Here is a 57,671-nt window from a genome sequence, read left to right on the forward strand (position 1 = left end):
CACCGCCGCGACTCGGCATTGGGCGCGACCGCTGCTGGGGGGGACGCGCCGACTGGCGATGGGCGCCCATGCTCTGCGCTCCCCGCTTTGAGGAGACAGCCTCGCGACGACCGGACTGGACGTTGCCAAGCGCGCTTGGTTGCCGTCCGCGATTGTCGGGTCTGGCGGCCATCTGGGGCTTGTTGGGCTTCTTGACGGATTTCTGCGCAGGCTTTGACGGACGATTGGCTGCCTTCTGAGGACGCGCCTCGGGCCGGGATGCAGCCGGGCGATTGGCGGCCGTAGGCCGATTTCCCTGCGGCCGCTCCTTCAGTCCCTGCGCCGTGCTTTTGCGAATATCTTCCGCTCGCGCCGAATTGGCGCGATTCGCAGGTCTCTGGCTCGCCTGGATATCGTTAGCCCTGTTGCGCAACTGGTTGCGATTGTCGGACTGCAGCCCGGACTTGATCGCCGATCGGTCCAGCTTCGAAATCTGGTCCTTGCCGATACTCAGCTTGCTGCGATCGACATTGCTCCAATCGACGTCGTTCCATTTCAGCTTTCCGTTGAAGTTACGGTCGTTCAGGCAATTGTTGCAGTCGATATCGATATCGCCATCCCAGCGGCCACCCCATACGCCCCAGTCATCCCAGTTGACGACGGCTGCCCAGGCAAGGCCGGTCACCGCGCCGGCAAAGAACGTCGCCCCGGGATAATAATAGTTGTCGTAATAATCGGGGTAATAGGAGACCGGCGCTGACACATAGTCCGGCTCATAGAGCATTTCCGGCGGATATTGCGGGATATAGATCTTTTCCGGATCGGTTGGCCGGATGATGATGTTATCGTTTTCGGTAACAACCGTCACCTTGTCATCCGTCTTGATGATGTTCTTTGCCACGGCTTCGTCGCGAAGCTGCTGGATGGCAATCAGGACATCCTTCTGCTGGTTGGCGAGCGCATCGGCGAGCGATTGGGTCCAGTCGAGATCCTCGCTCATCATCTTGACGATGTCTGGATAGTTGAGAAGCGAGACGACACTGCCGTCCCAATCACTCTTGGGCTTGAGATCGGAATTTTTCTTTTTCGCCTCCAGGAACCGCTGCGCCTCGATGATCTGGAGAGGAAAGAGCGAGGCAGCTGAAATTGCCGCGACCAACTCGTCCGGATAGAGCGCGATCCGTGCCACCAGTACTTCCAGCTCATCATCCGACAGAAGCGCGGTTTCGGGTTGGTCGGAACTCGTCTGTGCGGGTGCCGTTACCGGCGCAGGGGTCTGGGCTCGCGCCGGGAGGGCCGGCTGGAACGCAATGATTGCGAGAGCCGACAATCCACCAAGCAGTTTGCGAGATATTGCTTTCATAACGCACGTACCTCCCTAGGATCATTGAATGACAGAAGCGCTTACGGAGATTTCGGGCCGGTCGGCGGCGACCGCCTGAGCACCACAATTTTCGATTGGGCGATCGCCTCCCCCATTTCTTTCAACAGGGCGTCGACGAGATCTGTATATTCCTGCCGCCGCGCCTCTCGAACCGCCTCCGGTAGCCGCTCGATATGTGCCAGAGCCTGCGCCGCAGCAGCGAGATCCTCACACATGCTGTGAAAGGGCTCGTCTACATAGAAAAGCCGCTGCACCAGCCGCTTCTGTTCGGGAAAAGAAGTTTCTGCCGTCTCGAGGGCGGACAAGTATGTCGAACCACTTTCTCCCGACACCATCCCCGCCTCCGCCGTCGAACTACGCTAAGCAGATGCAAGGGACTATATAACAGGCGGATCGTCGAGAGACGTAAAATACGCGATCTTACGTTAGACGGCTTCCGAAAAACTCGGGAAATTCCGCACACGGAAACTCGAATGGCATCATCTCGCGGACCCCACCTCTTTAGTTTCCGCAGAGACGTTCTTGTCGCACGGGCCGACTTCCAGGGCCCCGGTGTAGCTTACGTGATGCTACGGGTCTTTGGGCCAAAGCGGGTCTAGAATTTCATGGTCGACAGCGACGGAACGGTGTGAATTCAGATCATGATCAGAACCTGAAAGGGAGGCGTTGTGTTTCTCGACTATTTCGCTTTAGGTGTGCTGGTCTTTGTCATGATCACCTTATTTTACGCGGTGATTGCGATCGACGACATACCCCATCTGATGGCCAAGGCGCGAAAGCACGGGTCCAGGAGGTCATCGACGTGATGGCCCAAGGCCAGTTGCAGCCAGGCGGCGCATTGATCGATCCGCAATCGCCCGAACGCATTGCTCCCGGACAAACGCTGGCACGCATCGAGTTGCTCGAAAGCACCGAAGGTAACCAACTGCCGGGCGGCGTCGTCGCGGAGGTCGCGGTCTATACCCACCACTGGCACCACGTGGCAGTTCTGCGAAAAGTGCTTCTGCGCATGAGCAGCTGGATGAACTTCGTGTTCCTGGAACACTGAAATGAGACCGATCCTTTCGGCATCAGCGATGCAAACGCGGTGCCGGCAAGGTGCAGAGAAACATGTCAGGAGGCCGCGGTGATAGCCAATCTTCCGATCCTGCGTGGTCTGGCCGGTTTCAATCGAGACTGGCTCCGCAGTGACATTCCGGCGGGACTTTCGATTGCGGCCGTAGGCTTGCCGAGCGCCATCGCCTATCCGGCGATCGCCGGTCTGCCGCCTGAAACCGGCATCTACGCCAGCATCGTTGGTCCGATTGCCTACGCGATCTTCGGTCCTTCCCGGCTGTTGGTCATCGGCCCCGACGCCGCCACAATGACGGTACTTGCGGCTGCGATGGCGGCGATCATTGCGGCAGAGCCCGCCGCCGCCGGCATCGATCGGGTCGCCATCGCCTCGACCCTTGCCCTCGGGGTCGGTTTCTTTTGCATCGCTGCAAAGCTGCTGAAGCTCGGCGTCCTGGCAAGCTTTCTCTCCCGCCCCATCCTTGTCGGTTTCTTCGCAGGCGTGTCCCTCTCGATCCTGGTCGGCCAGATCGGTCGTTTTACCGGAGTTAAGATCGAGTCGGAGGGATTGATCCCGCCGCTCCTCGAGATTCTCCGCAAGAGCGCTTCGATCCATTGGCCGTCGCTCCTTTTCGGCCTGCTCATGTTCGCATTGCTATGGGCAGTCCGGGCCTTCCCGGTCAAGGTCCCCGGCCCCGTTCTGGTCGTCGTCCTGTCGGTCGTTCTTTCCGCAATCTTTGATTTTCAGGGGCGAGGCATCGCCGTCGTCGGCGACATTCCGAGCGGGCTGCCGATGCTCTCCTTGCCAGCACTCCATCAGATGCCGCTCGACAAGATCGTGCTCGGCTCCGCTGCGATCTTTCTCGTGAGCTTCGGCGCCGGCATCGTAGCCGCGCGCAGCTTCGCATCGCGGACCGGCGAAGAGGTCGATGCAAATCAGGAGCTGATCGGCCTTGGCGCCGCCAATATCGCACCCGGCCTCTTCGGTTCGTTTCCGATCAGCGTGTCGGATTCGAGAACCGCCATAAACCTGTCGACCGGCGGCGTCTCTCAAGCTTCCGGTTTGGTTTCGGCCGCCACGCTGGTTGCGGCACTTGTTTTCCTTCATAGTGCCTTGCGGATACTTCCAATCCCTGCGCTCGCGGCAATCCTTGCAACGGCAGCCATCAGCCTTATCGATGTTCACGAGCTCAAAAAGATCTGGCGCATCAGTCGCATGGAATTCGTCTTTGCGCTGATCGCAATGTGGGGCGCAATCAGCTTCGGCGTTCTCAACGGCGTAATCGTCGCCGTTGCCGCAACCCTTGTCTATCTGGTGCGCAAGACGATGTTCCCGCGCGACGGCCTTCTTGGCCGCATCGAGGGACGGCATGGTTTCTTCGACCTGGCCCGCTTTCCGGAAGCGCGCCCCGTAGAGGGTGCGGCAGTCTTCGCGATCCAGGGCAACATCCTATTCTACAATGCCGATTACCTGCGTATGCGGCTGACGACGATTGCGAAGGAGCTCGCGGCCGGAACGAGCTGCTTTGTGCTGGATGCCAGTGCTATCACACATATTGATAGCACTGGCGCGACCACGCTCGCCGCTGTGGCCGAGATCCTTGCGAAGCGAGATATCATCTTCGCAATCGCCGACCTCAGCGAAGAAAGCCGCGACATTCTCGACCGCGCTGGAGTGATCAAGGCGATCGGCGCTCACAACCTTTTCAATGGCAGGGAAGAAGCCCTGACGGCGCTCACGAGCAAGAATAGCCAAGCGAGCGACTCGGCAAGCACTGAGCTTTAGACGCGAAGGAGGAGAACCATGGACGAGAAATATGAACCCCAGCAGGTCGATGCAGAGGCAGGCCGCAATGGCAAAGACAAAAAGAAGAAGAAGAAGTCATGGGATTATGACAAGGAAATCAGCCGCCTGCAGGTGGAACTGGCCCATCTGCAGGCTTGGATAAAAAAATCCGGCGCACGAGTGGTCATCGTCTTCGAGGGGCGCGATGCCGCCGGGAAAGGTGGCATGATCAAGCGTATCATGGAAAAGGTAAGCCCACGCGTCTTTCGCGTGATCGCCCTGCCCGCTCCGACCGATCGCGAGAAGTCCCAGATCTATATGCAGCGCTATATCGGCTATCTGCCGGCGGCTGGGGAAATCGTGATCTTCGATCGCAGCTGGTACAACCGTGCAGGCGTCGATCGCGTCATGGGCTTCTGCAGCGAGAAGAAGGCACAGCGATTTCTTGAACTGGCGCCTCGCTTCGAAGCGGCAATCGTCGAAAGCGGCATCATTTTGTTGAAATACTTCCTGACGGTCAGTGAAGATGAACAGGATCGCCGTTTCAAGCGCAGAATCGACGACCCGTTGAGACAATGGAAGCTCAGCCCCATGGATGTCGAATCCTATCAACGCTGGTGGGACTACACCCGCGCCTATGACGAAATGCTGCGAATGACCGACAGCAACCATGCGCCGTGGTGGATCGTGCCATCGGATGACAAGAAGCATGCGCGGGTTAACTGCATCTCGCACATCCTGCAATCCATTCCCTATGAGCGTGTGAAGTTTGCGGCACCTGATCTCGGCAAACGCCAGAAACGCCCGTCGGATTTTGTCGAGGATAGCAGTATTCGGCACGTCGTGCCCGACACGACGTCATAGATCACCTCGGCCGGAACGGCGCGGGACGGGATGCGACGATGGAACAAATAACCGGAGATACGACGGCGCAAAGAGCCGACACGGGGCAGATTTCGATAGAGGCGAAGGTAAGCGACCTCGTCAGATTGGGTATTATCGGGCTCTTTGCCTATTGGACCCTGCTTCTCATCGCGCCCTTCGCGCTGATCGTCGCCTGGTCGGCCATCCTTGCGGTGGCGCTCTTTCCGATGTTCGAGGCGCTTTCGAGACTGATCGGAAACAGGCCCGTCATTGCCGCGACTGTCATTGTCGTGGCCTGTCTCGTCCTGATCATCGTGCCCCTGGCGCTCGTTGCGGTCAACGTTACCGATGCGATACAGCCGCTTCTCGCCAAATTGCGGGCTGAGAACTTCGCGCTGCCCGCCGCGCCGGCAACCATTCGCGAATGGCCCATTGTCGGTGAGCGAATTTATGACGCATGGAACCAGCTCGCTACCAATCTGGCATCGACCATCGTCAAGCTTCAAGCACCAATTCTCGAAGTCATGGGTGTCATCGTCGCAAAATTGGCCTCGCTCAGTGGCGGTGTCTTGAGCTTCGTCGCCTCGATTATTCTCTCGGGTATCCTACTCACCATGTCGCCGCGACTGGCTGTGGCAATACAGGTACTGGCAAGCAGGATCGCTGGCGATAAGGGCGTCGGCTTTGCGCGCCTGGCCGGAATGACCGTGCGAAACGTCTCGAGGGGCGTGATAGGAGTCGCCTTCCTGCAGGCGCTCTTATGCGGATTGTGCTTTGCCCTCTTTGGCATTCCGGCCCGCGGGGCCCTGACGTTACTGGTGTTTGTCCTTTGCGTAATGCAGCTCGGGCCTGCGCTGGTACTCGTGCCTGCCATCATTTGGGCGTGGTTCTCCTGGCCGACTTCGACCGCGCTCATCTTCACAATCGTCGCTGTCCCGATCATGGTTGTCGACAACGTCCTGAAGCCGATCCTGATGGCGAGAGGTCTCTCGACCCCGATGCCGGTCATACTGATTGGCGTGATAGGGGGCACCCTGTCATACGGTCTGCTGGGGCTGTTTTTGGGACCGATCGTCCTCAGTGTCTTTTATGAATTGCTGAGAGCTTGGGCCTGGCCGTCAGAGGCACCAGGCGGATCGAAAAATGCTTGAAAGCGTGACCGACAAGACGGGAGGCATGAAAACACGCCGAACTCGTGTCAGGACTTGTCACAAGTCGAAAAATCTCCATCCGCCGACGGACTACCTTCCGGTTTTAAAGTGTGCATTCCCTCCTCACCGATCGGTGCAATACATGATGACTTCTTGCTCTATCTCGCGGCAGAGTTGCTCGTACTCCTTGATCAGCACTTCCTCCCTGGGACTCTGTCTTCGAAACCGGTCCAGCGCATCGGCGGCAAGATCGTAAGCTTCAAAGATCTCGTCCAGTGTCTCACTGGCCCTGTCGGCCAAAACACGACGGAAATCGGGGAGTCTAAGCATCAATTTCCTCCGTCCACGCTCTCTGCCCATTGATTAGCTCCGCGTTAAGCACCCCCGCAAATCATACGAAATCGCTCGAGTATCAGATCGTACCATAGGAGATCTGCATTGATGTGTTTTCGGAATGAGAGATCGGCTGGGATGCAATGGCGGTGGGAAGCCGTTTGCGGCGAACGTGGACATGCCAGCGCGAAAACGTAGCTTTATGTGACCTAGCATATCGATGGCACGCCGCCGGACGGGGGAAGACGTCTCGTTGACATGTCCTACTCCGCGCTGCCGCGATCAGTCGCGTTCAAGGCCTTCACAGTGACCGCAGCAACGACGCCGGTCAGTATAATTCCCGCAAAGCCGATCACCACTGCCAACACCCGCGCCGACACGTGCTTGGGCGTAAAATCGCCATAGCCGATAGTAAGCCCTGTAACGAAGGTGAAGTAGAGAGCTTCGTCGATTCGCCAATCCTCTATGCGCCATATCGCAAGGCCGGAGATGATCATTATCGACACAATGCCGGATAGAATCGGCCAGATTACCCGCAGCTGCTTAGCAAGCGCGATGAAGAACAGACGTCTAATTTGCCTATTGCTCGGCTCATTGCCTACTTTTGACGGCATGACTTCGACCTTTCTGCGGTCAGCGTCAGGAGAGAGCAATGAAGCGTGGAGAACCCAAGCCCGAGATCCACCAGACGGCATCAGTCGCGCTCACATCCAACCACAGTCTATTTGCCTCCGGACGATTGCCGCTCTCTCTCGAGAGCGGCAATCCACTTCACGGCATTCGTGGCGGCAAGACATAAAGCGTTATGGCGAAGATCAAATAAACCATCAGCACCAACACGCCGACGAACCATGCAGACCGTCCGCTATTGGTTACGAACATCGCCGTAATGGTCGCAAGCAGCACCATCACCACGACGCCTGGCGGGAACTGCAGGTCCATCGGTGACGGGCCGATCACGTAACTGAGCAAGACCAGGACGGGCGCTACGAACAAAGCGATCTGCGAAGCACTTCCCAGCGCGATGCCCACGCTGAGGTCAAGCCGGTTCTTGCGGGCGCCGGAAAACGCCGAGGCCATTTCGGCAGCGCCGCCAACCAGTGCGACGACAATGAAACCGACAAAGGCAGGCGTCATTCCGAAAGCTTCCGCTGCCTTTTGCACGGATTCGACGAAGATCTCGCTTACCAGCGCCACGAGGACGGTGACCCCGGCGAGCGTGACCAGGGCCAGGCCGATCGGCCACGGCATTTCGTCTGTCTGTGCGTGTTCTGCGGCGGCGAAAATCTCGCGATGCGTCCTGAGGCTGAACAGCAGCCCAAGTCCGTATCCGACGATGAGCAGGAGGGCTAGGCCAAGACTGAGCTGTTGGGTGACGGCGGCCGCGGAGGTGGAGTCCATTTCAGCAACAGCCGAAGGCATCAGCAACCCGACTGTGGCGAGAAAGAGCAGGCCGGCTTGAAGACGCGCGCTGGCTCGGTTGAACTCCTGGAAGTGGTACTTAAGCCCGCCAAGCAAAAACGAAGCGCCCAGCATGAACAGCGTGTTGGTGACGATCGCGCCGGCGATGGACGATTTCACCAGCGTGTACTCGCCGGCGCGCAGGGCAGCCAGCGCGATCACCAACTCGGTGAGATTTCCCAGGGTGGCATTGAGCAGCCCACCTGCGGCGTCACCCGTTTTGGCGGCAACTGATTCCGTAGCGTGACTGAGCAACCCGGCCAGCGGCACGATAGCAAGCACCGACAGAACAAAGAGTGTCGTGTGGGCCTCGGGGATGAATATCGCAGCAACGAACACCACCGGCACGGCGATCAGCAACCACAGCATAGGGCTGTCGCGTATCTCTTTCAAAAGGAGGCTCAACGGACGCTCCTATTCGGGTGATGCTATTCAGGCAAGGCCGTCTGCTGGAAGAAAGTGACAGTCGCTTCATCCGGGGGGCCGAACCACTTTGAACACCATCAAACTATTTTGGCCGGTCATGTCATTGATCGCAGACAAGGTGCGCTGCAGCATCCCGCGATTGGGCACATTCAATGGAGGCGTGAAACTTCGCCTCGATGGATCTGCCATATGCGCCAATGGGTGGGGTGGACTTCCAGTCGTTCACCGGTCATGGCATTCGCCCAACCATCAGGCAGGCGCCGACATGGAAAAATCAGGGCATCAACGCCTTGATCGCCGATGACGGCGAGTTCTATATCCTCTTCGAATGGAGCTTCGACAATCAACCGCCACATCACCGAATCCTCCACGACGATGCACCAGCATCAACTGGATAGAACATCCTCTCGGCTTGCCAGCACTCGGCCGACGTGCTCACTCCTCAAGCGCTTCGCACTTGTCGCGACTACGCTTGCCTGTCCCAACTCGGCGATGAGGCGATCAATGGCGATTTCACGTGCGGAAAAACATCCTGTCAGTGCGACAATCGCTCATCCTATATAGAAAGTCAGATTGCCATTACGGGTCTGTGTCACCCATTCGATGACTTCAGACGCCAGTTTCTTGGCTTTCAGTTTGAACCAGCCACTTGTTGGAACGGGCGGCCGCCCATTTGCTTGCCATAGTAGCGGAACAATCACGCCCGGGCATTGCGCCGGATCAATGGAGATGAGGAAGCCCGAAATATCGCGAGCTTCTCGCTGGGGGGCGCAGGACGACAATAGAGCCTACGCGATGCTACACCGCTCATCCGTTCAAAGGTGGTAATCTTGCATCATTATCGACGAGCAAAACGGTCCAGCTACTGCATAACTTCTCGGATGAGCGCAGGAGACCATCATGTCCATCAAGATGGAAAGGCCGCATGTTGCAGAGTACGGTCCTGACGTTTCAACCGTGGTCGAAGGGGACTCGTTCATACTAGGGCGCAGCCAACCTTCACGCGTGCTCCGCCATGAAGATAGAGCACCGCGGATGGACTGGATCTGGAAGCTCTACGAACACATGCCGGATGCGGTGTTTTTTATCACCGAGAGCCATCTTGTTTCGGCCTGCAACAAAACGGCAGTCGCCCTGTTTGGCTACGACGAAAGCGAATTGGTCGGCCGCAAGATCGACTTCGTCTGGCGCTCGACACCGGATGTTCAACTAAGAGGGCGCTGGGCAGACCAAGGCCCAGTACGCGCCGGCCTCGCAATCACCAAAAGCGGTGCTCAATTCCCGACTGCCCTTACAATCATCAGGGGGCAGGACGCAAAGGAGGGCTTCACTGCAGCGATTTTCGAGGACTTCCGCGCCGAGCGCGAGACATTGCAGCAGGTTCAGGAGCTTCAATGCGAGATTGCCCGCCTCGCAAGAATAACCGCGCTCGGGGAAATGGCATCGACCCTTGCCCATGAGCTTTCACAACCGCTCTCGTCAATCGCTGCCTATTCGCAGGGATGCAGACGCCTTGTCATGAATGATCACCGTCGATGCGGCGAGAAGCTTCGCGAAGCCCTATCGGACATTACGCAACATGCTATGTGGGCAGGAACGATCGTCCAGAACATAAGAGACTTGGTAAAGCCCGGCGCTGGCGCCAGAAAACAGGAAGCGATGCACGAGTTGATCCATGAGGCGACCACACTCGCGTTCATCGGATCACAGCGCAAGGGGCTCCATGCGGATCTCCGCCTCGAAGCGGCGTGGGACACGGTCATTGTCGACCGTGTCCAGATCGTGCAGGTGTTGACAAACCTTGTTCGCAATGCCCTGGAGGCAACCGACGATGTCGATCAGCCCCATATTGCGATCCGAACCAAATCCGACACATCTTCCCATCTCGTTGTCGAAGTGTCCGACAACGGCTGCGGTATCGCAGCCGAGATCGAGGAGGCATTGTTCCGCCCCTTCGTGACCAGTAAACCGCGCGGCCTCGGCATGGGCCTGGCCTTGTCCAAGCGCATTGTCGAAGCCCATGGAGGCCGCATAACTGCGCGCAAGGGGATGAACTGCGGTTCGATGCTCTGTTTCTCGCTTCCGCTGGCGGAGATCTAAGCCGATGGCAAACGATCTCACGATCCATCTCGTTGATGACGAGGAATCGCTCAGACGGTCGGTGACATTCCTATTGGTATCGGCAGGTTTTGCCGTTCGCGCGCATAGCTGCGCGAGGGCGTTTCTCGAGCTTTTGCCTCTTTCCGGGAGGAACTGCCTTGTTACCGACCTCCGCATGCCGCATGTCGACGGTATCGAACTGCTCCACCGCTTGCACGATTTCAACGCGGACGTTCCGGCGATCGTCATCACCGGCCAGGGCGATGTCGCAGCAGCCGTTCTGGCGATGAAGGCCGGAGCGTCCGACTTCCTGGAAAAACCTCTCAAAGAAGAGGCGCTGATAGCAGCCATCAACGAAGCAATGGGACAGAGGCGTGCCGGCAGGGCGGTTGCCGATCCCGAAAGTGTCACGGCGCGACTTCGGCAGCTTACGGACCGCGAACACCAAGTCCTCATCGGCGTGCTTGACGGCCTTCAGAACAAGATGATCGCCTATCATCTAGGCATCAGTTCGCGGACTGTGGAAGTCCACCGCGCCAATGTGATGGCAAAGATGGGCGCGCGCAATCTGACAGAGCTCATGTGGATGGCCATTACCATTGACGCGACCGGGCAGCGATCTGAAATCGAGAGGGGCGCGCCCGTCGGCCACATATTGCCCCACCTTCGCTGATCGAAAAGCAATCCTTGCAAGCAAAGACATGTACGATATGATGTGTTAGAACATACTTAAATAATAGCGTGATCTTGTCGTGGGGGCGGTCGGTCATGAGAAGCGCCAAGCTCAACACTTTCCGCAGTTTTGAGCCGACAGCAGACGAAATCTGCCTGCAAGTCGAGCGAATCCTCATGAGCGAGGAATTTCACACCCCCAAACGCGGGCGAAATTTCCTGGAATTTGTCGTCAACGAGACACTTGCGGGTCGATCGGGGTTTTTGAAGGCCTTTACGATAGCAAATATGGTTTTCGGCCGGGAAGCATCCTTCGATCCGCAAAACGATCCGGTCGTCCGGATCGAGGCCGGCCGAATAAGAAAAGCCCTCGAGCGCTACTACCTTGTCGCGGGCCAAGCGGACGAGGTCATCATTACCGTGCCGAAAGGCGGATATGTGCCCCATTTCGAATATGCTCAGGATGAGCCCGACCCCGTATCTGAGAAAGGGCTGGAAAAATCGCCGGCCGGGGGACTGGATGATCAAGACGATCCGCTTCCGGACATAGATCGCAGAGCGAGGCCAGTCGCTCTTGGCCTTGGAGCCACTCTCGTCACCGTTCTTGCGCTTCTGCTCCTCGCTCTTGCTGGCGCACTTTCAGTTTCGCGGGATGTTTCGACCCGGGCATCACCAGCGGGATCCGCGAAACCAAAGGTGGTTGTCGATTTTTTTTCCGAGAGCGGCCCCATAGGCGCCGGTTCGGACATCGCCCGTGGCCTGAGGGACGACGTCATCGGCCAACTCGCTCAGTTCGATGACATCGTCGTGGTTGCCGGGTCGGTACTCGGCGAACCTGCTGACGGCGCCGCCTATGCGCTCCAGAGCAATGTCCAGCTCGATGGCAGCAGGATGCGCGCCGCTGCGAGGCTGGTGCGTCAATCGGATGGGGCCGTCATATGGGCCGACAACTATGATGCTAATCTCGATGTTCAAAACAAGCTTGTGATTCAAGGCGATGCCGCCCGGAAAATCGCCAGCGCGATTGCACAGCCACATGGCGCTATCTTCCAAGCCGATACGGAAACGATCGCCAGGCCTGCGGAGAATGGCGGCTCGGACGCCTATGCCTGCACCCTGATCTATTACAGCTACCGGCAGGCCATGACTGAGCAAAGCCATAGGAAGGCACGCGAATGCCTGCAACAAACAACCCAGCATTTTCCCGATAACGCATCCTCTTGGGCCCTCCTGTCCATGGTCTATCTTGACGAGATACGTTTTCCCTACAAACTCGGCACGCCAGCCTCAGCCCAACCCCTCGAACTGGCGATTGCTGCGGTGGAACGAGCAATATCGCTGGCGCCCGGCAATCCGCACGTGCTGCAGGCCCAGATGCTGGTGAGCTTTTTCAGAGGGGATATCGAGAAGGCGCTGACGGCCGGGACCTCTGCCTATTCCGCAAATCCAGACGATGTCGAAGTTGCAGGCGAATACGGCTCCCGCCTTGCGATGTCAGGAAAATGGCAATCAGGTTGCGAATTGCTGTCGATCGCTCTCAGCAGGAACGCCGGACCTAAAGGCTTTTATGAGGTCGGCATGGCTTTGTGCGCCTTCATGCGAGGCGATATCGAAGCGGCGGAGCAGTGGTCGCGACGGTCCGATCTCGATGGCAACCCCATGCACCATCTCTTGCTGCTGTCCATTCTCGGGACCGCCGGAAAGACGAATGAAGCCAGACTGGAACGGGAATGGCTCAACACCCACGCACCGGAAATGATGGGCAATGTCCGTACGGAGGTCTCTCTGCGTTTGCAAAGACCGGAAGACCAGGAGCTGTTCCTCAACGGCCTGCGCGCCGCGGGAATGGTCATTCCTCCTGTCAACACGCCAAGATAGTTACGGGTCAGGGCCTTGCGTCGCCAAGCTTGCGAAATTTTGAAATCTCCATCGCGATTTGCACGGCGATGTCGTCCTCGACATCGAGAATGGTCTGGCCACTCAGATCGCGATCATATTGATTTGCCCAGACCACTACCCCGTCGGCGCCGTCTATCAGGCGGATATGCAGATGCACGATCGTGCTTTCGACAAGTGCACTTCCTTGCAGGTTGAAATGCGGTCCGCTCGTTACCGCGCCGGAGCGGCCTGGAGTAAGCACGACCAGGTTTTGCACCTCCATGAGTTTTGCAATCAGCTGATCGCCCAGTCCCTTTGCAAAATTAGCTGTCTGCGCCGTGCCGTCGAGGGCGACGAGGGGGTCGACAGTAATCCTGATCCTGTTCGTCGGCGCTGAGGCAACAGGGGTCCGGGTCGCTTGCGGTGGTGATAGGTAGGATTCGAGTGGGCGAATGAGGGCTAAGATCGCCATTGCCCCGAATAGTGCAGGGACACCAATCGGCAGCAGAAGATGGCGATAGGTCGTTGGCCCCTGCTGCCCAGTCTGTTTTTGTGGATTCTCGTGATCTTGCGAAGCGGCCACTTCTCTGGCAATCGACGTGTTTTCGCCGCTCGAAAACAGCGTGGCGTAGCCTCCTTTGGGAATTGTGATCCTTATCGGGTCGTTGCTTCCACACACGAGGTAATATCGCTCGAGTGCGCGGCGGATACGGCCAGCCTCTATGCGCACGACCGGATCATTCTGGGCATCGAAGGACGCGTCGCGTCCGAAAACGATCTGCGCGATCATATGGGCCTTGAGCCGTTCGCTGTGCCCTTCAAGCGTCTCTTCAACAATATACTGCAGAAAGCGACGCCCGCGCTCGGGAGCATGGAATTGCGGGCTGGCGAGTATGCGTTCAAGCTGCTCTCGCACGCTGGCGGGACCTTGAGATAAGTCGCTTTCCCCTCCCTCTTCCGATGCCATAGGACCTCCCACGACATTTTCGTGTCGCTCTCCCCAAAGGGCGAAAGCCTTATACACCGCAGAGTAATCCGGGGCTTCCGTAGCAATACGTAAGGGGTATCTCGAATATCGGGTCGCGCGGCAATTGCTTATGCTCCGATGCGGATAGGGGCGACGCAGATGCTTCAAAATCACGCAATAAATTACACGACTGCTCGAGGCCACCGGTATGGGGGCGCAGCCGCTACAACCAAGGATCAGTCGATTAGGCTCAAGGCCGATGAGACGATCTACAGCGAAGGCGAACACGCGCTTACGATCTACCACGTAGAAGCGGGCGCTGTGCGGATCTATAGGCTGACGGCCGCCGGACAGAGATACATTCTGTCGTTTTACGGAAAGGGCGAATGGTTCGGGCTTGAAACGGGCGATATACGCACCGATTTTGCCGAAGCCGTCTGCGAAACCTGCGTCACGCCCTTTCGCGCCAATCATGACGCCGTCGTTCCCATCGATCTTCTGCACATTGCCTTGACGAATCTTGCCAAGGCGCAACACAAACAACTCGTCATCACCGAGCAGAGCGCACTGAAGCGCGTCGCGGCCTTTGTCTGCGAAATGGCCGACCGTCATCCGGGCGATTGCGAATTTGACATGATGATTTCCCGCAGCGATATCGCCGACTATCTTGGACTGACAGTCGAAACCGTTGCCCGCTGTTTCACGAAGCTCCGCGAAAAACGTATCCTTTGCCTGAACGGCAAACTGCAACGCATCGTTCGCCTTCTCGATCGCGATGCGCTGATCAGCCTCACGATCTAACGGCAAAGCATTCGCAGGTTCGATCTCAGAAAGAAGGACTTTGACGATGACGCATGCATCTCGCCGGAAATCAGGCACATCGGGCAAAATGCTCTATGCAGGCTTGATATCGTTGGCCTTTCCCATGACGGCAGTTGTGGCGCAAGACAATCCGTTTGATCAGTTCCCGGTGGTTATCCAGTGCAAATACCACGAAACCTTTCACGCCTTTTATCTGTCGCGTGTGTCTAAAGATGGAACTGCAACCTATTCTGCATCCGACCGGATCGCCGGCACCATCACGATCGACGGCAAGGCAAAGGCAATAGGCGCTGAAGGCGGAGGCAGTTGTGTCGGCAAAACCTTGTCAGAGCTTCGCGCATCGCACCAGGCCTACGACCTGAAACGCTAGGGCATCGAATTGAAAATGAGAGATCCAGAGGATCTTTCGCATCCTGGCAAGGCTGCCCCCTGCAATCGCTGCGTCCTCGGACTCGATCGCGGTGGTCGGGCCGGAGGAGACGACGGTTAGTTCAGCCCTGAGCTTCATAAAGGTTTCTTGAACGCCTCGATGCGGTGAAGCCCAACGACTTATATGAAAAAATCCAAACCTCCGGCGTCGCGCTCCTCGACCGTCCGACGGACGCCGTCCTCAGCATCGGGCGGTAGGGTACGCCTCAGCATCACGGGTTTGCACCGACCTAACGTGACTTACCCGGCAAATGAATGTTTGCCATTTCTTGTTTTGCAGTGCACAATATTTACTGCTAACAGGGACGTGAGCCGTTGAGAATTTGCATCTACAAATCAGATGAAGTTCCTGAAGTAACGCTGTTCTTACGAGAAGGCGTACCGGTGCCCGCACATCCGAAAAGCCAAAAGTGGCGGCACATAAAAGCAGTCGTTGGCAAAGAGGTAAGGGCGGACCTTCTGACGCAAATCGAGATCGGCAATGGATGTCTTTTTGTCAAGCTTGGGGCATCTCCGAAGCACTGATCTAGGCTGCTGGAGTTGAACGCTGTTCGGCCGCCATGGAAACATGCTCGCTCATTATCGTCCCCCGCTAGATCACCAATCGGCTGTCCTCAAGCAGCGCGCCGATAGCGGCGTGCATATCGCCCTTGTGATAGGCGACACCTCCTCATGCCCACGGCTTCGCTGATCGGCGGCTCGCGCATCTCCGCACTCCATATCTGAGTTTTCAGATTGGCAGCCGCCCCGCCGATGTTCTTATTATGTTCTCGTGAATTCAATAATCAATCTGGGTGAATTGCTTTTTAAGGCTTTGCTGATGAACTGCCATCATGACAAAGCCGCCCCGCAAGCCGTCCGAGCCGCTGCTCGGTGAAGCCTACGAGCAGCTCCGCAGCCGACCGCGTCGGCGGCGAGATCCCGCTCAGCCTAATCTTCCTCACGATCCGATGCCGGCGCGTATCGCGCCGCCTCGGCCGTCACGGAAGACAGGGTTTCAGATGACAGACGACCTGGAATTGAAGCAGGCCGAAGGTCAGCAATACCCGCAGGAGACGACCGACCGGGACATGGCTGCTGGCAACTACCTCAACACGGCGATCTTGCTGGGGATCCTGTTTATTGCAATCGTCTTCAGGTTCCACAAGATCACCTTGCCGCTGGTCGACGGCTTCAGCTGGCGCGAGATAAGCACTGCAATGATGGCCGACAATTTCCAGCAGCGCAGCTGGAACATCTTCTTTCCGGAAGTCAGTTGGACCGGGCCCGGGCCAAGCTATCAGGGCCGCGAGTTCCAGATCGTCAGCTATCTCACAGCCCTGCTCTACCAACTCTTCGGTTGGCACGACTGGTTCGGCCGCATGGTTGCGGCCTTCTTCGGTCTCGTGACGGTGTTTTCGTTGCACAGGCTAACGGCCCTCTGCTGGGACGAGATGCGTGCCCACGCGGCGGCACTTGCCTACGCGCTGATGCCGGCGGCAATCATGATCGACAGCTCGTTTCTTCCCGATCCCGCGATGCTGGCCTTAGTGACCCTTGGCATCTGGCTGTTCGCCAAATACTGGGCCGGCGGCAGCGGCTGGCTCTTGCCGCTCGCCACGGTCAGCTTCTCGCTCGGTGTGCTGTCAAAGCCACCAGGCATCGCTGCCGGTGCCGTCATCTTCTATCTGATGGTCTGCTGGATTCTGGAGAAGAAGCGAAAGCAGGCGACCTGGGTCTTCCTGTCGGGGCTTTTGAGCCTGGCCATCATCGGCGCTTATTTCAGCTGGGCGATTTATCTCGGCCGCAGCTATCCGCCGTTTCATGTCGCCGGCAGCGGCGGCTATATCTGGGATTACGGCTTCTGGACATATGTCAGGGACAGGTTCTACTTCAAATCCGTGTGGAACACCTCGGTCCTGTGGTTCTACGGCTATCCGTTCATGGTGCTGCTCGCGGTCGGCTTGTGGATGCCGGCCAGCCTCGCCGAAGACCCGAAGCAACGCACCCTTTCGGCCATTCCCTATGTGTGGCTGGCTGCCGCCCTAATCATCTATCTGGCAGCGGCGGGCGAAATCACCAGCAATGTGTGGAATCTCCACATCTTCCATGTGCCGGTCGCGATGTTCTGCGGTCGCGGCGCGCTTCTTCTGGCAACGCTTGCATCGAGAACCATTCTAACGCCGGCGGTGGTGCTTCGCTCGATCTGCATCGTGGCTCTCACGCTTGCCTGGTCGACCTTGCCGCTCGTCAGGACGATGAAGAAGCCGATCGCCATGAACGGCAAGCTGCTTGGCGAGGAACTGGCGCGGTTGGCGCAACCGGGCGATCTCGTCGTCGCCATCGCCCCCGAGGTCGGCGATCCCGTCGCAGTCTACTACAGCAGGGCGCGCGGCTGGGTATTCCCGCCTGGCGGAGGCGATGCGGAATGGTCGAAATTCGTCACGGATGACGCCACTGCGATCGCGCAGCTCGAGGAACTGCGCGCGCAGGGCGCGGACCTGTTCGGCGTGGCCAAGAACGCCACCGACAAGCAGGACCTGCTGTTCGTCGAGCATCATGATGGGGTTGTCGACTATCTCGACAAGACCTCAACCAAGCTTGTGGATTCGGCTGATTTGCTGATCTATCGGATCACCCGCCCATGACAGCCGCGACAGGCTGGGGCCGTGGGCCTTGGACAGCATATGGCCCGACGGTTCGAGAGAAAAGGGAGTTCGGCATCTTGCGTTGCGTATTGCCTTACCACGACCGGATCAATGTTGATCCGGTCGCAGAATCGCAGTGCGCGGTCTATTTGCTGGACGCAGCGTCTTCGATTACCTTCGCCACTTTATCGGGATGAGAGACCATCACGACGTGCGACGCGCCTTTAACCACAACCGTTTCCTTCGAGCCCGCCCGCTCCGCCATCCATGCGAGCGCTGCCGGCGGTATGTTCTTATCCGCGTCACCATAGACGAACCAAGACGGGATCTTCCTCCAGCTCGCAGCAGTCGAGGCCTCGCCAAGAGCCTTATCAGTGATGGGGCGCTGTGTTGCGGCCATCAGCTTGCCCTCCGCCTTGGATACATCTGCAGCGAATTGATCGTGAAACGCGCTCTGCTTGATGTACAGGTCTTTTACTCCACCATCCAACGGGACGGGCTCGCCAAGGGTCGGTGCGAGCGTGCTTCCCGGAAACTTACCTGAAAGCGCAACGGCGGTTTCTCCGACATCAGGCGCGAAGGCCGCGACGAAGACGAGCGATTTGACGTTGGCGCTGTCAGCTGCTGCCTCATTGATGACTGAGCCACCGTAGGAGTGACCGACGAGAACAACGTCCGTCTTCAGTCCCGCCACCACTTTGCGCACGTAATCGCCATCCGACGTCACGCTTCGAAGCGGATTAGCAACCGCCACCACTGGATATCCATCCTTTTCCAAACGTGTAATTACGCCATTCCAGCTGGAGGCGTCGGCGAATGCGCCATGCACAAGGACGACCGTCGGCTTCTCAGCCGCGTAGGCATTCAAAAAGCTTCCCGCAGTGATTGCGGCGGCGGCGACAAATATCTTCAACATAGCTTAACTCCTTTTGTATCGCGTACGATTATTTACTGCACAATCTTTTAGAAAGCAAGTCTTGGAATCCCGTTCACCTCGATTTGAAGATTGCGATGAGCCTTTGAGGTCGCGCTCATTGCATAGACCAGGCCCGACAACTATGCCGGCCTATTGCCACATCCGGCTCGAACTCGACAAAACTCTTGCGATTCCGCCGGGCCTGGCCACTTGTCGTATTCAAAGGCGCCAGGGCTCTAATTGCAGCCAGGCGAAAGTTCAGTGGCAGACCCGTTAATCCCCTGCCGGGCGGGAGAGAAGCCGCACAGCCTACTCCCCCATCGATTGGTAGAGCCAGTCGGATAGCTTTTCGGTCGCCACCCGCGCACCTGCCTCAGGAAGCAGCGCGTCTTCAGTCAATTCAACACCGAAATACGATGCGGATGGATCCGTCACCACCTGCCGCTCATCCTCATTCGCGGTGAGATAGATCCGGGCGATTTCGTCGATACCGAATTGTTCCGGGCCGCTGATTTCGGCGACATCGTCCAACGGCGCTCCGACTGCCAATTCCGCCAGCAATGCGGCGACGTCGCTCGCTGCGACCGGCCTCATGAACGCCGGGGGCAATCGAAACACATCGCCATCAGCACCGGTATCGATCAATCCGCTGATGAACTCGTAAAACTGTGTGGAGCGGAGAATAGTATAGGGTCGGCCTGAAGCCCTGATGAGATTTTCCTGCACCATTTTCGCGCGAAAATAATCGCCTTCCACGAGACGAGGCGTGCCGACAACAGAGAGTGCAAGATAGTGCCTGACGCCAGCCTCGGTCGCGGCCGCGAGCAAATTCTTCGTCGAAGCCTTGAAAAAATCCAGTGCAGCACGGTCGCCGAATGATGCGGCATTGGTCACATCGACAATGACTTCGGTTCCCGTCACGGCCGCTTCGAGACCCTTGCCCGAAATCGTATCGACACCCAGCGACAATGATGCGGCCATTACCTCGTGACCTGAGCGGCGCAAGTTCTCGCTGAGCCGCGTTCCGATAAGGCCGCTTGCTCCAACCACCGTGATTTTCATATCAGCATCCTCCATCGCATGCCGTCTTCCCAAAACCGCGGCACCCATTCGGGCGACATGCATTATAGCGCCGAGTTGCGCGGCGCGAACGGCGACACAATGACCGGAAAGCCAGACCCCTTCCACTATGTAAGAGGTCTAGCGGCTTATCCTTGGGATATAGCGGAGCCATCCCGAAGGTTAGGAAGACCAATCGGCAAGACGGAACGACATGCCGGTCTTCGGTCGCGCGGAAAATTCCGACCCGGCGCGGCGGCTACATCCCGCGCAATGCATGGGTTTCCATGAGTTGCGGTTGCAATGTGGCGGGGTTACGGTTCGAATATGAGCCCGCCAGACCCGAAATTGAGAACAACGACAGTACGAAACGCTGACGATCCCCTGACTTTGTCTGTCCTGCAGGAACAGCTGATGATCAGCGTCTGGTCGCACCGCCCCCAACTCCTGCACCTGGGGCTTTTTATTGCGGCCTATGTGCTGGCCTGCGGATTCGCGCAGTCGCTCGCGATCGTCCCTGGAACAGGTATTTCCATCTGGCCAGCGGCGGGGCTTTTCATCGCGACACTTGTCGTCGCATCCGGCTACAGCTGGCCTTGGTGGGTGCTGGGAGGCTGCCTGGCTGAATTGTTCAGCAATTTTCTGTGGTTCCACAGTCCACTGCCTGCGGCTTTCCTGATCTACATCGGCAACGCCCTTGAAGCGGTTGCCGGGGCATGGCTCGTCAACCGGACCTTGACGCGGCCGGTTCGGTTGGAGACCTTGCAGGAGGTTCTCGCATTCGTCGTACTGGGGGCTGGGATCGCGCCCATCGTCAGCGCGACCGTGGGAAGTGCGACCCTGGCGTGGTTTGGCATACAATCGCAATCCTTCGCAACGGCTTGGCCTCTATGGTGGATCGGGGACGCCACCGGCGTCCTGATCGTAGCGCCGCTGGCACTGGTCGTGTTTCACAGCTGGCGTGGCAAGACCCGGCTCTCGGCCGCGCAATGGGTGGAAGCTTGCGTCCTGGCACTGATCTTTCTCGGCGTTGCCGCTCTTTCTCTGAGCGGCTACCTCCCCTTCGCATACATCATCATGCCGCCTCTTCTTTGGGCCGCGGTTCGCTTCGAGTTCAAAGGCGCTGCCGTATCCTTGGCTCTCCTCGCCCTGATCACGGCGCTGTTCACGATAACAGGCACCAGCCAATTTGCCGGCGATCCCGAATCCCAGAAGCACAAGCAGGTCATGCTGCAGCTTTTTCTGGCCATCTCGGCATTTTCGGCGCTCATCGTGGCCGCCATATCCCGGCAGCACCAGCTGGCAGTGCTCACATTGCGCCAAAGCCTGGATACGCTGCGCGACCGCGAGCGGGAACTCTCGCAGCTCGTGGATATGGTTCCGAGCCACGTCTGGCGTCTGACCCCTGACGGTGAGCCGACCTTCTTTAACAAACGGATGATCGATTTTCTCGGTCTCGATGTGGCGGATTTCGACAAGCCCGGCATGAGCCGGCTGGAGGCTGTCCTGGAGGCCACCGTTCATCCCGAGGACGCGGCGGGGTTCGGAGATGCCCTTCGCCATTGCCTCGTTACCGGCGAAAGCTTCGCCATGCGGTATCGACTGCGCCGCGCCGACGGCCTCTATCGCTGGATGTCGAGCCGTGCCGAACCGATGCGGGATCAGTCGGGGCGCATCGTTCAGTGGTACGGTCTTTGTCACGATATCGACGATCAGGTTCATGCCGAAGAGGCTGTGCGGCGGAGCCAGCAACAGCTTCAGCAGATCATAGACGCCGTACCGGTCCGCATCTGGAGTGTGGAGCCCACCGGCGGCTCGTTCTATTTCAACAAGCGGTATCAGGATCATTTCCGCTCCGTTATCGCCGATTTCGACGCTCTCGGTGAGCCGCGCATCGACGATCTGCTGCAGCAGCTGGTTCATCCCGAAGACGCTCCCGACGTTCAGCGTACGCTCAGGAACTGCTTCGAAACCGGCGGCGGCTGCGCGATGCGATTTCGCTGGCGCGAAAAGGATGATGTCTACCGCTGGGCAGAGTGCCGGGTGGAGCCGCGGCGCGACGAAAACGGAACGGTCGTGGAATGGTATGGCGTTTCTCTCGACATCGACGATGAGGTGCGTGCGCTGGAGGCGTTACGCGAACGTGAGCGGGAGCTGTCATTGCTCGTCGATATGGTCCCCGTTCATATTGCCCGCATGGCGCCCAGCGGCGAGCCGACCTTCTTCAGCAAGCGTACCCTGGAATCCATCGGGGTGGATGACGTCGCGGCTTGGGACAAGCCGGACGTCAGCCGCTCAGCGGCCATCATTGGGGCGACAGTCCATCCCGAGGATGCACCCCGCATGAGAGAGGTGCTCAGCCATGCCCTCGCCACCGGCGAACCCTACACCATAAGGTATCGTCGGCGCCGTGCGGACGGCGAATATCGCTGGATGGAGGGTCGCGCAGAACCATTGCGGGATGAAAACGGAATTATTCTACAATGGTACGCTGCTGCACTCGACATCGACGACGAAGTGCGCGCGCAACAGGCCCTGCGAGAGCGGGAACGCGAGCTGTCACAGCTCGTCGACATCGTTCCGAGTCTTCTCTGGCGGTTGGATTCGCAGGGCGAGCCGACTTTCTTCAACAAACGGCTGATCAGTTTTCTGGGACTGGACGTTGCCGATGCAGACAAGCCCGGCATGAACCGTCTTTCCGCCATCATGGAAGCCGCCGTCCACCCTGACGATGCGGAGAGCCTCGCCGAAGCGCTCGACCATTCCTTCGTCACCGGCGAGCGCTTCTCCAAGCAATATCGCCTGCGGCGCGCCGACGGCGTCTACCGCTGGATGAAAGGCAGCGCCGAGCCTCTGCGGGACGAGAGCGGCCGGATCGTCCAGTGGTACGGTCTGACGCATGACATCGACGATCAGCTGCGCGTCGAGGAGGCGTTGCGAGAGAGAGAACGCTCGCTCTGGCAGATCGTCGAAACGCTGCCGGCCATGATCGATTGCGCGGCGCCTGATGGAGAACCGGTATACCGAAACCCTCAGCTCCGCGACTTCCTCGGATATAATCTCGAAGAGCTGGACGGAACGGGGAAAACCCGGCTGGACGGCACACTCGATGCCGGTGTTCATCCCGACGACGTGGCGGGGGTCAAAGAGAACTATGCCTATTCATTGTCCACCGGCGAGCCCTATGCGCGCAGGCATCGTCTGCGGCGCCACGATGGTGAATATCGCTGGGTTGAGACGCGTGCGGCGCCGATGCGCGATGCCGACGGCATCATCGTCCAGTGGAATGTCATCTGCCTTGATATCGACGGTGAGGTTCGGGCGGAGGAAGATTTGCGTCAGGCGCGAGAAGGCCTTGCACGGGCGAGCCAGGTGGCGAGCCTCGCCGAGCTTTCGGCCTCGATCGCGCACGAGGTGAACCAGCCGCTCGCGGCCGTCGTGGCCAACTCACATGCCTGTCAGCGCTGGCTCATGGCCGAACCGCCGAATATGGAGCGGGCGCAGAGGACGGTGGAGCGCATCATCCGGGACGCTAACTCAGCGGCAGATGTCGTCAGCCGTATCCGCGCATTGTTCAAGCAATCCGCAGACCGCAGGGTCCACACGACGCTCTCCGGCGTCGTCGACGAAGCGCGCAACCTCATGGCCGACGAAGCGGCGCGCCGCCGCGTTCGGATCGACATGGGCATTGAGGGCAACCTTCCGCTGGTCGCAATCGACCGCGTCCAGATCCAGCAGGTGCTGATCAATCTCATCCGCAACGGCATCGAGGCGATGGACGCCGTTGCAGACGACAGGGTGATCGAGATCCGTGTGCAGCATATGGGGAATGCCGTCCGGACCGAAATCAGCGACCACGGCCCGGGCATCGAGTTTCCCGAGAGGATGTTCGAGCCGTTCTTCACGACGAAAGAAAATGGCATGGGCATGGGGCTGGCGATCTGCCGATCGATCGTCGAGCTGCACGGCGGACGGTTGTGGGCCGAGAAGAACAATCCGCGCGGAGCGACGTTGATCTTCACCTTGCCCATAGAAACGAAGGCGGCGCCATGACAGCCGATGACCATATTGTCTTCATCGTCGATGACGATGGACGCATTCGGGAAGCCCTCGGCGAGCTGCTGGAATCGCATGGCATGCGCGCCATCGCCTTCGAATCAGCCTGCGATTACGTCAGAGCGGACAAGCCGGATGTCCCCGCCTGCCTCATCCTCGATATCGAGCTGCCTGATATCAATGGCCTGGATCTGCAGAAACAGATCGCCGACAGGGACCATCCGCCGATCGTCTTCATCACAGGACACGGCGACATCCCCTCCTCCGTGCGTGCGATCAAGCATGGCGCGGTGGATTTCCTGACCAAACCCTTCAGCGACGCGGACCTGATGGCGGCAATTCACGCGGCGATCGCTGAGGATCGGGAGAAGAGATCGCAACGCGCCGAACTCCACATGCTGAGGCAACACTATCTCGACCTGACGCCGCGGGAGCGCGAGGTGCTGCCGCTCGTCGTCAGCGGCCTTCTCAACAAGCAAGCAGCAGCCGAATTGGGGATCAGCGAAGTGACGCTGCAGATCCATAGAAGAAATGTGATGCAGAAAATGGCGGCGGCATCGCTCGCCGATCTCGTCCGGATCGCGGAGAGATTGGAAATACCGATAACCCACTCGCGCCGAGTGGGAGGGAATTGAACATGAACAAGACAAGACACGTCGTGGCAATTGTCGATGACGATCCAAGGCTGCTTGAATCGATGGGCGACCTTCTGGAATCTGCGGGTTATGTGGCTCGCAGCTTCTCGTCGGCGGGCTCGCTGCTCGTCAATGGGCTGTCGGACCTCGACCTGCTCATCACCGATATCGGAATGCCTGGCATCGACGGCTTCGAACTTCGCGACCTGGTGAGGAAATCACGGCCGGAGCTGCCGGTATTCCTGATCACGGGCCGCCACGAGATAGCAGATCAGGGCCGCGCTCAAGGCGTGGGCGGATTTTTCCGCAAGCCTTTCGATGCCCAGGCGCTGCTGGCGGCCATCGCCAACGCTTTGCATAAATCGACAGATGGAGGGTAACATGAGAGTTGACCAGCCGTTGCTGCGGAGATCGGCGCCGTTATCATTGCAGTGCAGTTATGACGAGAACCAGCCGCTCGTCATTATCGTCGATGACGACGCCTCTGTTCGCGAGGCGCTGTCGGAGCTGATCCTGTCGGCGGGTTTCCAGTCGACCAGTTTTGCTTCGACCCGCGAATTGCTTGACGCCGATATCCTGGATTGCCCCGGCTGCCTGATCCTCGATGTGCGCATGCCGGGAGCAAGCGGCCTCCACCTGCAGCGCCATCTGGCTGAAAACGGCATATCCAAACCGATCATCTTCCTGACTGGGCATGGCGATATTCCGATGACCGTCCAGGCGATGAAGGCCGGCGCCGTGGATTTTCTCACCAAACCGGTGCGGGACCAGACGCTGCTCGACGCCATCACAGCGGCCATTGCGATGGATGCCGAACGAAGGGCGGAAGCCGCGGTCGCCGAGCGCAATATCAAGCGCTTGGAGACGCTGACGCAGCGCGAGCGCGAGGTTCTGCATGAAGTGGCGCGCGGACGCCTCAACAAGCAGATCGCCTTCGATCTCGGCATCAGCGAAGTGACGGTCAAGCTGCATCGCAGCAATGTCATGCACAAGATGGAGGCCGCCTCCATCGGCGAATTGATCCGAGCGTGGGAAACACTGCCCATGCAGATGCGCCAGGCTGGCGCGCGCTAATCATCGACGCGCGCTTCAAGTCATTGATTTATGCTTTTAGCCGCGTGTCTTCCAATGGTGGAAGATACCGGCCTCGAACATCATCTGCGACCGCTGTCCATTTGAGGCGAGTCGTATCCGATTTGCGCCAAAAAAAGCGATGCGGCGCCGGCAATGGGTTTCGGTCTCGCTCTCATGCGGTAATCCTAAATTAAAGCTCGGGGATATGACCTGGTGCCCAGCTTTGGTTCCCTAAAGGAGATCTCGCCGTGAACAATCAATCGTCAACCGCGCCTTCCCCTGAAACCAACGCCTTCGAAAACGAAGCAAACTTCTTGTCGGCTATGGGGAATGCCAAACGGCTTCACATTCTGCATCTGCTGGCCGAGGGAGAAATGTCCGTGAGCCTCCTGGCCGACGAGGTGGGCTTGAGCCAATCTTCGACGTCCCAGCATTTGGCAATTCTTCGAGAACAGGAACTCGTGCAGACGCGAAGAGCTGCTCAGACGATCTACTATTCACTTCAATCCGGCGCGGCCAGGGCAATGCTCGATACGCTCGCTGACATCTTCGGATCGTACCGTCGCACCGAAGTAGAATGTGTCCGAGCCCTGGGCACCCAATAAAAAATACGAAACGTCGATCCTACACAGCTGATGGTTGGCGCCGCGGCAGCGAAGAGCAGCGCAATGGCGAAGAACGCGGTTTCGAGGAGATGACTGCGGCTTGAGTGTAAGCGCCAAGTCCCGCGATGCCTCGCCGACATGCCCCTCGAACACATCGATCCCTGATGTACGTTTGATGTACCCCTCCTAGACCACCGTGTGATTACGCCTCCATTGCGAATGGAGATAATGAACCACATCAGGAACGGAACAGTCAGGACGAAACGACCATGAGTATGGACAACACCTCATACCCCGGCAGACTGGAACCCGGCGAGCTGGTTCCGTCGCGCTATGCGCTTGATATCGGCGAGATTGACGTAACGGCGGTCAGCGATGGGATGCGAGCGCTGCCAGGCGCGATGTTGGGCCACAACGCTGGCCCGGCCGTCCGGGCGGACGGAGGCGATCATGGACGTATATGAGGCAGTCAAAAGTCGACGATCGGTGCGCGGGTTCAAAGACAAGCCTGTGGAGAGGGAGGTGCTTGAGCGTGTGCTGTCCGCCGCAGCTTGGTCGCCGTCAGGATCGAACATCCAGCCGTGGAACACCTACGTGATGACCGGCGCGCCGCTGGCTGAGCTCAAGACGTCCGCCGTCGAGCGCGTGGCCCATGGCGACGCCTGGGACAAGCGGCAGTACGAGATGTACCCGCCCGCACTGAAGTCCCCCTATGGGGAGCGCCGGTCCGCCTTCGGCAAGGAGCGCTACAGCGCGCTCGGTATTGCGCGCGAGGATTGGGAGGCGCGCCAGCGGGCAGCAATCGCCAACTGGAACTGTTTCGGCGCGCCCGCCGCCCTGTTCTGCTACATCGATCGTGACCTGGGCCTGCCCCAATGGGCCGACGTCGGCATGTATCTGCAGACGGTCATGCTGCTGCTCCGCGCCGAAGGTCTTCACAGTTGCCCGCAGATGGCGTGGTCGCAGGTTCGCGAGACGGTCGCGGAGGTCCTGTCACCCCCCGACGGGCTCATCCTCTTCTGCGGCATGTCGATCGGGTACGAGGACCCCACGGTCAGTTATGCCCGTACAGGCCGCGCCCCGCTCGGCGAGACGGTCACGTTCCTCGGCGAATAGTGACTTGCCATCATCATGCGAGATATTGGAGAACGCCATGACCACGCATAAAGTAGGTTATCTAATCGGCAGCCTGGCCAAGGGCTCGATCAACCGCAAGCTCGCCAAGGCGTTGGTGCGGTTCGCGCCGCCGGAACTTGAAATGTCGGAGATATCCTTCAAGGACCTGCCGCTCTACAGCTACGACTATGACGCCGACTACCCTCCGGCTGGCAAGACATTCAAGGCGGCAATCGCAGCCGTCGACGCCGTGCTGTTCGTTACGCCCGAATACAATCGATCCATACCCGGCGGGCTGAAAAACGCAATCGACTGGGCGAGCCGCCCCTACGGCACCAACTCGTTCACACGTAAACCGTCAGCGGTGATCGGCACGTCGCCGGGCGCAATAGGCACAGCAGTCGCCCAGCAGAATTTGCGCAGCGTGCTCAGTTTCTGCAACTCTCCCCAGATGAATGCCCCGGAAGCCTACATCCAGTTCACGCCGGGCCTGATCACCGATGACGGCGAGGTCACGAAAGACACCACCGCCGATTTCCTTCGCACTTTCATGCAGGACTTCTATGTCTTCATCGCAAGAGTTCGCTCAGTGTTGCCGAAAGATGCCTAGAGCCCTGCGGGAGCCGGCGGCGTCCACCCGGGCGGCCAGCTCCTGTTTTTAAAGGGGGCAATGCCCTCAGGCGAAGGCGTAGGAGCCGTCGGGCCGCTTCGGCACGCGCCGCTGCCAATGGATGTAGCCTTCCTCTTCCATCGCCTTCTCGTCCATTTCGACGCCCCAGCCGGGCCGGTCGGGACGCAGCTCCAGATAGCCGTCCTTCGGCAGATAGGGATCGACGACGTAACGGGTTTCCCCCTCCCGCTTCTCGATATCGAGGCCGCCATAGACGTAGGCCTGTCCCTTTGGCAGCCGGTATTCGAGGATACGGAAATTCTGTGCCGCCGCAGAAAAATGAACGTTGACCGCCGTCGCTAGCGGACCCATCGGATTGTGCGGCGCCACGCCGACGAAGAAGGCTTCGGCGAGGGTGGCAATACGGCGCATTTCGCTGATGCCGCCGACGACGCAGATGTCGGGCTGGATGAGGTCGGCGCCCTTGACCTGCAGCAGGCGCAGGAACTCGTTTCTGTTATAGAGCGACTCGCCGGTCGCCAGCACGCAGTTGAGCCCCTGTTTCAGATCGCCCCAGGCCTCGATATTTTCAGGACGCAGCGGCTCCTCGAAAAACAGGGGGTCGTAGGGTGCCAAGGCATTGCCGAGTTGCCTTGCGGCGATCGGCTCGAAAATCTTCGCATGGGCGTCGAAGGCGATCTCATATTCGTCATTGACCGTTTCGCGCAGCGAGCGGAAATAATCCGCCGAGGCTTTGACGACATTGCCCCAGCGATTGGAGTGCATGTCGATACGCCAGGGGCTGAGCTTGAAGGCGGTGAAACCCCACCCCTCCTTCAGACGATCGAACTCGTCGCGGGCCGCCGGTGCATCCGGTGCGGTATAGACGCCGGCATAGACCTTGATGCGGTCGCGCACCTCGCCGCCCAGCAGCTTGTAGACCGGGACGTTTGCCGCCTTGGCGGCGAGGTCCCACAGGCAGTGATCGAGCGCGGAGATCGCGGCAAGGCCGAGCGCACCCGGCGGGAACCGGCTTTGCTGGATCAACAGATTGACGAGATAGTCGACGCGTGTCGGATCCTGGCCGGATAGAAATTCGTAAAGATAATCCAGGAGCGGCGGAAGCGCCTTGTCGGGGCCGTGATTGTAGCATTCGCCCCAGCCAGTTAGCCCGTCATCGGTGTCGAGCGCGACGATCACGCGGGGACGGTCCTTGTCGCGGGTCATGAAAACCCGCATGCGGTCGATCTTCATCTTTCTGTCCTTCTAGCGATTGAAATAGGTGCGGCGTGACAGGCGCGTCTGCACGTAGAGATGCTCGTTGTCGGTTCCGGGATTGTAGGCGCCGGCACTTTGCGGCACCGAGACATTGCCTTCGCTGGGGAAGCGCGCCACGAAAGCCTCGTCGATATCGCAGCCAAGTCCCGGGCCATCAGGAACGGCGATCAAACCGGCGACCTGTTGCGGATGCGGCACGATCGTCTGGCGGCGGCCGTCCCAGTCATCGTCGAGGCGCTCGAGAATGAGGGCGTTCGGGATCGCCGCAAGCAGATGCAGAGCCGCATATTCCGCCACCGGGCCAAGCGAGCCCGAATGCGGCGCCATCTGGATATGATGCGCCTCGGCCATGGCTGCGATCTTCTTCATCTGGGTGATGCCGCCGGCCCGGCCCGTGTCCGGCTGGATCACGTCCACCAGCTCCTTTTCGATGAGCTCGCGCTCGCCGAAGATAGTCGCCAAACGTTCGCCGGCCGCAAGCGGCACATGCGCTGCGTCGCGGATGCGCCGGTAGCCGTCGAAATTCTCCGGCGCGATCGGATCTTCCACCCACATCAATTCATAGGGTTCGAGCGCCCGAACCAGCCGGCAGGCATCCGCAGGCGTCAGCCACGGCGGTCCATGCAGATCGATGGCGATGTCCATGTCGTCGCCGACGGCGTCACGCAACGCGGCGACCTTGCGGACCGGATCGGCGACACCGCCGCATTTGATCGCCTTTATGCCGCGCTCTTTGAGGGCAAGCGCTCGCTCGGGCGTATTCGCATGCGAATAGATCGGAATCCGGTCACGCACCTTGCCGCCGAGCAGCATCCAGACAGGCACGCCGAGCGCCTTGCCCTTGATGTCCCAAAGCGCCATGTCGATGCCAGTCATCGCACCGCCTCCGACCGTCCCGAGCATGCCATGGCCCATCATGGCGATATGCATCTTCTGCCACAGCCGTTCGATATGAGCCGGATCTTCGCCCACGAGGAGTGGGGCGAGATCATGGATCGCGGTCTCGACGACACGCGGCCAGCCCGAGCATTCACCGATGCCGGTAATGCCCTCATCGGTATCGATCTTCAGAAAGAGCCAGTTTCTAGTACCGCCGAACTGCTTGGAGGCGCCACCACCGGAACGTTGGTCGGAAGCCCAGTTCGCGGGATCGGGCTGACCGACATGCATGAGAAAAGTGCGGATCCCGGTGATTTTCATCGCTGAAAAGTTCCATTTTTCAGAATGTCCGGCGCGACATAGCGGAAACGCCGCGAATGATCGCGATCGCGCGGATCGGGGCGCGGGATCGCTGATATGAGCGCCTGCGTATAGGCGTGCTCGGGCGTGCGGCAGACCTTCTCCGCATCGCCAATTTCGACGAGCTGGCCTTTGTACATGACGCCGACACGGTCGCACATGTAGCGGATAACGCCGATGTCATGGCTGATGAAGATATAGGCGAGACCGAGTTCGTCCTGCAGGCGCATCAACAGATCGAGCACCTGCGAGCGCACGGAGACGTCGAGCGCCGAGGTTGCCTCATCGGCAACGATGACACGCGGATTGAGGGTGATGGCTCGGGCAATGCCGATGCGCTGGCGCTGGCCGCCGGAGAATGCGTGCGGGTAGCGTTCGCGGGCCCTCGGATCGAGGCCAACCTGTTCCATCAGATGGCAAACGCGCTCCTCCAGCGCCCGCCCCTTTGCGACGCCATTGACGAGCAGCGGCTCGCCGATGATCTGGGAGACGGTCATGCGCGGGTTGAGGGAGCCGAAAGGATCCTGAAACACCATTCGCAATTCCCGCCTTGCGGCGGCAAGCGTCTGACCTTTTGCCGTTGCCAGATCGATGATGTCGCCGTCGGCGCGGCGATAGAGGATTTCGCCTGCAGTCGGATCGATCAGCCGCATGATCGAGCGGCCCATCGTCGTCTTTCCGGAGCCGCTCTCGCCGACGATGCCCAGCGTTTCGCCCGGCAGAAGCGAAATGGAAACATCGTCCAGCGCTTTCACCTCGCCGAAAGCCATCGATACGTTGCGGAGTTCGAGGATCGGCGCCGCCGTCGTATCGAGCGGCGGGCGCGCCTGCCGGATTTCGGCCTTTGCTTCCAGCTTCAGCACCGAGCCGATCAGCATGCGGGTATAGTCGTCTTGCGGCGCATGAAAAATCTGCTCGACCGGCGCATATTCCTTGGCGACGCCGTTGTGCATGACGAGCACATCGTCGGCGATCTGCGCCACGACGCCCATGTCATGGGTAATGAACAGAACGGCCATGCCCTTGGCCTTCTGCAGCCTTGCGATTAGGTCGAGAATTTCGGCCTGGGTCGTCACGTCGAGGGCCGTGGTCGGCTCGTCGGCGATCAGCAGCTGCGGTTTGCAGGCGAGCGCCATGGCAATCATCGCGCGCTGACGCATCCCGCCGGAATATTGAAAGGCATATCGATCCAGCGCTTTATCAGGCGAGGGAATTTCGACCTGCTTGAGCAGCGATATGGCTTCAGCGCGCGCCTCTGCCTTGCTCATCCTGGTGTGAAGGCGAAGCGCCTCGACGATCTGGTTGCCGACCGTGTGGATCGGCGACAGCGACGACATCGGCTCCTGGAAGATCATGGCGATGTCGCGGCCGCGGATCGCTCGGATCTGACGCCCGCGCGGATTGAGGCTGGTCAGATCGATCGAGCCGCCGTCCTGATCGTTCAGTATGATCGATCCGCCGGATATGCGGCCGGGCGCATCGACGATCTGCAGGATCGATCGCGCCGTCACCGACTTGCCGGAACCGCTTTCGCCGACGACACAGAGCGTCTTGCCCGGCTCGATCGAGAAAGACAGATCGCTAACGGCGCGAAAGACGCCGGTGCGCAGAGGAAACTCGACCGTCAGATTTTTCACCTGGAGCAGCGGCCTGCCGGCAATGGGAACGATATCGGTCATGCCGGCCTCATTTGTTGTAGGGATCGGCCGCATCGCGCAGGCCGTCGCCGAGAAGGTTGAGCGCCATCACGGCGACCACGACGGCACAGCCCGGCATGAAGAGCCATGGCGCGGTGGCGATCGAGCGAATGTTCTGGGCCTCGCGCAGAAGCACGCCCCAGGAGATGGTCGGTGGCTGCAGACCGAGCCCGAGGAAGGAGAGAGAGGTTTCGGCAAGGATCATCGCCGGCACCGCAAGCGTGATCGACGCGATGATATGGCTGGCAAAGCTCGGCAACATGTGGCGAAAGATGATGCGCCTTTCGCGAACACCGTCGAGCCTCGCGGCGGCGACGAATTCCTCGGTGCGCAAAGACAGGAAGCGGCCGCGAACGACGCGGGCGAGCTGTGCCCAACCGGTCAGCGACAGGATGATCGTGATCATCATATATTGCAGCGTCGCAGGCCAGTCCTGCGGCAGCGCCGCGGCCATTGCCAACCAGATCGGGATCGTCGGCAGCGACAGCACGAAATCGATCACCCGCTGCAGGAAGAAATCGATGCGGCCGCCGTAATATCCCGAGATACCGCCGAGCACGATGCCGAGCATGAGCGAGAAGAAGACACCGACGAGGCCGATCGACAACGAGATCTGCGAGCCTTGGACCGTTCGGCTGAAGACATCGCGCCCAAGCCTGTCGGCGCCGAAGAGAAGCAATGGCGTCGTCTTGTCGGGTGAGGCGATCAGATGGATGTTGGTCCTGAACAGGCCGAACACCGAATATTCGTAGCCGCGCCCGAAGAACTGGACGTCGACACGTTTTGTCGTGTCTTCCTTGAAGATGGCGGCCAGCGTCTCAGGATCGCGGGTCAGCTTCATCGGATAATAATGCGGGCCGAAGGAGAACCCGTTCTGCGTATCGATCAGATGCAATCTCTGCGGCGGGTGAAAAGTCGCCCGCGCATTTTGCAGGTTCGGATCGTTGATGGCGAAGAAGCCGGGAAGCAGGGCGACGATATACATCAGCACGGTGACGACGAGCGCCACCATGGCCAGCCGATGCCGGCGGAAAGCCCACCAGATGAGCTGCCACTGCGACGCGACGGCGGCGCGATCCGGCGGAATGTTCGTGACGGTGATGTCGGCCATATAAGGCTCCTATTCCAACCGGATGCGGGGATCGACCAGCGCAAGCAGGATGTCGCTGATCAAAGAGCCTATCAGCGTCAGCGCGCAGATCAGCAGAACGAAGGCGCCGGCGAGATACATGTCCTGAGCCATCAGCGCCTGCAGCAGCAAAGGTGCTGCCGTCGGCAGATTGAGGACGATGGCGACGACGACCGAGCCGGAAATGAGGTTCGGCAGCAGCCAGGCAATCGTCGAGATGAACGGATTGAGCGCGATCATCAGAGGATATTTCATCAGCAGCCGGAACTCAGAGAGACCTTTTGCCCGTGCCGTTGTGACGTAAGGCTTCGGCAGCTCATCGAGCATGTTCGCGCGCATGACGCGGATGAGGCTCGCCGTCGAGGAGACGGCAAGGATAATGACGGGAAGCCAGAGATGCGAGAAGAGGTCGACCATCTTGGCGAAGCTCCAGGACGCGTTCTCATATTCCGGCGAAAAGAGCCCGCCGACATCCTGTCCGAATTCGACCGCCGCGACATACATCAGTACCAGCGCCAGCAGGAAGGACGGAACGGCCAGGCCGAAAAAGGTGAAGGCAGTGAAGAAATAGTCGCCGATCGAATATTTGCGCACCGCGGAATAGACGCCGATCGGCAGCGCGATCGCCCAGGTGGCGATCAATGTCGACAGAGCCAGAACGAGCGTCAGCGCCATGCGCTCCCAGATCAGGTCAGAGACCGGCTGCTGCCATTCGAAGGAAATGCCGAAATCGCCGCGTGTAAGAATGCCCCATATCCATTTGAAATATTGGATGAGCATAGGGTCGCCGAGGCCGAAGCGTTCGCGCAACTGCGCCGCCGTGTTCTGATCGACGATCTCGTTGGAGGCTGCCAGCGTCGCAATATAGGTCGTGACATAATCGCCCGGCGGCAGCTGGATCAGCACGAAAGCGAGGAAGCTGACGGCAAACAGCGATGGAATCATCCATAGGAAGCGTTTGGCGATAAAGACCAGCATAAGGCGCCTCTTGCATTGAACGCCGCCCACCTGGCCTTGTCGGCCGTCAGGACCGGCAAGGCATCTCAGAGGGCGAACTGAAAGAAAGCGCCGTACCGTCGGGGACGGCGCTTAAGACGAAAATCAGCTCGTGAAGGTGAATTGCTGCGGCATTGCAGGGCCAGGATTGGGCCAGGACCAGCTATCCGGCTCCTTCTCGGGAACATTGCGCAGATTGTTGCGGATGATGCCGAAACCGCCGACAGCAAGGCAAAGGCCGACGGTCTCGAACTCCTCAGCCGCGATGTCGAAGATCTGCTTCATGATCGCGCCGCGCTTGTCGAGATCAGCCGTCGAACGTGCTTCGTCGAAGAGCTTCATGCGCTTCTTCTGGCTTTCCGGCGGTTCTTCGCCACGTGCGCCGTTGGAGGTGTACCAAAGCGTCCACGGAATGGCGTAACGCGAGCCCTGCGGATGGAAGGCGAAGAAATCGCGCGGGTCGAGCATCGGATCGAGACCGCCGGGGCCTGGCCATACCGCCGCATCATGGGCGTTGTCGTCGCCGCGGGTGTAATAGAGCGCCCGCTCGATCGTGTTGACCTTCATGTCGATACCGATCTGGGCCCAATGCGTCTTGACCAGCTCCAGGGCATCGACGAGGTCGGGATAGAGCGTCGGAATGACGTCGATCGAGAAGAAGACTTTCTGGCCGTCGGGCCTCAGCCGGAAACCGTCGCCGCCTTTTTTGTAGCCGGCCTCATCGAGCATCGCGCCTGCCTTGTCGGCGTCATATTCGGTGAACTGGCGCGCGTATTTCTCGTTATACCAGGGATGGGTCGGACGCGGCCCAGCCTGGTAGGGCTCGCTCTGTCCGAAATAGACGATGTCGATGAGTTCCGGGCGATTGATGCCGATCGAGAGCGCTTGCCGGAACGCCTTATCCGCAAACATCTTGCGCATGGCAGGATCTTTGTGGGTGATGTTGAAGTAGATCTGGCACTGTTGCGAGGCCGAAGGCACGAGCGTCAGCAGCCGATAATCGCCTTTCTCCATGTTCTTGGACAGCGTCGGCTTGTTGGCCAGAACGCTGATATGGCGTTCCTGGATGTCGATCTTTCCCGAGATGACATTCAGCATCAGCGATTCGACGTCCTGCGAGATGCCGAAGTTGATTTCATCGATGTAGGGAAGCTGGTTGCCCTCGGTATCGACCTGCCAGAAATAAGGGTTGCGGGTCATGACGACGCGCGTCGCGCCACCGGCGTAGGGCTCCTTGATCACCCATGGATCGAGTGTCGGCTTGTCGACATTACCCCATCGCGACGGGATCTCGATGTCGCCGCAACGGCTGCGGAACAGCTCCGTCCAACTGGTGACGCCGGCCTTCTTCGCATCGGCCTCGATATTCGGATTATATTTCGGCAGGAACTGGCTGCAGTAGTGCTTCGGGAACAGCGTCGGATGCTGACCAAGCGGCGTGGCGAGGTTTTCCAGATAAAGCGCGTTGGCGGCCGCAAAGGTGAACTTCACCGTATAATCGTCGATCTTCTCGACGGTGACCGGCTTGCCGGCGACCGCAAGCTGCGCCGGTGTCGAGCTGTAAAGCTCGGTGTTCTTGACGCAATCTTCGATCGCGAAGACGACGTCATCGGCCGTAAAGGGATGACCGTCCGACCAGCGCACGCCTTCGATGAGATGGAACGTGAATTGCGTTGCGTCATCGCTGACTTCCCAGCGTTCGGCAAGGTTCGGCTGCACGGCGGTAAAATCGAGGTTCCAGCGCACGAGGCTCTGGTTGCCGACCATGCGCAGGATGCCGTTATGGTCGGATGAACCGCGAAGGCCTCGGCGCAGCGAACCGCCGTAGGTGCCGACTTTCTCGAACGGCGTCACGACCATCGGCTTTTTCGGCAGGCGCTCGGCGAGCGGCGGCAGCTTTCCATCCGTGGCGAGTTGCGCAAGTGCTGGCGCTTCGCCACCTGCGGCAGAGACGCGACCGGCGATAGACAGCGCCGCGACACCAGCCATGCCGCCAAGTACGGCGCGGCGGGTGACACCACGCGACAGTATTTCATTGGCCATCGAATTCCTCCCTTTTGTGCCGGCGCAGCCTTTGCCCCGGCCGATGCGGCGGGCTCCCGACCCGCCGCTGCGCCCTCCTCGGCGCTACGACCTGAACCATAGACACGTTCGCAAATGATTACAAGAGTTGACAGATAATTACAAATTTTGTAGCGATGTAGCATCGAAATACGATGTTGTGCCGCTGAAATACGGCCAGCAGGATCAAAAACGTTCGATCTGTCAGATGCTGTGCGCCGCCCTGAACATCATGGTCGGCGACAGCCAGGGTGCGACCGTCAACGCCGTCGCATGGCGTCGAGAGACGAGAGAAAAGGACCAGAATGACATTTACGGTCGATGCCGTTTCGAACAGGGGCGCAACGCGCTTCAGCGACATCATCTACGAGAAGATCGTGGGGATGATCGCCGACGGCAATTTTCCGGTGAACGAACGACTGCCACCGGAGACGAAGCTTGCCGCAGATTTCGGCGCATCGAGACCCGTCGTGCGCGAAGCGCTTGAACGCTTGAGAGCCGACGGCTTGGTCGTTTCGCGCAAGGGTTCCGGTTCCTATGTCAGGCAGAGGCCGGATTCGTCGATGCTGAAAATGGTGCCGGTCGGGTCCTTGGCCGATGTCCAGCGGTTCTTCGAATTCCGCGCCGGTCTCGAAGCCGAGGCGGCGGAGCTTGCCGCACGGAACTGGCAGCCGGCCGACAAGGAGCGGATAACGGCAGCGCTTCTTTCGATCGAACAATGCCTGCGCAACGGAGAGCTTGGTGCCGAGGAAGACCAGGCTCTGCATGACGCAATTGCCATGGCGACCGGTAACCAGTTCCACATCACCCTGCGCGAGTGGTTCAAGCCGCATTTCGCCATCGGGCATTCCGTCACGCGAAGCTTGAGCTTGAAGCGGACGCCGGAACAGATCCGCAGCGTCCAGGATGAGCATGCGGTGATTGTCGAGGCGATCTTCGCGCACCGGGAAACCGAAGCGCATGATGCGATGAAAAAACACATACTGAATGCTCGCGCCCGCATGTTCCAGGGCGTTTGAGCACAATGGGAGGAGAAATGATGAAACGGGTCGCCATGACGGGTGCTGCCGGACGTGTAGGAACTCTGCTGCGCCCGCTCCTTCGATCGCATGTCGAAGAGCTGCGCCTGATCGATCTCCAGGAGCCTGCCGGGCTCGGCGAAAACGAGAACTTCGTCAAGGCCGATCTTGCAAAGCTCGACGAGGCGACGGCTGCACTGAAGGATGTCGACGGTGTGGTTCATCTCGCCGGCATTGCAAGCGGCATCGACATGAACGCCATTCTGCACGCGAACGTGCTTGGAACATACAATCTTTACGAAGCGGCGCGGACCAACAAGGTCCAGCGGGTCGTCTATGCATCGAGCAACCATGCCACGGGCTTTTATCCGCGCGGCCAGCTCGTGTCGCCGCTCGACCCGATGCGCCCCGACAGCCCTTATGGACTTTCCAAATGCTGGGGCGAACTTGTGGCGGGGCTGTATTACGACACATCAGGCATTCGCTCTCTTTCCATCCGCATCGGCAATGCGGGCACCTATCCCAACAGCGAGCGATCCGTTGCGATCTGGATCAGCGCCCGAGACCTGGCGCAATTGGTCAGGATCGGCCTGTCGCACCCGTCGATCGCAGCAACGGTGGTTTATGGCGTTTCTGATGCCGAGGAGATCTGGTGGGACAACGGTCTGGCGGCACGATTGGGCTACCAGCCACAGGATCGGCCGCGCGATCACGCCCGCATCGAGGAGGGATCCGAAGGGCCGGTCGCGCTTGCGTTCCAGGGTGGCGGGTTCTGTGAAATCAATCACGACGGCACCATCCGCATGCGCGACGCCGAGGGTCTGGCCAAGAGCCTGGAGACGGTTGAATGACGGCCCCGCTAGTCATCCGCCCGGACGTCCGTTCCGTGATCCAGCAGCCGCTGACAGTCGGTGAATCGCCTGTATGGGACGAGGAGACCGGCACTTTGTGGTTCGTCGATATTCAGGCGCCAGCTCTCGTCCGGCTCTCGGCTTCAGGAAAGATCGACCGCTTCGACATGCCGGCCGCAATCGGCGCCCTCGGGCTTTGCCGCGATCACAAAATCGTCGTGGCGCTCCAGACGGGCGTCCATCTCTTTGATCCCGTCTCTGGAGATTTTGAGCTCGTGTCCGATCCAGTCGGGCGACACATCAACTGCCGCCTCAATGACGGAAAGGTCGGCCCCGACGGGCACTTCTGGATCGGCTCGATCAGCGAAGCCAAGCCGCAGACCGACGAGGCCGCACTTTACCGCGTAAGCGCCGATGGCCGCACGCGGACCGTTGCAACCGGACTGACGAGCTCCAACGGCCTTGCCTGGTCGCCGGACGGCCGGCGGATGTATCACTCCGACAGCCGGCAATGCTTCCTGCAGGCATTCGACTTCGATCCTGATACGGGCGACCTCGGCAATGGGCGCCGGCTTCGCACCTTTACGGAAGACGAGGGTCGGCCCGACGGCGCGACAACCGATCGCGATGGGTTCTACTGGAGCGCCGGCGTTTCCGCCGGTCGCCTAAACCGAATATCGCCCGAAGGCAAAATCGTCGAGATCTACTTTCTGCCGGTCGCGGCACCGACAATGCCGTGTTTCGGAGGGCCGGATCTGCGCACCCTCTTTGTCACGAGCCTGTCGACGGACCGCACCGGACGTTTCGAGGCGGGGACGGTCATCGCTTTTGACGTGGATGCAGAGGGCCTCCCGCCCTTCCGCTTCGGGGCAGGTCACCCTCCAGGATGACAGCGAGCCTCCCTTCGAAATGACAGCGAATAGATGGAAAGATAACGGGGAAGAAAGATGAGCATCGCAACCATGCGCAAGGCGCTTACAGGCGTATCGGGTGTTCCCGTCACCGCCTATGACGGCAAAGGTGAAGTCGAACCTCGGATCACGGCGAAAGTCTATGAGCGAGTGGCGGTAGCCGGCATTCACAACATTGTCGCTGCCGGCAATACCGGCGAATTCTATGCGCTCACGCCGCAGGAAATCAGGATCGTCCATGAGGCGGCGGTTTCAGGCGTCAACGGCAAAGCGCCGGTGACGGCGGCAATCGGCCGATCGCTGCGCGAGGCGATCGTCATGGCGAAAGATGCGGCCACGATCGGCGCATCCGCCGTCATGTCGCATCAGCCGGTCGATCCTTTCGCAGCACCTTCGTCCCAGATCGACTATTTCTGCAATCTTGCGGATGCTTCCACCCTGCCGCTCATCGCCTATGTCAGGGCCGAGGGTTTCAGTGTCGAAGATATCACCCGTCTCGCAAACCACGGCAATATTGCCGGCATCAAATTTGCCACCACCGATCTGATGCTGCTGTCCAGAGCGATCGCTGCAGCCGATCCGGCCGGCGCGCTTTTCGTCTGCGGCCTGGCGGAGAGCTGGGCGCCGACATTTACCGCTGCGGGCGCCCGCGGCTTCACATCCGGTCTCGTCAATGTCGCGCCGCACCTGTCGCTTGCCGTTCACGATGCACTCGAAAGAGGAGACTTCGGCGCGGCAAGGGCTATCGTCAACCAGCTTGAACCGTTCGAGCGGATGCGGACCAAATTCCGCAATGGTGCGAACGTGACTGTCGTCAAGGAGGCCGTCACCTATTCCGGCCTCGATGTGGGCCCCGTGCGCGTGCCGGGATTGCCGCTGCTCGATCGGCATGACCGCGAGGAACTCCATCGGCTGCTTCAGCGCTGGGATGCCGCCGGCAACAACCAGATCCATCCACTCCAGCAGGATTCCGCAAAGGCGGCCGGCTGAGTTCAACACGAGAGCGGCTCCGCTTTTCATGGCAGCGCGGAGCCGCTCTAACCCTTTGTTTTTACGCAATTCCGGACGGAAAACCGCTTCGCACTTTTCCTGGAATTGCTCTATTTCCGCAAACAACAGGATTGGGAGGTCTTGAGATGTTGAGACAGGTACTGACGACGATCGCAATTACCGGCGCCATGATGACGGCGCAGCCCAGCTTCGCGGCGTCGCCGCCCAATATGCTGGTGATCGGCACCAATCTCACGGGCATAAGGACGCTCGATCCGGCGCAGAACAATGCCCGTACGGTTTCCGAACTGATTTCGAACATTTACGACAACCTCGTGCAGCTGTCGCCGGACGATCTTAAAACGTTGAAGCCGATGCTCGCGACGCAATGGAGCGTCTCGGCGGATGGCAAGATTATCACACTGACATTGCGCGATGATGCGGTCTTCCAGAGCGGCAATAAGGTCACCGCCGACGATGCGGCCTGGTCGATTCAGCGCGTCATCAAGATGGGCCAGGTCGGCTCAACCGACGTCGCCCTCTGGGGCTTTACACCCGACAACGTCGAAAAGCTTGTTCGGGCAAAGGACGAGCATACCCTCGAAATCGAGCTGCCGCAGGCTGTGAACACCGATCTGGTGCTCTATTCGCTTGCCGGCTCATCGATCGGCATCATCGACAAGAAGACGGCACTGTCGCATGAGGCAAATGGCGACTTCGGCGGTGCATGGCTTTCTGCCAACTCGGCCGGCAGCGGCCCGTTCGCGCTGACGCAATGGCGGCCGAACGACGTTGCGATCTTCAACGCACGGAAGGACTATTGGGGCGGGGCGCCGGCCATGGCTCGCGTCGTCGCCCGGCACATTCCGGAATCCGGCAACCTCAGACTGCAGCTCGAAGCCGGAGACGTCGATGTCGGCCAATACCTCGCAAGCGGCGACCTCGACGCCCTGTCCACCAAAAAGGACATGGTGATCGAAAGCGTTCCGGGCCTCGGTTTCTATTATATCGCGCTCAACCAGAAAGACCCGGATCTGCAGAAGCCGAAGGTTCGCGAGGCCTTCCAGCATGCCTTTGACTGGAAGGCGATCTCCGGCAACATCATGCGCTATACCGGATTTCCCTGGCAGTCGATGATCCCGCGCGGCATGATCGGTGCCCCTGAGGAAGCTGCCTCACGTTACGATTACGATCCTGCCAAGGCCAAGCAACTGCTGGCGGAAGCCGGCTACCCCAATGGGCTGAAGAAGGTGCTCAATCCGTCAGGTGCGCCGACACTGCCCTTCGCCGAAGCGCTGCAGGCGAGCGCCCGCGCCGCCGGCCTCGATCTCGATCTCGTGCCAGGCGAATTCACGCCGGCCTTCCGCGAGCGAAAATACGAAGTGCTGCTTGGCAATTCCGGCGCCCGACTGCCTGATCCTTTCGCGGTCGCCACGCAATATGCCTACAATCCCGACAATAGCGACGAGGCGCGTCTCGGCAGCTATTATCTTTGGCGCACAAGCATGAAGGTGGACGAGCTCAACACACTCGTCGACCAATCGATGAAGGAGCGCGATACCGGCAAGCGCACGGATATCTTCAAGAAGATGGACGGCATTTACAGCGGCATGGCCTCCCCGCTCGTCATCTTCTTCCAGCGAACCGACCCTTATGTCATGCGCGCCAACGTCAAGGGCTATCATGGGCACACGACATGGTCGACGCGCTGGCATGACGTGACCAAGGAGTAGAACGCCGTGGCGAGCGCCGATCTGACATCGAAGCGAGAAAGCAGCCGTCGTTCTACGGAGGGCGGGTTCGCCGATGCCGCCCCGCACCCTCTAATGAGCCTGTTGCGGCGCCTGGCAGGGCGAGCCGTCGCGGTCGTGACGACGCTGCTCGGCCTGCTCTTCCTGACCTTTTCGATGGGTCGCCTGCTGCCTGCCGACCCGGTGCTTGCCATCACCGGGGCGGAGGTGAGCAAGGAGGTTTATGATCGCGTCTATAATGAGCTGGGGCTCGGGCAACCTGTCTGGATGCAGTTCCTCGCCTATGTCGGGAAGATTGCGACAGGCGATCTCGGCACATCGGCGACGACCGGCCAGCCGATCCTCACCGATCTCCTGACGATTTTTCCCGCCACCATCGAATTGGCGGTCATCGCCATGATCATCGGGGCGATCATCGGTGTTCCCCTGGGGATCACGGCTGCCGTCAGGCGCGGAACGATCATCGATCACGTTGCCCGCATCATCGCCCTTGCCGGCCATTCCATCCCGATCTTCTGGACCGGGTTGATGGCGCTCTTCATCTTCTATGCAAAGCTCAAGCTCGTCGGCGCATCGGGCCGGATCGATGTCTTCTACGAGGGTCTCGTCACGCCGGTGACCGGCTTTCTTCTGATCGACGCGGCGATAGAGCAGCAATGGGACGTGTTTCACAACGCCCTTGGCCACATCATCCTGCCGGCGGCGATCCTCGGCTATTATTCCGTCGCCTATATCAGCCGCATGTCGCGGAGCTTCATGCTGGAGCAACTGAGCCAGGAATACATCATCACCGCCCGGGCCAAGGGGCTTGGCACCCGCAAGGTGGTCTGGCGCCATGCATTCAAGAACATCCGGGTGCAGCTTTTGACGATCATGGCGCTGACCTTCGGCGGGCTGCTCGAGGGGGCGGTGCTGATCGAAACCGTCTTCGGGTGGCCGGGGCTCGGCCAGTACCTGACCCGGGGGCTGCAGATGAACGACATGAACGTGGTCATGGGGTCCGTGCTGACGATCGGCGCCGTCTTCCTGACAATCAACATACTGTCGGACTTCCTTTATCGCATTCTTGATCCGAGGACACGGTGACGCCATGACGATCTCCTCTGAGCACGCAGACAGCGTTAACACCGGCGGCCTTCGCAACTGGCTGCTGGCACCGGAGCCTCGAGGCTGGTTCCAGTCATCGGCGCAGCAAATTCATCAGGGCTGGCGGAAATTCAGCCTGCACCCACTTGGACTGGCCGGATTAGCCATCATCCTACTGCTGATCGTCGTGGCGCTGGCCGCCCCTCTGTTGACGAGCTACGATCCGATCGTTCAGGACATGGCTGGACGGCTTGCCCCGCCATCGGCGAGCCATTGGCTCGGCACCGACAATTTCGGCCGCGACGTCTTTTCCCGCGTGATCTATGGCGCCCGCACCACGCTCTACATCATCATGCTCGTCACGGTCATCGTCGCCCCGCTCGGCCTGCTGATCGGTACTGTCTCAGGTTATTTCGGCGGCATCGTCGATGAAATTCTGATGCGCGTCACCGATATTTTTCTCTCCTTCCCCGGCCTCGTGCTGGCGCTGGGTTTTGCCGCAGCGCTCGGTCCGGGCATCACCAATGCGATCATCGCGATTTCACTGACGGCCTGGCCGCCGATCGCGCGCCTGGCGCGGGCCGAGACGCTCAGCCTGCGCAAGGCGGACTACATCGCCGCCGTGCGCCTGCAGGGCGCAACATCGATCGCAATCATCACGCGCCACATCCTGCCGATGTGCATTCCCTCAGTGATCGTCCGCGTCACCCTCAACATGGCCGGCATCATCATCACTGCCGCCGGCCTCGGTTTTCTCGGCCTCGGCGCTCAGCCGCCGTGGCCGGAATGGGGTTCGATGGCCGCCAGCGGACGTGAATTCATGCTCGACAGCCCCTGGGTCATCGCAGCACCCGGCATTGCCATCGCGCTCGTCAGCCTCGCCTTCAACCTCGTCGGCGATGCGCTTCGCGATGTTCTCGATCCCCGAGGTTCAGAATGACGGACTTGATCGATATCCAGAACCTCGAAATCGCCTTCGGCGGCGGACAGGTGCGGGCCGTGCGCGGCGTCAGCTTTTCGCTTGGACAGGAAAAGCTCGGGATCGTCGGTGAATCCGGCTCGGGGAAGTCGACTGTCGGCCGCGCGATCATGAAGCTGCTGCCACCGACCGCGATCGTCAATGCCGAGCGGATGCGCTTTCGCGACGTCGATCTGCTCAAGGCGACCGAAAAAACGATGATGACGATCAGGGGCCGGCGGATCGGCCTGATCCTGCAGGACCCGAAATATTCGCTCAATCCCGTCATGCGGATTGGCGAACAGATTGCCGAGACCTACCGCTTCCATCATCCGAGGACGAGCAGGGCAAAGACCTGGCAGCAGGCGCTCGATATGCTCGAGGCCGTTCAGATCCGCGATCCGGAGCGTGTGGCCCGCCTTTATCCGCACGAAATCTCGGGCGGGATGGGCCAGCGGGCGATGATCGCCATGATGCTGATTGCCGAACCCGAAGTGCTGATCGCCGACGAACCGACGTCAGCGCTCGATGTGACGGTGAGGCTCGAAATTCTCGCCCTGCTCGACGAGCTCGTCTTGCGCCGCAATCTCGGGCTGATCTTCATCAGTCACGATCTCAATCTCATCAGGAATTTCTGCGATCGCGTTCTCATCATGTATGCAGGGCGGGTCGTGGAAGTGCTCGAGGCGCGCGATCTCGACAAGGCCCGACACCCCTATACGCAAGGGTTGCTGGCATCCTTGCCGACGATCGAAGATCCGCCTGCCCGGCTGCCGATCCTGAAACGAGATCCGGCCTGGCTTGAAGAATTCGTATTGGAGCCGTCGCGGTGATTAAAATCGACAATCTTACGGTCCGTTTCGGGCCTGGGCAGCGGCCTGTCGTCCGAGACGTAAGCTTCGCCATCGAAAAGGGAACTGCTTTCGGCCTGGTCGGCGAGTCCGGCTGCGGGAAGTCCACTGTCCTGAGGGCGCTTTCCGGCCTCAACGCCAACTATGACGGCCGGATCGAGCTCCACGGCGAGACGTTAAATCAGCAGCGCAGCCGGCCTTTCTTCCGCCGGGTGCAGATGGTGTTCCAGGATCCTTACGGATCCCTCCATCCCCGCAAGACCATCCGCTCGCAGCTGAAAGAACCGCTGCGCAACCAGGGGCTGGATACGAATTCGGTCGACATGAACGCGGTCCTGAGATCGGTTGGCCTCGACCCGGCGCTGAGCTACAGATTTCCGCACCAGCTGTCTGGAGGCCAGCGGCAGCGCGTGGCGATCGCCCGTGCGCTGATGCTGGATCCGGATGTACTGCTTCTCGACGAACCGACATCGGCGCTCGACGTGTCCGTTCAGGCCGAAATCCTCAATCTCCTCCAGGATCTGCGCACCAATCGCGGTCTGACCTATCTGCTCGTCAGCCATGATCTCGCCGTCGTCTCGCACATGTGCAGCCGAGTCGCCATCATGGAAGCGGGCGAGATCGTCGAACAGGTCGATGTCGGCGCCTTGCGAAAAGGTGCGGTTGAACACCCCTATTCGCAACGCCTGCTGCGCGCGAGCAGGATGTACGGAAGGGCGTAGCCGTGGCTCGGCACGGGGCCCTGCCTGCTTTTTGACGCCATCAAGCTACCGACCGCAATGTGCGTCGATAGCAGAAATGATTTCTTGCCAATCTTCGGGATGCATTTCGTGGCCGCCACCTTCGAGCCGAACGAGCTTCGCTCCCTTGACGGTTCGTGCCAACAATTCGCCGTGCTCAACAGGGTAAATCGGATCGGCCGTTCCGTGTATGACAAGGAGGTGCGCGATCAGCTCACCCAGTTTTCCCCTCAAGGTCTGGCCGCCCTTGAGCATGAAATGATTGGTGGCGCTGACGAAGTTCTTGGCCCGTTTGACGTCACGTTCAACAAAGGCGCGCGCCCGCCCTTCGTCGTAAGGATGCGCCGAACCAGCGATCATCTGGGTATCCTTGACGAGGAATTCGATCACCTGGGCATTGTCTGTCCAATCGACGTTCTCACCCGTCGATGCGTGCTCCATGTAGGCGTCGGTGGTATGGGGCAGAGCACTGGTATCAACGCCCACCGGCGTGGTGGAGATCAGCGTTAGCGTCTTGACGCGCTTCGGATTTGAGAGTGCGGCGATCTGGGCGATCGTGCCACCCAACGACATTCCGATCAGATTGGCGCCGTCGATGCCGTAGCCATCGAGTACCCTGATGGCGTCCTCAGCCATGTCGTCCATTGCATAGGGCGGTTCGCCCGGCGGGTAGATCGTCGAGCGGCCGGTGTCTCGATTGTCGTAGCGGATGACATAAAACCCGTGATCAGCAAGTTTTTGGCAGAAGTCGTCCGGCCACCACAACATTGAAGCCATGGCGCCCATGATGAGCAGGATCGGCTCATGCGCCGGATTGCCGAAAGCCTGAGTGGCAATCTCGACGTTATCAAACTTGATCATACGTTCAGTCACTTGGGGGCATCCTTTATTGGGTTGGATGAAGCAGCGAAAGTCTTCGTATCTGCAGGCTTCCACGCGAAGGTCACTCGACGTCCGCATATTCCCCAACCTGTGGCTAAGGTGGGTGGTGCCGCATCGGGCATTTTGAGTATGGCGGGCCCCAAAAACCATTTTGGCTGCATAAGGTGATCCAATCAGATCCAGGTCAGGGTTCCGGGGACTGAACATCACCGGTGCTTGGGATCTCCACATCGCCACTCTGTTACGTCGGGATGACTATGTCTTCATCTCTGCTAATCTCGAAATTCAGGTATCGGAGCATCTTGTGTCGACATCCCTCAGAAGGTCTCGGTTTTCAGGCCGTGCAGTAGAACTCGATTCGATGGAATCCGCTTTCCGAGATGTTTCTGGCGGGCGGCAACGTTCCTTTCTTCTCGGGGCGGAAGCAGGCGGGGGCAAAACCCGGCTGGTTGAAGAGTTTGCCAACCGATTGTCCGGCCGTGCCCTGATTCTGAAAGGCGGGTGCATTGAGCAGCGGGAATCTGCGTTGCCCTATGCACCTGTAACGGCAGTGCTGCATGAGCTTGTTCAGCTTCGCGGTGGGCCTGCGGCCAAGTCGCTTGTCGGCGCCGAGGGTGCGCGCGAGCTGGCCTGGCTTCTTCCCGAATTCGGCGAGACCTCTCAAAGGTTCGATGCTGGCATCGCAAGAGCGCGGCTGTTCGAGGTGCTGCGAAAGTTGTTCGAGGAGCTGGCACGAGAGATGCCGCTCGTCGTGGTCATCGAGGATATTCACTGGGCCGACCAGGCGACATGCGATCTGCTTCGCTTCCTCGCGACGCGGCTGAAGAAAATTCGGATCATGCTGATCGTCACCTATCGACCCGAGGAGACCAGCGCCACCAACGCCCTGCGGACGACCATCGCGGACCTCTCACTTTCCGAGGGCGCCGAGGTGTTGACGCTTCCCCGCCTTCAGCGCGCGGAGGTCGCCGTGCAACTCGAGGGGCTGCTGGGACACCCGCCAACACCTGCGATGATCAATGAGGTCCATGCGCGGTGCTGCGGAATCCCGCTTTTCACGGAGGCGCTCGTCGACGCCGGCGGAAGCTTGCGCAAAGATTTTCCTGGTTCGCTCAATGACTACCTGCTGAGATCTGTCAGGGACATGCCGGCGCCGACGGCCAAGCTGTTGAAGGTGATGGCGCTCGGCGGTCCGCATATCACCCATGCGCTTCTTCGCAGCGTGGCTGACAAGGCTGACCTTGAATTGGCAGAATTGCTGCGTCCTGCGATTTTGGCTGGGATCCTGGTGCCTGATGATGATGGATATGCTTTCCGGCATGCACTTATTCAGGAAGCAGTGCGGGGTGACCTGATCGCCGCCGAAAAGGTGGCCATCCATCGCGCCTATGCCGAGATGCTCGAACGCGGACCGGTTCCAAGCTACCGGGTTTGGCATTCCGTTGCGCTCGCGCGCCATTGGCGCGGCGCCGGCCAAGCCGAAAATTGCCTGCGATGGGCCTGGCAATCCGCCACGGAAGCCGCTGCCACTTTCGCCTATGCAGACCAGACGGAGATGCTGAAGCTCGTGCTGGCAGTGTGGCCCGAGGTCGATGATGCGATTGAAATGATCGGCGCGGATCACTGCAGAGTGTTGGAACTCGCTGCCGACGCCGCCTGCTGGGCAGCGGAGGCGGAACAGGGGCTGGCCTTTGTCGAACGCGCACTCGCCGAAGTGGATGCGGATCGCGACAACGAGCAACTGGCAGCGCTTCTTCTACAGCGCGCGGTGATGCGTCAACACGCACTTATCCCAGGCGAGATCGCCGACCTTGAGCGCGCGCTTGACCATGCACCCGATTCCACAAGGCTGCGCGCGGACGGACTGGGCCAGTTTTCCCGCGCGCTGATCTGGAGGGGAGAGTTCGATCGCGCCAGGCGCCTCGGCGACGAACTGAAGGATCTGTCCGAAAGGCTCGATGATGAGGAGTACCGCATGGAGGCACTGATCGTTGCGAAGTCTTTGGACATGGCATCGGGCAGTTACCACATCGATGCCCTATGGAGCGTTGTTGCCCGCGCCAGGCAGGCCGCCATCGGAAGGGTCGAGGTGCTGGCGGGCGCGGCATTGCTTCAAGCCCTGCTTGAGACAGGAAAATACGCTCAGCTCATTGAAGTCGGACCGGCGATCTTTGCGCGGACAGTCGAGTTCGGCCAGGCGCGCTATATCGGGGCGATAGTCGGTTCGCCTTTGTGCCGCGCCCTCCTCGCTTTGGGCCGCGTTTGCGAAGCCATTGAGACGTGCGAGCGGATGGCGGCATTGGATCCGCTGCCGCTGGGGCTCGTTCATGTTTTGGAATGCCAGGCGGAGATCGCCTTGGTATTGGGGAATTCGGATCGAATTGCCGTGGCGGCAAGGTCCTTGCGCAGTCTGCCACCAGGCCCTCAGGTTGCGAGCCGCGTGGCGGCCGATCTTCTCAGATTTGGCATCGAAAGCCGCGCGTTGGCGGGTGACATGGATCAGTCTGCGATCCTGGTAAGATCCGCCTTGACCCATTTCGAGAAGCAAGGAGGCGTCTCTTGGCCGCTCCTGGCCTCGGCGATGCGTGTTGCCGTTGATACGAACCAGAAAGATGTCGCCCGGCAGTTCGCGGACCTTGCTGCTCGATCCCAGTGCCGCAATGCGGTGGAGGAAGCCGAGAGGCTGGGCATCCTGGCCGAGATGTCGCGCTCGACGGGTTCCGACCTCGGTGCGTGGGAATTGGCTGCCCAAAGCTGGGCTGATTTGAGCCAGCCCTTCCGGCAGGCATATGCCCTTATGCAGGCCGGTGGTGCTGCAGTGACTGCCGGCAAGCGCGCAAAGGGTGCGGGCCATTTCCGGCGAGGCGCGGATCTTGCCCATTCGATCGGCGCTCCCCTCCTGGGCAATCAGATCGAGACCCTCGCCGAGAAGGCCCGCATCGATCTACGAGACGGGAAGGAGGGTGGCATGCCGAAGGCACCCCTCGGCCTGACGGATCGGGAATTCGAGGTGCTCCGGCTTCTCGCCGCGGGACAGAGCAATCGCGAGATCGCCGTCAATCTGTTCATTTCCTCGAAGACGGCGAGCGTTCATGTCTCCAACATCTTGAGCAAGCTCTCCGTCCCCAGCCGCGGCGCTGCGGCCGCAATGGCGCACCGGCTCCGGATCGTCGATCCGGCTTAAGGTTCGCTTGTCTGGCTATACCCTACCGCTATCTGTCTTTCCCACGATACCCGGCCTCGCATTCCTATTTCATTCCTTGTCTAGGCATGTTGCCTGATGTGCTTACGCCTGCCTTAGGCCGATGATGGTTTGAGACGCCCCGAGCGGCGTCCAGGATGCAAACCATTCGGAGGTCAAATGCACATCTCTTCCGCCACCTTGGCCAACACCCAGCGCACAATCGATTCTTATGAAGGTTGCGCCGATGAATATAGTCGCATCGTTGATCCGTTTCCCTCGCCAAGCCTCGAGGCGGCTCTGCGCCAGGTCGCTACCGCCGCTGGCAAAGACGGCCAGATCCTTGAGATCGGATCGGGGGCCGGATGGGATGCGGATTTCCTGGAGACACAGGGCGTTTCGGTAAGGCGAACCGATGCCACGCGACGGTTTCTGGAACTGCAGGCGGCGCGCGGCAAGGAGGGCGAGCTCCTCAACGTCATCACCGACGACCTCGGCGGCCCCTATGACGCGGTGGTCGCTCTCTGTGTCCTCATACATGTGCCGCGTGACCAGACCGGCCCTGTCCTCGAAAAGATCGTCGCTGCGCTACGCCCGGGAGGCGTCTTCCTGGTGTCGATGCGGGATGGGGACGGAGAGACGAGCGGCGCCTACCATATGTCCTACTGGCGCCGGGACGACTTCGCGGCGTGCATCCAGAGGGCGGGCCTGGCTCTTGAATGGGACGCATACAGGGTGAACCGTGACGGCGATGGGTGGCACACGTTTTACGCTCGGAGACCAGAGTGACGCGGTTTCGTGCCGTGCGCTATGCAGGCCCCGCCAGGCTGTGCCGATGATTGTTGCGCCATCAACGAAGGTGCCTGCCGGACTTCATCTCAGGCGATTCTTTTCGGGTGTACCAACCAGTCGTGCAGCCTCGATATTTGCCTTCTGAAGCGCGGTGTTCATCGTCTTCCCGGATGCGATTTCCGCAGCAAGGACGCCGATGAACTCGTCTCCGGCCCCGTGCGTGCTCTCAACCTCAACCTTGACTGCTGCAACGGCGATCTCTTCTCCGCTGCGATTTGCGTAGGCGACACCCGATCCCCCGGCGGTCACCACGACTTCGGGGAAGATCTTCACAAGCTTCCTGGCCGCCTCCAAAGCGCCGTCAAGCGTTTCAACAACGGGAACGCCTGCCAGCATTTCGGCTTCGATGGCATTGACGACGATGATGTCGATCAGATGTTGCAGATCGTTCGACAGAACGCGTGCCGGAGCTGCATTGATCAGCACGCGCCCGCCTGCCTGCTTGACGGCCTTTGCCGCCGCGACGTTGGCGGCATCCGGAATCTCGTTTTGCAGGACGAGAATTGTTGTTCTGCTGAGCAGCTCTCGAGCTGCCGAGACATCGTGGTCGCCAAGCGTCAGGTTGCTTCCCGACACGATAACCGCCCCATAGTCGCCTTCGGCATCGAAAATCGCGACACTCATGCCGGTTGACTGCGATGCATCACGTCGGACGAATGTATGATCGACATTTTTGCGAGTGAGATTTGCGATTAGAAAATCCCCGAAGTCATCACCAGCAACCGCCCCGATCATGAAGGTGACGACCCCGGTGCGGGCAGCCGAAACCGCCTGATTGCCGCCCTTGCCGCCGCTTTTCGGATGCCAGGATGTCCCCGTCACTGTCTCGCCCTTTCGGGGCCGGGCCGGTCCGAAGACGGCGATATCGTAGTGAAGGCTGCCGAAGACGGTGACAACAGGCGAAAATGTCATGGGAGGCGATCTTTTCGTTTGGACGTGACGGCGGACATGGTGCGTTCAAGATTGCGTTCGGCTGCCTGATAGTCACGCTGGGCGACGGCAACGAAGATGGCATCAAGGATGTTGAGCTGGGCGATGCGCGCTGCGGCATTTTCCCCCATCAGCGGTGAACCTTGTGCGGTGGAACACAGAACCACGTCTGCGGACTGGGCGAGAGCCGAGGAATCGTAGTTGGTGATTGCAATGGTGCGCGCACCGTTCCTGCGCGCGAGCTGGATTGCCTCGATCACAGCGATCGTGTTGCCCGAATGGGAAAAGCCAATGGCGATATCGCCATCCAACAGCAACGAGGCCGACATCAGCATCATGTGGGAATCGTCGAAGACGCTGGCGCGCACGCCGATGCGAAGAAACTTGTGCGCCACATCCCGTGCGATCTGCGCCGAGCCGCCGACACCGTAAAAGTCGCGGTTTCTCGCCTGGTGGATCAGATCCGCTGCCCTGTCGAATGCTTCCATATCGAGAATGGCAAGCGTTTCCTCAAGGGCGTGGATCGAGGTGCGAAACACTTTCTGGACGATTTCAAGCGACGTATCCTCGACGGACAGTTCCTGATGCATCTCTGCCGTTGGCTGGCGGTTATACTGGCTGACGGCGGAGCGGAAGTCACGGAAACCGGAGAAGCCGAGCTTCTTGGTGATCTTGACCACCATGGCTTCGGAAACGCCGGCGTTCTCCGCGATCTGCTTGAGCGACGTCTCGTCACTGAAATCGCGCAAGGCGAAAACGGTATCGACGACCTTTGCTTCGAGCGGCGTCAAGAGCGGCATCATCATGCGGATGCGTGGCCCGACGGCCTTCATGTCGAAGCTTTCAGCGTTCATCCCCGTCCCCTTGTCGCGCGATCGATCATCATGGCGACGAGGATTATAAGGCCGGTGGCGAGCAGTTGATAGAAGGCTTGAACGTTCATCAGCGTCAAACCGTTACGCATCGCACCAAGGATGATGGCGCCGAGGATCGTGCCGAGAATGCTTCCCTTGCCACCCATCAGCGAAGCGCCGCCGATGGCTGCAGCCGCAATCGCGTCAAGTTCCCATAGGTTGCCGAGGATAGGCTCGGCAGCCCCGAGACGCCCGATCAGGATCAGCGAAGCGAGTGCTGCCAGCCCCCCGGAAATGACATAGGCCGTGATCTTGGTGCGCGCAATCGGAACGCCGGCCACATAGGCTGCCTCTTCATTGCCACCGACCGCCATCAGATATTCGCCGATCGGTGTCTTCTTGAGCAGGATCCAGGCGGCAATCGCAACGACAGCGACGATAATGACTGGCGTCGGAATGCCGAAGAGATTGCCGTTGAAGAGTGAGCGGAAGCCCGTGGGAATGCCGAGAACAGGATTGCCGCCGGTATAAATGAGCGCGATGGCCCGGTAAGTGCTGAGCGTGCCGAGCGTGACGATGAACGGCTGCAGGCCGACATAGGCGACGAGCGCGCCATTGATGAAGCCGCAGACGACGCCGACGCCGAGACCGGTGAAGATCGCCAGCGGTATCGGCGTGCCGGTCAGAAGAAGGGTCGCGGTGATGACGGCGGAGATTGCGGCCGTCGGACCAACGGATAAATCGATGCCGCCCGAGATGATCACCAGTGTCATGCCGAGCGCAAGGCACGCATTGATGCTCGACTGCTGGAGGATATTGATGAGGTTTCGTTCGGAGACGAAGCCAGGAACGAGCGCGGCAAACACGGCCATGATGATGATGAGCCCGATCAGGGTTCCGGCATCGCGGAGCGAAAACGAGAAGCGGCGAAAGACCGGTGCGGGCTTAACGGATGCAGTCGAAGAACTGGTCATTGGGTGTCCTGTCTGGTTCACGCGGAGCTCGCAGTGCGGGCGACGGTGGCGCCGGGGTTGGCCCCGGGAATGGCATGCGCGACGATCGCGCTTTCGCTCAGCTGGTCGCGTGGAATGTCCGCAGCGATCGAACCTTCCCGCATGACCAGCACGCGGTCCGAGAGCCGGATAACCTCCGGCAGTTCGGAGGAGACGACGATGATCGAATGGCCTTCGCGGGCAAGATCCTCGATCAGATGATAGATCTCGGACTTGGCGCCGACATCGATACCGCGGGTGGGCTCGTCGAACAGCAATATCTGCGACTTGGCCGCCAGCCAGCGGGCAATAATCGCCTTCTGCTGATTGCCGCCGCTGAAAAGGCGGATGGGGCGATCCAGTTGAAACGGCCGCAGATTGACGCGCTTCAACAAATCTTGTGCGGCCGCACGGAGCTTGCCCGTGTTGATCATGCCGCCCGACGAAAAGCTGGAAAGCGAAGCGAGCGCCATGTTGGTACTGACTGGACGTAGGGGAATGATCCCTTCCCGCTTGCGTTCTTCCGGCACGAGACCGATGCCGGCGGCGATCGCATCGCGCGGGGAGGCGAAGCGCACGGCCTTGCCGTCGATGGCGATCGACCCGTCGCTCAGGCGGTCAGCGCCGGCCAGAAGCCGCAGCAGTTCCGTGCGACCGGAGCCCACGAGCCCGGCAATGCCAAGCACTTCACCCTTGTGCAGCGTGAACGACACATCGCGGATCTTCGTTGCGGATGACAGGTTCTTGGCCTCGAGCTTGACCGTATCGGTGACGAAGGAATTGTGTTCCTCTTGCATCAGCTCGCGACCGACCATCATCGCGATCACGTCCTTTTCCGAGGCACTCTTGAGATCGACCATGCCGACGAGCTTGCCATCGCGCATGACGCTGGCGCGCTGGCAGATGCGGAAGACCTCGTCCATCTTGTGGGAGACATAGATGATCGAGACCCCACTCGCCGAAAGGCTGGCGATCACCTCTGCCAGACGGTCGAACTCGCTCGGCGTCAGGCTCGACGTCGGCTCGTCCATGGCGATGACCTTCGCCTTGTCGAGCAGCGCGCGACCGATCTCGACGATCTGGCGTTGCGCGACCTTGAGGGAGGAGATCGGCGCTGAAGGATCAATAGTCCTATCGATCAGCGAGAGGGCTTGCGCCGCGCGGCTCTCCTGCTCACGGCGGGAGACGAAAAGACCACCCAGGCGGGTCAGCGGATGACCGAGAAACATGTTCTGGGCGACGCTCAAATGCGGCACCTGCTGCAATTCCTGGTGAATCATGGCGACGCCCACACTGCGGGCATCTATCGGCCTTTTGAGGATCAGGGCCTGACCATCGACAAAGACCGTTCCGGAGGTCGGGCGGAACACGCCGGAGAGGATTCGCAGAAGTGTGGATTTGCCGGCGCCGTTTTCGCCTAGAAGTCCGTGGATCTCGCCGGCTGCAACATCGAACGACACGTCGGCCAGGGCGTTCACCCCGGGGAAGCTCTTGGAGATCGTCTCGAATCTCAGTCGCGGCACCATCACTCCACCTCCTTCAACACATCGGGATGCCGGCCTTGACGGCCGGCATCGTCGACATTCGTTACTTGGCTGCCTTGGCATCTTCCATCAGCACCGCCCGGACATCGACGCCCGCACCCTGGTAGCGGCTGAGATTGTCGGCGGTGATGAGGGCCTGCGGGGTCGCCACCACGCGTGGCAGCTTCTGGCCGGCAACCAGGCGCAGCGCGGCCTCGAGCGCCACTTCGCCGGTCAGGACCGGGAAGCTGTCGACCGTGCCGGTCAGTTCGCCGGCCTTGATCGAAGCGTAGGCGTCAGAGATGCCGTCGGTGCCGAAAACAGCGACCTTGCCCTGGAGGCCTGCGGCTTTCACGGCCTCGACGATGCCGAGCGCCATGCCGTCATTGTTGGCATAGAAGCCGACCAGGTCGGGATGCTGGTTAAGGATGTTGGTTGCAGCATCGTAGGACGTCTGACGATCCCAATTTCCCGGAACGCTGGCGACGACTTCGAACTTGCCGCCTTCGCTGATTGTCGATTTGAAACCGTCGGTGCGTTGCACCGCCGCATAGACGCCGGCTTGACCTTCAATGATGGCGACCTTACCGCCCTCGGGACGATGCTCGATGAACCATTTGGCCACGCGCACGCCGTTGTCGCGCTGGACGTTGCCGACATAATGCTCGGCCTGCGGAATGACGGCATCGTTGACGTTGACGACCGGAATATTGGCCGCCTTGGCCTGCTCGATGACCGGCTGCAGGTTGGCGTCCGTCTGCGGAGAGACGAGCAAGACGTTATAGCCCTGCGTGATCATGCCCTCGGCGATGGTCAGCTGGCCGAGCTGGTCACCCTCGCTCTGGGCAGCCTGATAAATGACGGGAACGTTGACCTTCTTGCCGAGGGCCGCGTAGCCTTCGCCCAGCGAGCGCCAGTATTCGTTCGTCAGTGTCTTGGAAACGGCGCCGGCCTTCGTGCCTTCGGGCAGCTTGGGCAGCGCGCCAAGCTTTGTCTCGAGCTGCGACCAGTCCATACGGTCCTTTTCGGTATCGGAATTGAGGGGCGCGAGTTCCTGCGCGACGGCCGCGCCGAACAGGAGGCTGGCGGCAATGCCGGCAGCAAGGGTCGTCTTCAAAAAGGTCGTCATCGGTTCCTCCCGGATAGGGTCGATCGGCACGCCTCCGGCATGCCTTGGGTTCAAGGGTCGTAGAAATTCAGGGTATGTTGACGGTCAGGCAGTTCAGCCGAGCATGAGTTCCTGGACAACCGCCTGCGCAGAGACTGCATCCTGTCGGTCAATCGCCCCGGAGAGACGATTGTCCTGCTCGAGGCGATCCACCACCGTCAGCATCCGCTTGACGGTCTGGATGTTCACCTCGCATTCGTGGACCGGATCGAGACCGGTCATATCGGGGAACGTGTCGAAATAGATCGCGCCGTCATAACCGTCCTTGCGGATCTGGCGTAGCAGCTCGATCGTCTGCTGGGCATGCACCGCGCCGACCATCAGACCGTCGTCGCGTTTGGCATAGCCGTCATTGAGATGAACACCCAGAACGCGGCTGTAGCGGGCAATGAGAGCTGCGGCAAATGCCGGCTGCTCGTCGGCATAGAGCACATGGGCAAAGTCCAGCGTGACGCCGAGATTGGGCATATCGACATCCTTGATCGCCAGGAGCGTGGTCGCGCAGTCGGGCATCAGGCTGTAGGAGCGTGGCTCGTTCGGCTTGTATTCGATGCTGATCTCGCAGTCGGGATCATGCATGCAAACTTCACGAATTCCGTCTATTTCGTGTTGCCAAAGCGTATGGTAGTCCGCCTGAAAGGCATAATCGAAACCATCCTGTCCAAGCCAGATCGTCATCAACTTGCTGCCGGCGGCGCGGGCCGAGTCGATGCCCTTCTTGGTGAGATCGATCGCTTCGCGGCGAACTGCCGGATCGGGGTTGGTGAAAGCGCCGATTTTGAAGGCCGGATTGGTATAATAGCGCATGGCGAAGCCGTTGATGGCCAGGCCGAGATCACCGATCTGACGCGCCAGGACGGCCGGATCGTCGGCCACATGGTCAGGATAATTGAGATCGAGATCGGTTAGACCATCGACCTTGGCAGCGCGCGTCGCCATTTGCAGGACGGTCGGCTTGCCGGAAAGCTCCGGCCATTCGGCCGTTGGCTTCGAGGCAAAAGAATTAAGGCGGGTGGCGAATTTCAATTGGGTCACGGCTTTGGCTCACTTCAGTCGCTATGCACACTACTTCACAGAATAATTTATATTTGTAAAGTTATAAGTGTTGTGCAATGCGTCAATTCGTTGTGGGCCGCGTCGGAGATATCTGCTTCCGCCCTTGCCTCCCTCGCCAAAGCACCGGCGTGCGGAAACCCGCCGCCGGTATTGACAGCCTTGGCTGGATGGAATTCGAAAGGGCCCCAAATGGGTCGCCTGTACGGCAGGATGTCGGCGTCAGCCGGCCATTACGGCCTCGATCTCGGCAAGCGAGGGCATGGCAGGGGCCGTCCCGCGTCTCGTCACGGCGATGCCGGCAGTGGCGCAGCCGAAGCGGACAGCATCGAGCGGCGGTGCGCCTCGCGCAAGTGCTGCTGCAAAGCCGCCGACGAAGGCATCGCCGGCGCCGGTCGTATCGATGACCGGGCCGCAGGAGACGGCTGGCACATGAGCCGACTGCCCGGCATTGTGAAACAACACGCCGCGGGCGCCGAGCGTGATGACCGCCGCACCCACTCCCTGCGCCAAAAACACGTCAGCTGCGCGTTTCGCATCGTCCAGCGTTTCGATCGGAAAGCCGACCAGGGCCGCGGCTTCTGTCTCGTTCGGGATGATATAGTCGCAGAGCCGGTAGATCTCCGCTGGAAAGGCGCCCGCGGGTGCGGGGTTGAAAATCGTGGTGACACCGGCC

The 57,671-nt window shown here is 59.8% G+C and carries 51 protein-coding genes and 2 pseudogenes (1 of these 53 running past the window's edge); 31 read left to right on the plus strand and 22 right to left on the minus strand.

The window, feature by feature from the left end; genetic code table 11:
• Together MOV76_RS03005 and MOV76_RS03010 are read right to left on the minus strand one after the other, a co-directional pair.
• Window positions 1–1,342: DUF3300 domain-containing protein (locus tag MOV76_RS03005; protein WP_247263797.1), on the minus strand; the 1,342-nt coding region annotated here is incomplete at its 3' end.
• A 41-nt stretch (window positions 1,343–1,383) separates the two neighbouring features.
• Window positions 1,384–1,698, minus strand: a complete 315-nt coding sequence (locus tag MOV76_RS03010) for a hypothetical protein (protein ID WP_018245765.1) — start codon at window positions 1,696–1,698, stop codon at window positions 1,384–1,386.
• A 333-nt stretch (window positions 1,699–2,031) separates the two neighbouring features.
• Here MOV76_RS03010 and MOV76_RS03015 point away from each other — a divergent pair.
• From MOV76_RS03015 to MOV76_RS03035, 5 genes and pseudogenes are all read left to right on the plus strand, one after another.
• Window positions 2,032–2,145 (plus strand): annotated as a pseudogene (locus MOV76_RS03015) (DUF3302 domain-containing protein); the annotation flags it as partial.
• A pseudogene (locus MOV76_RS03020) lies at window positions 2,127–2,411 on the plus strand (HlyD family secretion protein); the annotation flags it as partial. The pseudogenes MOV76_RS03015 and MOV76_RS03020, both read left to right, overlap by 19 nt.
• A 78-nt stretch (window positions 2,412–2,489) precedes the next feature.
• A complete protein-coding gene (locus MOV76_RS03025; RefSeq protein WP_130729642.1) occupies window positions 2,490–4,202 on the plus strand; it encodes a SulP family inorganic anion transporter in 1,713 nt (570 codons plus the stop codon).
• A gap of 18 nt (window positions 4,203–4,220) precedes the next feature.
• Window positions 4,221–5,066 carry a polyphosphate kinase 2 gene (gene ppk2, locus MOV76_RS03030; RefSeq protein WP_018245768.1) on the plus strand — a complete coding sequence of 282 codons (846 nt, stop codon included), beginning with the start codon at window positions 4,221–4,223 and terminating at the stop codon, window positions 5,064–5,066.
• Window positions 5,067–5,104: 38 nt separating this feature from the next.
• Window positions 5,105–6,217: an AI-2E family transporter gene (locus MOV76_RS03035; protein ID WP_131598518.1), complete on the plus strand. Its 1,113-nt coding sequence runs from the start codon at window positions 5,105–5,107 to the stop codon at window positions 6,215–6,217.
• 123 nt (window positions 6,218–6,340) lie between these two features.
• On the opposite strand, the gene MOV76_RS03040 is transcribed toward MOV76_RS03035, so the two are convergent.
• Together MOV76_RS03040 and MOV76_RS03045 are read right to left on the minus strand one after the other, a co-directional pair.
• Complete coding sequence (locus tag MOV76_RS03040) at window positions 6,341–6,577, minus strand: hypothetical protein (RefSeq protein WP_130718964.1); 237 nt, start codon at window positions 6,575–6,577, stop codon at window positions 6,341–6,343.
• Window positions 6,578–6,813: 236 nt separating this feature from the next.
• The gene (locus MOV76_RS03045; RefSeq protein ID WP_018245771.1) at window positions 6,814–7,164 is read right to left on the minus strand and encodes a potassium channel family protein; all 351 of its coding nucleotides are present in this window, start codon (window positions 7,162–7,164) and stop codon (window positions 6,814–6,816) included.
• A 38-nt stretch (window positions 7,165–7,202) separates the two neighbouring features.
• Between MOV76_RS03045 and MOV76_RS03050 the strand changes: the two genes are divergently transcribed.
• Entirely contained in the window at window positions 7,203–7,349 is a 147-nt protein-coding gene (locus MOV76_RS03050) for a hypothetical protein (RefSeq protein ID WP_165403113.1), read from the plus strand.
• Here the strand turns inward: MOV76_RS03050 and cax are convergent.
• On the minus strand, window positions 7,322–8,416 hold the full coding sequence (gene cax, locus MOV76_RS03055; protein WP_112907030.1) for a calcium/proton exchanger: 1,095 nt from the start codon (window positions 8,414–8,416) through the stop codon (window positions 7,322–7,324). The genes MOV76_RS03050 and cax overlap by 28 nt on opposite strands.
• Window positions 8,417–8,613: 197 nt before the next feature.
• Here cax and MOV76_RS39995 point away from each other — a divergent pair, with 197 nt between their 5' ends.
• The 4 genes from MOV76_RS39995 (at window position 8,614) to MOV76_RS03075 (ending at window position 13,087) form a co-directional block, all read left to right on the plus strand.
• Entirely contained in the window at window positions 8,614–8,835 is a 222-nt protein-coding gene (locus MOV76_RS39995) for a hypothetical protein (RefSeq protein ID WP_018245783.1), read from the plus strand.
• A gap of 502 nt (window positions 8,836–9,337) precedes the next feature.
• A complete protein-coding gene (locus MOV76_RS03065) occupies window positions 9,338–10,537 on the plus strand; it encodes an ATP-binding protein (protein WP_113543078.1) in 1,200 nt (399 codons plus the stop codon).
• Between the two features lie 4 nt (window positions 10,538–10,541).
• Window positions 10,542–11,210 carry a response regulator transcription factor gene (locus MOV76_RS03070; protein ID WP_113543079.1) on the plus strand — a complete coding sequence of 223 codons (669 nt, stop codon included), beginning with the start codon at window positions 10,542–10,544 and terminating at the stop codon, window positions 11,208–11,210.
• A 95-nt stretch (window positions 11,211–11,305) separates the two neighbouring features.
• Window positions 11,306–13,087 (plus strand): hypothetical protein, encoded by a 1,782-nt coding sequence (locus MOV76_RS03075; RefSeq protein WP_130718967.1) that lies wholly within the window; start codon window positions 11,306–11,308, stop codon window positions 13,085–13,087.
• Window positions 13,088–13,094: 7 nt separating this feature from the next.
• Here the strand turns inward: MOV76_RS03075 and MOV76_RS03080 are convergent, their stop codons facing one another.
• Window positions 13,095–14,054, minus strand: a complete 960-nt coding sequence (locus tag MOV76_RS03080; protein WP_247263799.1) for a hypothetical protein — start codon at window positions 14,052–14,054, stop codon at window positions 13,095–13,097.
• 159 nt (window positions 14,055–14,213) lie between these two features.
• On the opposite strand from MOV76_RS03080, the gene MOV76_RS03085 reads away from it, so the two are divergent.
• The 3 genes from MOV76_RS03085 to MOV76_RS03095 all read left to right on the plus strand — a co-directional run bounded on the left by MOV76_RS03085 (window position 14,214) and on the right by MOV76_RS03095 (window position 17,932).
• Window positions 14,214–14,855 (plus strand): helix-turn-helix domain-containing protein, encoded by a 642-nt coding sequence (locus MOV76_RS03085; RefSeq protein WP_018245788.1) that lies wholly within the window; start codon window positions 14,214–14,216, stop codon window positions 14,853–14,855.
• Window positions 14,856–14,943: 88 nt separating this feature from the next.
• Window positions 14,944–15,246 carry a hypothetical protein gene (locus MOV76_RS03090; RefSeq protein ID WP_018444912.1) on the plus strand — a complete coding sequence of 101 codons (303 nt, stop codon included), beginning with the start codon at window positions 14,944–14,946 and terminating at the stop codon, window positions 15,244–15,246.
• 1,060 nt (window positions 15,247–16,306) lie between these two features.
• A complete protein-coding gene (locus MOV76_RS03095; protein ID WP_247263800.1) occupies window positions 16,307–17,932 on the plus strand; it encodes a glycosyltransferase family 39 protein in 1,626 nt (541 codons plus the stop codon).
• A gap of 145 nt (window positions 17,933–18,077) precedes the next feature.
• Here the strand turns inward: MOV76_RS03095 and MOV76_RS03100 are convergent, their stop codons facing one another.
• Complete coding sequence (locus tag MOV76_RS03100; protein WP_130718970.1) at window positions 18,078–18,848, minus strand: alpha/beta fold hydrolase; 771 nt, start codon at window positions 18,846–18,848, stop codon at window positions 18,078–18,080.
• Between the two features lie 309 nt (window positions 18,849–19,157).
• Window positions 19,158–19,910 carry an SDR family oxidoreductase gene (locus tag MOV76_RS03105; RefSeq protein WP_247263801.1) on the minus strand — a complete coding sequence of 251 codons (753 nt, stop codon included), beginning with the start codon at window positions 19,908–19,910 and terminating at the stop codon, window positions 19,158–19,160.
• A gap of 411 nt (window positions 19,911–20,321) precedes the next feature.
• Between MOV76_RS03105 and MOV76_RS03110 the strand changes: the two genes are divergently transcribed.
• The 7 genes from MOV76_RS03110 (at window position 20,322) to MOV76_RS03140 (ending at window position 28,003) form a co-directional block, all read left to right on the plus strand.
• Entirely contained in the window at window positions 20,322–23,960 is a 3,639-nt protein-coding gene (locus MOV76_RS03110) for a PAS domain-containing protein (RefSeq protein WP_247263802.1), read from the plus strand.
• Window positions 23,957–24,598 (plus strand): response regulator transcription factor, encoded by a 642-nt coding sequence (locus MOV76_RS03115; RefSeq protein ID WP_018444917.1) that lies wholly within the window; start codon window positions 23,957–23,959, stop codon window positions 24,596–24,598. The genes MOV76_RS03110 and MOV76_RS03115 overlap by 4 nt, the downstream gene beginning before the upstream one ends.
• Window positions 24,599–24,600: 2 nt before the next feature.
• Window positions 24,601–24,978, plus strand: coding sequence for a response regulator (locus MOV76_RS03120; protein WP_018516604.1), 378 nt, complete (start codon window positions 24,601–24,603; stop codon window positions 24,976–24,978).
• 1 nt (window position 24,979) lies between these two features.
• Window positions 24,980–25,672 carry a response regulator transcription factor gene (locus MOV76_RS03125; RefSeq protein ID WP_247263803.1) on the plus strand — a complete coding sequence of 231 codons (693 nt, stop codon included), beginning with the start codon at window positions 24,980–24,982 and terminating at the stop codon, window positions 25,670–25,672.
• Between the two features lie 248 nt (window positions 25,673–25,920).
• On the plus strand, window positions 25,921–26,277 hold the full coding sequence (locus tag MOV76_RS03130; RefSeq protein ID WP_018245798.1) for a helix-turn-helix transcriptional regulator: 357 nt from the start codon (window positions 25,921–25,923) through the stop codon (window positions 26,275–26,277).
• A 450-nt stretch (window positions 26,278–26,727) separates the two neighbouring features.
• Window positions 26,728–27,393, plus strand: coding sequence for a nitroreductase (locus tag MOV76_RS03135; protein ID WP_018245800.1), 666 nt, complete (start codon window positions 26,728–26,730; stop codon window positions 27,391–27,393).
• A 37-nt stretch (window positions 27,394–27,430) separates the two neighbouring features.
• Entirely contained in the window at window positions 27,431–28,003 is a 573-nt protein-coding gene (locus MOV76_RS03140; protein WP_247263804.1) for an NADPH-dependent FMN reductase, read from the plus strand.
• Between the two features lie 66 nt (window positions 28,004–28,069).
• On the opposite strand, the gene MOV76_RS03145 is transcribed toward MOV76_RS03140, so the two are convergent.
• From MOV76_RS03145 to MOV76_RS03170, 6 genes are all read right to left on the minus strand, one after another.
• Window positions 28,070–29,257 carry a galactarate dehydratase gene (locus MOV76_RS03145; RefSeq protein WP_018245802.1) on the minus strand — a complete coding sequence of 396 codons (1,188 nt, stop codon included), beginning with the start codon at window positions 29,255–29,257 and terminating at the stop codon, window positions 28,070–28,072.
• A gap of 12 nt (window positions 29,258–29,269) precedes the next feature.
• A complete protein-coding gene (locus tag MOV76_RS03150) occupies window positions 29,270–30,481 on the minus strand; it encodes a mandelate racemase/muconate lactonizing enzyme family protein (RefSeq protein ID WP_018444922.1) in 1,212 nt (403 codons plus the stop codon).
• On the minus strand, window positions 30,478–32,199 hold the full coding sequence (locus MOV76_RS03155) for an ABC transporter ATP-binding protein (protein ID WP_247263805.1): 1,722 nt from the start codon (window positions 32,197–32,199) through the stop codon (window positions 30,478–30,480). The genes MOV76_RS03150 and MOV76_RS03155 overlap by 4 nt, the downstream gene beginning before the upstream one ends.
• Window positions 32,200–32,206: 7 nt before the next feature.
• Entirely contained in the window at window positions 32,207–33,328 is a 1,122-nt protein-coding gene (locus tag MOV76_RS03160) for an ABC transporter permease (RefSeq protein WP_017967395.1), read from the minus strand.
• A gap of 9 nt (window positions 33,329–33,337) precedes the next feature.
• A complete protein-coding gene (locus MOV76_RS03165; protein ID WP_018245806.1) occupies window positions 33,338–34,324 on the minus strand; it encodes an ABC transporter permease in 987 nt (328 codons plus the stop codon).
• 123 nt (window positions 34,325–34,447) lie between these two features.
• Window positions 34,448–36,385, minus strand: a complete 1,938-nt coding sequence (locus MOV76_RS03170; RefSeq protein WP_247263806.1) for an ABC transporter substrate-binding protein — start codon at window positions 36,383–36,385, stop codon at window positions 34,448–34,450.
• Between the two features lie 323 nt (window positions 36,386–36,708).
• Here MOV76_RS03170 and MOV76_RS03175 point away from each other — a divergent pair, with 323 nt between their 5' ends.
• From MOV76_RS03175 to MOV76_RS03215, 9 genes are all read left to right on the plus strand, one after another.
• Window positions 36,709–37,422, plus strand: coding sequence for a FadR/GntR family transcriptional regulator (locus tag MOV76_RS03175; protein ID WP_020493434.1), 714 nt, complete (start codon window positions 36,709–36,711; stop codon window positions 37,420–37,422).
• A 20-nt stretch (window positions 37,423–37,442) separates the two neighbouring features.
• Window positions 37,443–38,273, plus strand: a complete 831-nt coding sequence (locus tag MOV76_RS03180; protein ID WP_193443048.1) for an NAD(P)-dependent oxidoreductase — start codon at window positions 37,443–37,445, stop codon at window positions 38,271–38,273.
• A complete protein-coding gene (locus tag MOV76_RS03185) occupies window positions 38,270–39,163 on the plus strand; it encodes an SMP-30/gluconolactonase/LRE family protein (RefSeq protein WP_247263807.1) in 894 nt (297 codons plus the stop codon). Before MOV76_RS03180 ends, MOV76_RS03185 begins: the two co-directional genes overlap by 4 nt.
• 57 nt (window positions 39,164–39,220) lie before the next feature.
• Complete coding sequence (locus tag MOV76_RS03190; RefSeq protein ID WP_247263808.1) at window positions 39,221–40,174, plus strand: dihydrodipicolinate synthase family protein; 954 nt, start codon at window positions 39,221–39,223, stop codon at window positions 40,172–40,174.
• A gap of 146 nt (window positions 40,175–40,320) precedes the next feature.
• On the plus strand, window positions 40,321–41,907 hold the full coding sequence (locus MOV76_RS03195) for an ABC transporter substrate-binding protein (protein WP_018444929.1): 1,587 nt from the start codon (window positions 40,321–40,323) through the stop codon (window positions 41,905–41,907).
• A gap of 6 nt (window positions 41,908–41,913) precedes the next feature.
• Window positions 41,914–43,011: an ABC transporter permease gene (locus MOV76_RS03200; RefSeq protein WP_026230448.1), complete on the plus strand. Its 1,098-nt coding sequence runs from the start codon at window positions 41,914–41,916 to the stop codon at window positions 43,009–43,011.
• Between the two features lie 4 nt (window positions 43,012–43,015).
• The gene (locus MOV76_RS03205) at window positions 43,016–43,951 is read left to right on the plus strand and encodes an ABC transporter permease (protein WP_131605062.1); all 936 of its coding nucleotides are present in this window, start codon (window positions 43,016–43,018) and stop codon (window positions 43,949–43,951) included.
• Window positions 43,948–44,802 carry an ABC transporter ATP-binding protein gene (locus tag MOV76_RS03210; RefSeq protein WP_193442865.1) on the plus strand — a complete coding sequence of 285 codons (855 nt, stop codon included), beginning with the start codon at window positions 43,948–43,950 and terminating at the stop codon, window positions 44,800–44,802. The genes MOV76_RS03205 and MOV76_RS03210 overlap by 4 nt, the downstream gene beginning before the upstream one ends.
• Window positions 44,799–45,542: an ABC transporter ATP-binding protein gene (locus tag MOV76_RS03215; RefSeq protein WP_018444932.1), complete on the plus strand. Its 744-nt coding sequence runs from the start codon at window positions 44,799–44,801 to the stop codon at window positions 45,540–45,542. Before MOV76_RS03210 ends, MOV76_RS03215 begins: the two co-directional genes overlap by 4 nt.
• 45 nt (window positions 45,543–45,587) lie before the next feature.
• Here MOV76_RS03215 and MOV76_RS03220 read toward each other — a convergent pair whose 3' ends face one another.
• Window positions 45,588–46,433 (minus strand): alpha/beta fold hydrolase, encoded by an 846-nt coding sequence (locus MOV76_RS03220; RefSeq protein ID WP_247263809.1) that lies wholly within the window; start codon window positions 46,431–46,433, stop codon window positions 45,588–45,590.
• A gap of 313 nt (window positions 46,434–46,746) precedes the next feature.
• Here MOV76_RS03220 and MOV76_RS40000 point away from each other — a divergent pair, with 313 nt between their 5' ends.
• Together MOV76_RS40000 and MOV76_RS03230 are read left to right on the plus strand one after the other, a co-directional pair.
• The gene (locus MOV76_RS40000; protein WP_247263810.1) at window positions 46,747–49,626 is read left to right on the plus strand and encodes an AAA family ATPase; all 2,880 of its coding nucleotides are present in this window, start codon (window positions 46,747–46,749) and stop codon (window positions 49,624–49,626) included.
• A 177-nt stretch (window positions 49,627–49,803) separates the two neighbouring features.
• Window positions 49,804–50,412 (plus strand): class I SAM-dependent methyltransferase, encoded by a 609-nt coding sequence (locus MOV76_RS03230; RefSeq protein ID WP_210069370.1) that lies wholly within the window; start codon window positions 49,804–49,806, stop codon window positions 50,410–50,412.
• 84 nt (window positions 50,413–50,496) lie between these two features.
• Here the strand turns inward: MOV76_RS03230 and MOV76_RS03235 are convergent, their stop codons facing one another.
• From MOV76_RS03235 to rbsK, 7 genes are all read right to left on the minus strand, one after another.
• Entirely contained in the window at window positions 50,497–51,387 is an 891-nt protein-coding gene (locus MOV76_RS03235; protein ID WP_210069371.1) for a ribokinase, read from the minus strand.
• Window positions 51,384–52,259, minus strand: coding sequence for a MurR/RpiR family transcriptional regulator (locus tag MOV76_RS03240; protein WP_210069372.1), 876 nt, complete (start codon window positions 52,257–52,259; stop codon window positions 51,384–51,386). The genes MOV76_RS03235 and MOV76_RS03240 overlap by 4 nt, the downstream gene beginning before the upstream one ends.
• Window positions 52,256–53,233, minus strand: coding sequence for an ABC transporter permease (locus tag MOV76_RS03245; RefSeq protein WP_018245819.1), 978 nt, complete (start codon window positions 53,231–53,233; stop codon window positions 52,256–52,258). Before MOV76_RS03245 ends, MOV76_RS03240 begins: the two co-directional genes overlap by 4 nt.
• A gap of 17 nt (window positions 53,234–53,250) precedes the next feature.
• Entirely contained in the window at window positions 53,251–54,777 is a 1,527-nt protein-coding gene (locus tag MOV76_RS03250; protein ID WP_210069373.1) for a sugar ABC transporter ATP-binding protein, read from the minus strand.
• 61 nt (window positions 54,778–54,838) lie between these two features.
• A complete protein-coding gene (locus MOV76_RS03255) occupies window positions 54,839–55,903 on the minus strand; it encodes a substrate-binding domain-containing protein (protein WP_113543093.1) in 1,065 nt (354 codons plus the stop codon).
• Window positions 55,904–55,996: 93 nt separating this feature from the next.
• Window positions 55,997–56,968, minus strand: a complete 972-nt coding sequence (locus tag MOV76_RS03260; RefSeq protein WP_210069578.1) for a sugar phosphate isomerase/epimerase — start codon at window positions 56,966–56,968, stop codon at window positions 55,997–55,999.
• A gap of 249 nt (window positions 56,969–57,217) precedes the next feature.
• On the minus strand, window positions 57,218–57,671 hold the 3' end of the coding sequence (gene rbsK / locus MOV76_RS03265) for a ribokinase (protein ID WP_018245823.1). Its footprint extends 467 nt past the window's final position; 454 of the gene's 921 nt are visible here — the last part of the coding sequence; its start codon lies beyond the right edge, outside the window; it ends in the stop codon at window positions 57,218–57,220.

It is taken from the genome of Rhizobium sp. PRIMUS64, assembly GCF_023006465.1.
GTDB lineage: Bacteria > Pseudomonadota > Alphaproteobacteria > Rhizobiales > Rhizobiaceae > Rhizobium > Rhizobium leguminosarum.

Excerpts from the sequence above, each read along its gene's own strand:
- MOV76_RS39995 (WP_018245783.1), top strand. The coding sequence starts at position 8,614 with ATGGATCTGCCATATGCGCCAATGGGTGGGGTGGACTTCCAGTCGTTC.
- MOV76_RS03250 (WP_210069373.1), bottom strand. The coding sequence starts at position 54,777 with ATGGTGCCGCGACTGAGATTCGAGACGATCTCCAAGAGCTTCCCCGGG.
- MOV76_RS03125 (WP_247263803.1), top strand. The coding sequence starts at position 24,980 with ATGAGAGTTGACCAGCCGTTGCTGCGGAGATCGGCGCCGTTATCATTG.
- MOV76_RS03105 (WP_247263801.1), bottom strand. The coding sequence starts at position 19,910 with ATGAAAATCACGGTGGTTGGAGCAAGCGGCCTTATCGGAACGCGGCTC.
- MOV76_RS03050 (WP_165403113.1), top strand. The coding sequence starts at position 7,203 with ATGAAGCGTGGAGAACCCAAGCCCGAGATCCACCAGACGGCATCAGTC.
- MOV76_RS03230 (WP_210069370.1), top strand. The coding sequence starts at position 49,804 with ATGCACATCTCTTCCGCCACCTTGGCCAACACCCAGCGCACAATCGAT.
- MOV76_RS03115 (WP_018444917.1), top strand. The coding sequence starts at position 23,957 with ATGACAGCCGATGACCATATTGTCTTCATCGTCGATGACGATGGACGC.
- MOV76_RS03090 (WP_018444912.1), top strand. The coding sequence starts at position 14,944 with ATGCTCTATGCAGGCTTGATATCGTTGGCCTTTCCCATGACGGCAGTT.
- MOV76_RS03065 (WP_113543078.1), top strand. The coding sequence starts at position 9,338 with ATGTCCATCAAGATGGAAAGGCCGCATGTTGCAGAGTACGGTCCTGAC.
- MOV76_RS03010 (WP_018245765.1), bottom strand. The coding sequence starts at position 1,698 with ATGGTGTCGGGAGAAAGTGGTTCGACATACTTGTCCGCCCTCGAGACG.
- MOV76_RS03235 (WP_210069371.1), bottom strand. The coding sequence starts at position 51,387 with ATGACATTTTCGCCTGTTGTCACCGTCTTCGGCAGCCTTCACTACGAT.
- MOV76_RS03155 (WP_247263805.1), bottom strand. The coding sequence starts at position 32,199 with ATGACCGATATCGTTCCCATTGCCGGCAGGCCGCTGCTCCAGGTGAAA.
- MOV76_RS03110 (WP_247263802.1), top strand. The coding sequence starts at position 20,322 with ATGATCAGCGTCTGGTCGCACCGCCCCCAACTCCTGCACCTGGGGCTT.
- MOV76_RS03135 (WP_018245800.1), top strand. The coding sequence starts at position 26,728 with ATGGACGTATATGAGGCAGTCAAAAGTCGACGATCGGTGCGCGGGTTC.
- MOV76_RS03100 (WP_130718970.1), bottom strand. The coding sequence starts at position 18,848 with ATGTTGAAGATATTTGTCGCCGCCGCCGCAATCACTGCGGGAAGCTTT.
- MOV76_RS03245 (WP_018245819.1), bottom strand. The coding sequence starts at position 53,233 with ATGACCAGTTCTTCGACTGCATCCGTTAAGCCCGCACCGGTCTTTCGC.
- MOV76_RS03185 (WP_247263807.1), top strand. The coding sequence starts at position 38,270 with ATGACGGCCCCGCTAGTCATCCGCCCGGACGTCCGTTCCGTGATCCAG.
- MOV76_RS03145 (WP_018245802.1), bottom strand. The coding sequence starts at position 29,257 with ATGAAGATCGACCGCATGCGGGTTTTCATGACCCGCGACAAGGACCGT.
- MOV76_RS03095 (WP_247263800.1), top strand. The coding sequence starts at position 16,307 with ATGACAGACGACCTGGAATTGAAGCAGGCCGAAGGTCAGCAATACCCG.
- MOV76_RS03255 (WP_113543093.1), bottom strand. The coding sequence starts at position 55,903 with ATGACGACCTTTTTGAAGACGACCCTTGCTGCCGGCATTGCCGCCAGC.
- MOV76_RS03070 (WP_113543079.1), top strand. The coding sequence starts at position 10,542 with ATGGCAAACGATCTCACGATCCATCTCGTTGATGACGAGGAATCGCTC.
- MOV76_RS03170 (WP_247263806.1), bottom strand. The coding sequence starts at position 36,385 with ATGGCCAATGAAATACTGTCGCGTGGTGTCACCCGCCGCGCCGTACTT.
- MOV76_RS03040 (WP_130718964.1), bottom strand. The coding sequence starts at position 6,577 with ATGGGCAGAGAGCGTGGACGGAGGAAATTGATGCTTAGACTCCCCGAT.
- MOV76_RS03140 (WP_247263804.1), top strand. The coding sequence starts at position 27,431 with ATGACCACGCATAAAGTAGGTTATCTAATCGGCAGCCTGGCCAAGGGC.
- MOV76_RS03085 (WP_018245788.1), top strand. The coding sequence starts at position 14,214 with ATGCTTCAAAATCACGCAATAAATTACACGACTGCTCGAGGCCACCGG.
- MOV76_RS03180 (WP_193443048.1), top strand. The coding sequence starts at position 37,443 with ATGAAACGGGTCGCCATGACGGGTGCTGCCGGACGTGTAGGAACTCTG.
- MOV76_RS03165 (WP_018245806.1), bottom strand. The coding sequence starts at position 34,324 with ATGCTGGTCTTTATCGCCAAACGCTTCCTATGGATGATTCCATCGCTG.
- MOV76_RS03195 (WP_018444929.1), top strand. The coding sequence starts at position 40,321 with ATGTTGAGACAGGTACTGACGACGATCGCAATTACCGGCGCCATGATG.
- MOV76_RS03150 (WP_018444922.1), bottom strand. The coding sequence starts at position 30,481 with ATGAAAATCACCGGGATCCGCACTTTTCTCATGCATGTCGGTCAGCCC.
- MOV76_RS03120 (WP_018516604.1), top strand. The coding sequence starts at position 24,601 with ATGAACAAGACAAGACACGTCGTGGCAATTGTCGATGACGATCCAAGG.
- MOV76_RS03240 (WP_210069372.1), bottom strand. The coding sequence starts at position 52,259 with ATGAACGCTGAAAGCTTCGACATGAAGGCCGTCGGGCCACGCATCCGC.
- MOV76_RS03205 (WP_131605062.1), top strand. The coding sequence starts at position 43,016 with ATGACGATCTCCTCTGAGCACGCAGACAGCGTTAACACCGGCGGCCTT.
- MOV76_RS03160 (WP_017967395.1), bottom strand. The coding sequence starts at position 33,328 with ATGGCCGACATCACCGTCACGAACATTCCGCCGGATCGCGCCGCCGTC.
- MOV76_RS03210 (WP_193442865.1), top strand. The coding sequence starts at position 43,948 with ATGACGGACTTGATCGATATCCAGAACCTCGAAATCGCCTTCGGCGGC.
- ppk2 (WP_018245768.1), top strand. The coding sequence starts at position 4,221 with ATGGACGAGAAATATGAACCCCAGCAGGTCGATGCAGAGGCAGGCCGC.
- MOV76_RS03035 (WP_131598518.1), top strand. The coding sequence starts at position 5,105 with ATGGAACAAATAACCGGAGATACGACGGCGCAAAGAGCCGACACGGGG.
- MOV76_RS03190 (WP_247263808.1), top strand. The coding sequence starts at position 39,221 with ATGAGCATCGCAACCATGCGCAAGGCGCTTACAGGCGTATCGGGTGTT.
- MOV76_RS03075 (WP_130718967.1), top strand. The coding sequence starts at position 11,306 with ATGAGAAGCGCCAAGCTCAACACTTTCCGCAGTTTTGAGCCGACAGCA.
- MOV76_RS03080 (WP_247263799.1), bottom strand. The coding sequence starts at position 14,054 with ATGGCATCGGAAGAGGGAGGGGAAAGCGACTTATCTCAAGGTCCCGCC.
- MOV76_RS03175 (WP_020493434.1), top strand. The coding sequence starts at position 36,709 with ATGACATTTACGGTCGATGCCGTTTCGAACAGGGGCGCAACGCGCTTC.
- MOV76_RS03045 (WP_018245771.1), bottom strand. The coding sequence starts at position 7,164 with ATGCCGTCAAAAGTAGGCAATGAGCCGAGCAATAGGCAAATTAGACGT.